The organism is Candidatus Villigracilis proximus, from assembly GCF_016717045.1.
Taxonomy (GTDB): domain Bacteria; phylum Chloroflexota; class Anaerolineae; order Anaerolineales; family Villigracilaceae; genus Villigracilis; species Villigracilis proximus.
This window is the reverse complement of record NZ_JADJUO010000011.1, coordinates 173,015-230,685: the sequence shown is the minus strand read 5'-3', so window position 1 is coordinate 230,685 and position 57,671 is coordinate 173,015. Positions and strand designations below refer to the sequence as shown.

Below are 57,671 nucleotides of genomic sequence, written 5' to 3'. Positions count from 1 at the left end.
CTTTTTCCTTATACGATCGAAGGTTTGCGCAAACATAAATATCAAAGCGGAAAGATCACCATCCGCGAGACTTTGCTTGAAACAAAAGACTTCACGCGTTATCTGATCGAATACCCAAGCGACGGACTCATCATCACGGGAATTTTGCAAGTGCCCACCATCGGTAAACCGCCGTATCCAGTGATCGTTATGAATCATGGATTTTTCTCCCGCACTGTGTACGCCTCTGGCGACGGTACAGACCGTGCCGCCGAATTTCTTAATCGGCGCGGATACCTCACGGTCTCATCTGATTATCGCAGTTGGGCAAATGCAGAGACGGGCGAGAGTTTGTATTACTCGGGTCTCGCGATTGATGTTGTGAATTTAATGAATGCCCTGCCGTCAATTCCCGAAGCAGATTCGAAACGCATCGGCATGTGGGGACACAGCATGGGCGGCGGTGTGACGTTGAAAGTTCTTGCAATTGATAAACGCATCAAAGCTGCCGTTTTGTATTCTTCTGTCAGCGCGGATTTTACCGATATCATCGAGCGCTGGGGACCCGGCTGTTTGGGTGACGTGTACGCAGGCGAATTGGAATACGGCTGTAATTCTTCAGACATCCTCCCGTTGACCTTGCCCGACGCACTGACCGCATCCTACTTTAACTCGGTAACTGATCCGGTTATGCTGGAGGCTGTTTCTCCGCTCTATCATTTAAACCTGATCACCGCGCCCGTGCAGATCGTCTACGGCACCGAAGATGGACAAACGTCCGCTGGCACGCCGCCTGAGTGGTCAAAGAAAATGTACGAAGGCTTTATCGAAGCGGATAAGGAAGCGCAGCTCTTTGCGCACACGGGTGAAGATCATTCCTTCTTCGCCACAGAATGGTTTGCTTTTATGGAGCGTTCCAGTCAGTTCTTTGATAAATATGTAAAACCATAATTATTCATGAAAAAAATAATATTTCTTTTATTGGTAATTCCACTTCTAGCTTCGTGTGCGCCAACCTCCGCGCCAACGGCTATTGCGCAAATACAATCCTCATCTCCTTATGATGGAACTTGGGAAGGCACCGGCCAAACAAGGGATGGCAATCATTTCATCGTCTCATTCAGAGTTGAGAATGGTGAAGTGCTGGGGATTAGTTACCAATACAACGGGCCAAAAGATGTGCCGTGTTTCAATACGCATTATTTCATCCTTCCAAAAGAACAAAGACCGCAACTCGATAACAACAGCTTCACAACCCAACTCGGCGCGGACATGAATGTCAGCGCCCAATCTACAGGAACAGATTCCGCATCAGGGCATCCATCTGCGGATGTTGATTATCGCTACACAACCTGCAACGGACAATTTGAGCTCAACTGGACGGCGAAAAAACAACCGCCAGTTGTAACCGTTGAATCTCAGCCGGCCCCAAAGAAAATCAATTTGAAATATTCTTTCAAATCCTGATCTTTGGCTTATCCAATGGCGCAGTGCTTGCGCTGAATGCGATTGGCGTCACGTTGATCTACAGCACGGTCCGCACTTTGAATCTGGCGCACGGTGACGTGTTTGCGCTGGCCTCTGTTTTTGTGACATCACTCGTAAATCTGATCGGCATTCAACGTGATTGGCCGTTGAGTCAACTTGTGATTTCACTGGGATTAACTTTCATTGGCGCCGCTTCTTTTGGAGCATTGCTCAGTGTCGGAGTGAATCAACTCGGCTTTAAACCATTTCGTGGCAGGTCACGCCTTGCGCCGTTAATTGCAACGCTTGGCCTGTCTTTTATCCTGTATCAATTTGCCCTCATCTGGCGCACTCTGCAAGCCTCATGGATTCCCGGCGAGCACAGAAGTGTGCCCGGTCTGCCCGAAGTTCCAATTGACGGTATTCCGAGTCTGCTGCCGGAGATCAATATGATTCAGGTATTGCATCTTCCTTTTCAAGTTGTGCTTCGTTTTGGCGATGTATTTGTTTTTGTGATGGCGCTGTGCTTTGTTGCAATTGCAACCTGGTTTTTACAAAAGACATCCACGGGGCAGGGGATTCGCGCGCTGGCGCAAAATCATGCGCTGGCCGAAATGGTCGGGGTGAATGTCAACTCAACGATCAATCGTGCTTTCGCTGTGGGCGGAGCGTTGGCCGGCGCGGCGGCTTTTATCTTCGCTTTGTATTATGGCCGTCCATTTGGTGCGCATGGCGCGCAAAGTGGTTTGCTTGCGTTTACCGCTGCGCTGCTGGGCGGCATTGGTAATCCGCTTGGGGCGTTGTTGAGCAGTCTCTTCATTGGTGTTTTTTCTTCGCTGAGTGATTATTATTTTTCAGCGCAATGGACGAACGCAATTCTGTTGATTATCTTAATTACATTGATTACGTGGCGCAAGTCCACCAGCGCGGATGCGGAAACTGTTCAGGTGCGTGATTCTGTTATTTTGTCGGCAGCAGGCAGAGGGTTAAGAGAGAAGCGCTGGGTGATTCTGCTTCTCGTGTCGCTCACACTGGTTCCCATCCTCATGCAAATTTTCGGGCTTGGCGGTCAGATCATTTTGCGTTCGATGGCAATTTTTATTTTGCTCACACTTGGCTTGAATATCGCGCTTGGATTTACGGGTCTGCTTGATCTGGGCTTTGCCGCAAGTTTCGGGTTGGGTGCGTATGCATCGGCGCTTGTGCTTCGTTCAAGTGGAAATTTTTTGCTCGCTCTTGCTGCTGGAATTTTTATTGCCGGTTTGTTAGGTGTTATTAAAGGTTTGCTTTCACACAGAGTCCGCGATGATTTTCTTGCAGTTGCCACACTTGCCCTCGGACTTCTCACCCGACAATTGATCGTGAACTTTGACTTTACCGGCGGCGTGAATGGATTCAGCGGATTGACTGCGCTTCGCTTCCCAATCTCGTATTTGCTCGTGCCTACGATGAATTATTTTCTTGTCTTTGGATTTGTTCTGCTCGCCGCATGGTTGAGCATGAGACTCACATCCTCGCGGACGGGTCATGTTTGGGTGGCTTCGAGTGAAGATGAACTCGCCGCGCTCGCCAGCGGAGTGAACGTGCCGCGTGTGCGCATGATGGCGTTTGTGTTTAGCTCTGCGATTGCCGGGTTGGCTGGCGGTTTGTATGCAGGCACCTTCACTTATGTTGACCCGGAATTATTCGCGTTTCATATTTCAACCATGACACTAACGATGGTGATCCTTGGCGGGGCGGGGAGTGTGCCGGGCGTGATGTTGGGCGCGGTGTTGATCATTGGCTATGACAAAGTGATCCTGCCGCAATTGGCGATCCTGCTTGCAGCACTTTGGCCAAATATTTCAGTAGGCCCTGTGCCGAACCTGCGCGGTGCATCTTTTCTGACATTCGGGCTGGCTTTATACCTCACGGTGTTATGGCGTGCACGCCGAAAATCCTTGACATTCAAAGGTGAGTAAAATAAAATTGTCTTACTAAATTATTCCACTACAAAAGGAGGTACGAAAAAGATGAAAGTCAGCACATTATCCACTCAATCTGTTTTTTGCGCGCCTCCTGCCGGTGATTTGTAGCGACATCCTTTTCTGGTTGTCTGTATTTTATAACCAATCATTGAACCGCAGGAGCGTCTCGCCCTGTGGTTTTTATTTTTAATCGCAGGGCGCAATCCCTGCGATCTTGTTTTAATGTGGGGAAGGTCATTTTGAGATTTTTAGTCAATAAGGTTTCTAACATCATGAGTAAGAATAAACTTCTTGAGTTCTTTGAAGAACTCGACAGATCAATGCTGAGGCAGATTCCTCTGAAGAACAATTTTTCCAGAAGCGCGAATCAAAAAAACGCCAGATGGAAGCCCGCCTGTTCACCCGCGCACAGGAGATCTCGCGCGAGTTCAGGTTCACTTATAAAGCTGCCCGCTTTGAAGAGGTCTGGCTGCTGGATTCCCTTTTTGAAATTGCAGATCATAAATGGATATCAGATGTATTACGCAAAGTTAAAGGCGGCAAGGAGGCTTCGGTGTACCTGTGCAAATCAGGTGAAGGTGTAGAGGCACCTTATGTGGCAGCCAAGATCTATCGTCCGCGTATGCTGCGAAATCTAAAGAACGACCAGCAATATCGCACAGGCCGCGCTGACCTGGATGAGAGCGGCAATGTCATTGTGGACGACGGCACACTTCACGCTATGCAGAAACGCACTGCGTTTGGTGAAGAAGTACGCCATCAATCATGGATCGCGTACGAATTCAAAACGCTGGAAAATCTCCATAATGCCGGAGCAGATGTCCCGAAGCCGTACGCGATGGAGAAGAATGCCATCTTGATGGGCTACGTTGGTGACTTGTCCAGTGCCGCGTCTGTGCTCAATTCCGTCTCGCTTGACTCGAGTGAAGCACAACGCTTGTATGAGAGAGTAATTCACAACATTGATCTTATGCTTACGCACAAGATCATTCATGGCGATTTATCAGCCTATAATATTTTGTACTGGAATGGAGATATTACCTTGATCGATTTTCCACAGGTTGTATTTCCAGAGTCGAATCCTGTTTCATGGAATATTTTCTCGCGTGATCTGACTCGTGTCTGTCAATATTTTTCCTCGCAGGGAGTTCGTTGTGATGCGCGCAAACTCGCACTAGACTTATGGACCTCGCATGGGTACAAGACCGCAAAAGAAGCTGATCCGAAATACCTTGATCCGGAAAATTCAGAAGATATGAAATTCTGGAAAAAGCAAAAATAAAACACATCCCCTGGCCATCTCTAGTCAGGGGATGCGTTTTTCCTGTACAATTGAATTGAGGAGATATTTTTAAGAATAATGTCCGCCCGCGATTAACGATGATGAGTGAAGAACAAATTCAGGAAGCACATAGGAATGTGTTGAAAGTATTAAGCGAGACCGGCGTCCGCGTGGATTCACCTGCTATTCTGCAAATGCTTGAATTCAAGCTGGGATTAAAGTCTCAGGATCGCATTATCAAATTCCCGCCTGAGATCGTGGAAGACGCGATCAAGTCCGCACCGAAGACGATTGATGTCTACGACCGTCGCGGCGAAAACAAACTTAATCTGGGCGAAGACCGTCTGCGCTTTGGGGTGGGGGTGACTGCGTTGTTCTATCAAAATCCTGTTGATGAGACTCTTGATATTTTCAAACGCAAAAATTTTCAGGACCTTGTCCGCCTTGGATCCAGTTTAAAACATTATGATGTGATTTCCACAGTCGGTATTATTCGTGATGTCCCTGAAGAGTTGACCGACCTCTACGGCTCGCTCGAACATATTTCGAATACAACCAAGCCTTTGGTTTTGCTGGTCTCTGACGAAAATAAATTCCCTGATGTGCTGCAGATGTTTGAAATGCTGCACGGCGATCTCGGAAACAAGCCGTTCATCATTCCATACTTCAACCCTGTCAGTCCGCTGGTGATGAATGCCGGCACTGTGGACAAAATGAAAGTCTCCATTGAACGCGGACTGCCGATCATCTTCTCAAATTACAGCATGGCGGGCGCGTCCACTCCGCTCACACCTGCGGGCACACTCACATTACTCATGGCTGAATTACTCGCAGGTCTGGTCATCAGCCAGACCATCAAGAAAGGCGCGCCGATCTTGCTTGGTATGCTGCCCGTTTATTTTGACATGCGAACCATGCTCAACTTTTACGATCCGCAAAGTATCCTGATCAGCGTGGCCTGTTCCGAGATGATGAAGCATTACGGCATTCCGCACTGCTCGACATCAGGCAGCGGCACCGGCTGGGGCATGGATTTAATTTCCGCAGACACATACTGGATGAACACCCTCGCGCTTCTTCTCTCACACGGACATCTGGCCCCGTTCATTGGAGATTCTCTTGGCTCGAAGTCCATCTCGCCCACGACCTTTGTCCACACGCATGAGATCATCGACCAGGCTCTGAGACTCCATAACGGCTTTCAATTGGACGATGTCAACTCAGCCGTGGATGAAATTGCAAAAGTAGGACCGGGTAAAAATTTCTTAAGTCAGCCGTCCACGATGCGAAACTATAAAAACGGATATTACATCAGCAATGTCTATCCACACTACAGCATGGAGAAATGGCAAGAGATCGGCTCTCCAACCGCTCGTCAGGTATTGCGCGAAAAGACTCAAGATTTGATGGCATCCGCTCCCATGCCTGAAGACCATGATGAGTTTATTGGAAAGGGCGAAGAATTTATCAAAAAGCATGTAAATTGATGCATGTTATAATTTTGTATCGTTTGTAATGAAAAGAGGACAATCAGTGAGTGGACAACGTGTTCGTCGGATAAGTGTTTGGTTGATTACAGCCTTGTTTGTATTGGGTTGTATTTCGCCATTCTTGGCGTCTGCTCCCACGCAACAAGCTGAGTCTCCTCAAGATACTTTGGGGACGGTTATTGCACAGACGGCAAATGCTGCACAAACGCAGACTGCCACAAATCTGCCTACGTCAACCAATACAGGACTTCCGACACAAATCCTTTTTCCAACGTTGACCCTCGCTCCCACACAAACGCCGCTTATATTGGTTTCTGTAACGCCGACAGCCACCCCCGGCTTTTTAATTGTAGGCACCGACGGCACACTCGTTTCTGTTACTCCCGCCGCAGTTTTATCGACTGCTTCCTCCGGGGAAAGCCAACAGCCACCGGGAAGTTGCAGGCGGCGCTGTGATTAAGACTCCCAGAGAATGGGAATGCAAAATAGTAGAGAAAAGCCCTGTGAAGGGTACTGTGCTGCAACCGGGGCTGGATTTTTACGCGTTTTGGACAGTATTGAATACAGGTACGAAAAACATGGCCTAGTTACGGTGTTGACGTGATTTACTTAAGCGGGCTTCGCGGTGAAAGCAGGCGAATACAGGATATATCTGCAACAATTCCTCCGGGAAATACGATCACACTCAGAGTGCCGCTTACTGCGCCTAAAAATGAAGGCTTTTATAATGTGATCTGGACCTTGAAAGTTGGAAAAACTGATTTTTGTGCGTTGAAGATCACTTTTGAGGTCAAGAAATAATTTTTTAACAGCAGACAGGATGGCACATATTATGGATCTTCTTAAAGTTTGGTCTCCCATTCTGGTTCCGTTGCTTGGCTTACTTGTAGGGACAGGTTGGCTGCAATATTATTTAAAATCCCGCAGTGAGAAGCAGGGCAAATATCAGGCATATCTTGAAGGTTTTTTAATTCCGCTTGAAGGTATTCTGAAAATAACATCTTCCAATTTTTTGAAATTGCAAGACGACCGTGAACTCACAAATTTGGAATATCACCCTGGCCGTTTACAGCATTTTTTTACATCACTAGCTGACGATGATCCGCGTAAGCTGCTGTGGAAATCACGTATTGAATGGATGCAGAAGGAAAATAAGAATGCGGTCGATCTGATCGATCGTTATTACGGGAAGATCAGGCTCCGTGAATTTATGGATGCCTGTGATGAATTTAATTACACGCGAAAGAATGGGAACTTATGTGGAGTGTGTTGTACGGATCAGGCGCTGTGCCCGATTCTTTAAATGTGTCCGGTGCGCTTCTTGCTCCAAAATTCCCAGATGGCCTGGAGAAAGCGTTGCAAACTGAGATTGCAATCACTAGAAAACTTGCAGGGCGTATGTAATCCTGATTTTTTTTGAATATAAACAAACAAAATGACGTCCAATACAAATTTTGGACGTCATTTTGTTTGCTGAAAAAAAGCCGTATTTGGTAAGTGATTCTATCTATTTGTTTTTCTTGAATTTTCCCCACAAGCCATAGCCTTCATTTCTTCTTTTTTCGCGCCGCTCGTGCTGTTCGTGGATTTCCTCCACGTGAGCGGCTTTTTCTGCGATGGCAGCTTCCAGCCATAGGCGTCCTTTTTCTGCGGTGCCGTGACTGCCCGCGCCGTATGCGCCGGTTTTTGTATCATCGTCCCACGGCGGATTGGCGATCAGTGAGCCGCCTTCGATCCAATCCATATAATAATCAGGTGTGGACACGAAATCTGTTTCATCCACTGCTCGTTCCATCTGGCATAGATCGGGGCGCAGATGCAACAGATACGAAGTCTCAAGTTCGCAGGCGTGCCCCATGCCTCCGATCTGTGAGGTGCGATATTTTTCCAAAGCCGCGGAGCCGATCTTTCCTGAAGTATGCAGCCAGGCTGTTGCACAAAATATCCGGCGGTGACGTTCGCCCGCGTATTTCACAATATTTACAAGGAACGAACTATTGCCGCCGTGTCCGCTCATGAGATAGAAGCGGTCAAAGCCACGGGCGGCGAGGATGTCAATTACCGCCACCCAGAAATCTTCGAAGGCTCGTCCGCCGGCGTTCATGGTTGCGGCAAAAGATGAGCGATGTGTGCTGACTCCATAAGGCATAACCGGCATCGCCCAACTGCGTGTAGGCACTAGGCTTGCTGTACCCTGCGCAATTGAATCAATAATGATGGTATCAACGGAAAGGGGGAGGTGATATCCATGCTGTTCTGTGTGACCGATCGGAATCAGAATCACTTTTCCACATTCCGTATCTGGTGGGAGAAAAGTTCGCGGCGCATATGTGGAGTCATGTGGCTGCGCAAGGACAAATGACGCAGGATACAAGAGGAACATCGATTGCGGGTCGAGGCCTTGCGGAGTTAAGCAATAGACCCGCGTGAAGCCGTCATCTCTTAAGCTGTTGAGCAGGTTGACGATATATTGAAAAAAGATCGGCTCCGGCAGTTCCAGTCCGCTGCCGCGCCAGCCGAACGGGAAGGCTGGCAGGAGTCCGATACGGGGCGGATTTGCCAATTGGTCAGCGAGCAGGCTGAGGTTATATCCAGACCCGAGCGGAAGCACGAGCGGTGTATCTCGCGGCAGATCAGCAACAGCGTCCCAGGTCATCTCGTCATAGTTGAAGAATATAGTATTTCGTGTAGCCATCGTATTACTGTTCATTTTTTATTTTCTCTTTTTATTTAACTAGGAAGAAGATACCAATCAAGGAATCTTTCCATGCGTTCGTACACATCAAAAAGGTTCTCCCTACGCAGGAAGCCGTGCGGCTCATCATCGTAGGTTTTGTATTCAAAGGTCTTCCCTTCGCGGCGCAATGCTTCGACCCACTCTTCACTGGCTTCGGGCGGAACCACGGTATCGAGCAGACCGTGCAAGATCAAAACAGGTTTTTGAATGTTCTTTGCGTCGATGATGGGGGAGCCTTTGAGATAGGTGCTTAAATTTTCAGAAGGATGACCGAGAAAAATTTCTGTATACAAGCGCAGACGTTTTTCACACTCAGCCCACGAGCTGACCAGATTTGAATCACCATATTTTGTAACGCCGCAGGCAAACAAATATTCAGGGTCGCGTGAAAGCGCGTTGATGGTCATATAGCCGCCATAACTTCCGCCTGCAATTGCGATGCGATCAGGTTTGATATCTTTGAAGGTTCGCAAATATTTTGCGCCGTGCAAACAATCCTGGGTATCGCCGACACCCCAGTCGTTATAGTTCGCGCGCTCAAATTCCTGACCATAGCCTGTGGAGCCGCGATAATTCGGCGCGAGATAAGTATAGCCCTTGGCCGTAAAATATTGTGCGAGTTCATCCCAACCAAAAATATATTGATCCTTTGGGCCGCCATGTGGGTACAGAATCGCGGCGCCGTTTGATTTTTCAGGACGATATAAAAAGGCGGGAATCTCAAGGCCGTCAAAACTTTTGTACGAAACGATCTCAGGCACAACCATCTTATTATTTTTAAGTGCAGGCGGTGTTGAGAACGTTAATTGAGTTACAGTATGTGCCGGAAGGTCCATGCGATACAGATCGGGCGGGAGAGTCGGACCTTCGAATTCAAACGTGATAAATGATTCATCCTTCGCCCAATTTGGATTCGAGTGAATGCCCGCCCCGGTTCGTAGATCGACCGTTGAGCCTGATTCTGTTTCGAGGAGCATTAAATTAAACGAGCCGCTTCTGTTCACCACCACGAGCATTCTTGTTCCAGTAGGCGACCATTCGTATTGAAAAATATCCTGTCCGGCTTTTGTGAGTTGGTGCAGACCTTCGCCATCAGGCTTGATGAGATACAACTCTTCGCGGCCGCTTTCCTGTGAAATAAAAGAGATCCACTTTCCATCGGATGACCATTTAGGAGACATGGCGCGTGTGGACGGTTTGCCGTATAGCGTCACCTGTTTGCCTGTTGCAATTTCAAGCAGCACAATATCCAAGCGATTTAGGTCATCAAAGCGGCGCAGGTTGAAGACGATGAATTTTCCATCAGGAGAAGGCCGCGCATCCCAATGGTCGCCGACCGTGTCTGTGGTGAGTGCGCGCGGCCATGAGCCATCGCGGTCTGTCAGTAATAACTGGTCGGTGTCGTTTCGTTCAACAGTGACGATCAGTCCGTTTGAGTCGGGCATCCAGCGTGCGCCGCTTGCAGCTATGGCGAAGTCTGTGATCTTTTTGGGCAGTCCACCCGCACGCGGCACGATATGTACATGGCCATGAATGCCAAAGGTCAGCCACTCACCATTGGGCGACCACTCAGGAATTTCATCATCCCAATAAGCCGCCAGCGGACGTTCGGTGGAAATCCGCGCAGGCCAGCCGCCGTTGGCCGACATGACAAATACATCTGACAGCGTTTCGCCATCTTTGATATAGGCGATCTCACCCTGAGATGAAAGCACGTGAGCCCGAATCCGCTCAAGGGAAGTGAGAAGCGAGAGGTTCCATCCCGCAGGTGGTTTTACATCCGGCCGTTTGACTGAAGGCCATCCATTCCGTTCATATTTTTCTGTAAGTTTGATGGGATTTTCCATGTGTGTTTACCTTTCTGAGATTTTACCAACACATTTGCTTTCACGAATTCTAATAATACAGTAAAATTCCCGACCAGTGGATATTTCCCTGATGTGCTTGAATTGTGGCCTCGTTGTATTCTAACGAAACAAGCAGCTGCGCTATGGCAGATGATTTCTGTCGTGGCGCTTTATTTTTAGGGAAGATCATTTTTAATTTGGAGAGGAGAAAAACATGAAACATAGAGTATTGTATATTTTAATCCTTGCCGCTTTAATTTTGTCGGCATGTGGAGGTGCGCCATCCGGTACAAACGGTGCAACTGATGAGCCCTCCGTTGTGCATGTTGGCTGGGCGGGTAGTCCGGATTCTTTGAATCCCGGGCTGGCTATCCTGACTGAGTCATATACGATTTTTGATCTGGTCTATGATTCAATGTATAACCTGAACCTGGATGGGTCGTTTACTCTTAATCTGGCTGATAGCGTTGACCGGTCTGATGATGGTTTGGTCTACACCTTCAAAATTAAAGATGGAATCAAATGGCATGATGGCAAACCATTAACCGCCGAAGATGTTTCTTTTTCCTATAACCTTTACAAAGACACTCCCGAGTACCCCTATTTGAACGGATACTACACGCCGTATTTCTCAAGTATTGAATCTACTGAGAAAAATGAAGTGGTGCTTACTCTTACAGAGGCAATTCCCAACCTTGAGAGCCAACTGGTGTTTCTCTATATTATTCCCAAACACATTTGGGAAAATGAAAACAAGGTGGAGTTTGAAAACACCGCCATGATTGGTTCTGGTCCGTTCAAAATGGCCGAATATGTGCAGAATGAATTTGTGCGCCTGACCGCAAACAAGGAACATTTTGCCACTCCGCCCAAAGTGGACGAGGTTATTTTCCAAACCTTTGAAAATCAGGATGCACTCGTGCAAGCGATCAAGACCGGCCAAATGGACATGATCACTGAAATGCCCAATACGGCTGTGGCATCCTTGAAAACAGTTGAGAATGTAGAAGTAGTGGTCGGCGCGCCGTTCTCGCCTGGTGTTTCGGATATTATCTTCAACCAGACCGAGGAAGAAAACTGCCCAACTCCTGAAGAAGGCGGTATCTGCACCGGTCACCCGGCATTGCGCGACCGCAATGTACGCCTTGCGATGTCACATGCCACCGATAAGCAAAAGTTGATCGATGTGGTTTTGCTTGGCCTTGGCACACCCGGTCTGACTTTGATTCCTGATGGTCTCGGTGTATGGTATAACGACTCACTCAAGGACTATGAATTCGATGTTGCACAAGCGAATCAAATTCTGGATGACGCTGGATATTTGGATACGGACGGCGATAAAATCCGCGAACTGCCAGACGGTTCACGTCCGCTGACTTTCCGCCTGAACTGGCCAAGCGACAGTATCTCTGCCCCCCGAACAGCGGAATTGCTGAGTGAAATGTGGGGAGAGATCGGCATCACATTGGAAATGCAGGCTGTGGACCCCGATGCATTGACCTCTCAATGCTGCCCTGCTTTTGATTTTGATATTATGCTTTGGGGCTGGGCCTCTGACCCTGACCCAAGCGCTTTGTTATATGTGTACACCAGCGAAGCCATTCCAACAGGCTCCAGTGAAACCGGTTACTCCAATCCTGTCTACGACGACCTTTATGCAAAACAACAGATTGAACTGGACTTTGAAGCCCGCAAAGCCATCGTGTGGGAGATGCAGAAGATCGTACATGAAGATGTTGTATACATCATTCCATTCTACGAGCAGGCAACTCAGGCTTATCGCACAGACCGCTTTACCGGGTGGATCACCAATCAAGCCAAAGTGGAACTTCCAGATTCTTCGTCTCTAGTGTTGATCGAACCCGTAAAATAACAATAACCCGCAGCTGGGGTGTGGAATTTCCACACCCCAGCCCCATAATTTCAAGGAGTGACCTTGAACCGTACCCGCGCATTACTAAAAAAAATAACCTGGTCTATTTTTACAATTCTATTTGTGATTGTTTTGAACTTCTTTTTATTCCGGGTACTGCCGGGTGACCCGGCGCGCGCCGGTATTCGTGACCCGCGCTTAAAAAAAGAAGCGATTGAAATGCTGCGTGTACGTTTTGGGTTGGACAAACAGGTTATTAATTGTTTTGAGTCTCTAAATCCGATCAAGGTTGGAAGCTGCACGGTTAATCCACTTGATACACAATTCTTTATTTATGCCCGTAATTTGCTTCAAGGCGAATTGGGGATCAGCTATCACACAAACCGCCCGGTTGCAGATGTTCTGGCTGAACGCCTATGGAACACGGTATTATTGATCGGTGCAGGGCAGATCCTTTCGATCATCATTGGCGTGGTCTTTGGTGTTTTTGCCGCCTGGAAAGCCCGCACCTCCATTGATTATGTTGCGGTGATTACCAGTCTTATGGCGTGGAGTCTGCCAACTTTTTGGCTGGCAATTATTTTATTATTTTGGGGAAGTAACAACGGGCTGCCTTTGGCTGGCAAGGCAAGTCCCGGCTCAAGCTCGCTGCCGCTTTTACAGCAATGGGTTGATATTGCCCGCCACATGATCCTGCCGACCCTGACCTATACCATCGTTTATATGGGGGAATACACCCTGATTATGCGTTCCAGTTTGATGGATGTACTTTCAGAAGATTACATCCTGACCGCAAAAGCCAAAGGGCTGAGCACTTTTCAGATATTGAAGGACCACGCACTAAAAAATGCCATGCTTCCGCTGGTAACGGTCATTGCCATTAATCTTGGTTTTACTGTGGCAGGCGCGATTCAAATTGAGGCGGTCTTTTCGTGGCCGGGCTGGGCGGCGCGATCGTTGAGGCTCTTGGGCGGCGTGATTTCCCTGTTTTGCAAGGCGCGTTTTTACTGATCGCGGTTGCTGTGATCTTTGCCAACCTGCTGGCCGACCTGACTTATAGTTATCTTGATCCGCGTGTAAAGGTGGAATAGCCAATGGACTCTACAATACAGGTCTCTGAACCAAAAAACCAATGGCTGGTTCGCTTTCAAAATTTTTGGCGGACATTTAGCAAAAACAATATCGGCCTTGTCGGCCTTGCCATGCTGACTGTTATTGTCATCATGGCGATTTTTGCACCCTGGATCGCTCCTTACGACTCATCTTCTTCAGCAGATTTTCAAGTCGGCGATATTTATAATCCGCCCAGCGCTTCCCATTGGTTTGGGACAGATGACGCTGGACAGGATGTATTCTCGAATTTCATTTTTGGAGCACGCATCTCCCTGATCGTGGGTTTCTTTGCAGCTTTATCTCCATTATCATCGGTGGTGTGCTGGGACTTGTGGCAGGCTTTTTTGGCGGGCGCTGGGAAAACTTCCTGATGCGTTTTACCGACATCATGCTCGTCATCCCGGATCTGCCATTGATGGTAGTCATCATCGCGTTAACAAAACCATCCCTGCTTAATATCATCTTTGTGATCGGCTTGCTCGGTTGGACAACCACCGCACGCGTTGTCCGCTCGCAGACTCTGGCTGTGAAATCACGCAAGTTTGTATTACGTGCACGCGCAGTCGGCGCGGGGAATGGTCACATTATTTCACGTCATATTTTGCCTTTGGTAATGCCGATCCTGGTTGTGCAGGCAGTGCTGGTTGTTTCGCTTGCCATTCTCAATGAGAGCCCTCTGTCTTTTATCGGACTTGGCGATCCAACCACCCTTTCGTGGGGACAAATGCTCAACTACGCATTTGGGCGCGGTGCCATGTCCATTGGCGCGTGGTGGGCTTTATTCTTTCCAGGGATCGGCATTGTATGGGTTGTGCTCGGGCTGACTCTGCTTGGACAGGGGCTTGAGCAGGTACTAAATCCCAGACTGGATACTCATCATTTAGTGCCGGGCAGGCCAACAGTTGAGAAAGACCGTGGAGAGGCGCAGATAAATCCCACAAAAAGGACAGTGCTCGAAGTCCAGAATCTATCCATCCATTATATAAATGAAGGCAAACCACCAGCGCGCGCCGTGGAAAATATCAGTTTTACCTTGAATGAAGGTGAGTTGATCGGTCTGGTTGGAGAGAGCGGATGCGGTAAGACAACCTTGATGTTGTCGTTGCTGCGGCTACTGCCTTCAGCCGGACAAATCGTGGACGGCAAGGTTTTCTTCAATAGCAAAGACCTGACCACGATCAGTGAAAAAGAACTAAACAAGATCCGTTGGAAGGAAATTTCGATCGTGTTTCAGGGCGCAATGAATGCCCTCAACCCGGTGCGGACTGTGGGAGATCAGATCGCTGAGGCAATCACCAAGCACATGCCTGATTTTCCAAAAAAGATAAGATACAGGGACGTGTCATAGAGTTGCTTGACCTCGTTGGCATTGCCGCAGATCATAAGGAACATTATCCGCACCAGTATTCAGGCGGTATGCGTCAGCGTGCCATGATCGCCATGGCGCTGGCCTGTAATCCACAGGTCATCATTGCAGATGAGCCAACCACCGCGTTGGATGTTATGATCCAGGCGCAGATATTGGAGCTGCTTGATAATTTGCGAAAGAAACTTGGCCTTGCGATTGTTTTTGTCACCCATGATCTGGGTGTGGTGGCGGAAATCTGCGATAAGGTTTTGGTTATGTACGGCGGAGTGACCGCAGAATACGCAGATGTGGATACTATTTATAATTCGGCGCGCCATCCATACACACAGGAATTGCTCAAAGCCTTCCCTGATCTGACGAAACCAAAGAAAAAACTCTCGTCCATACCGGGGTATCCGCCGCGTTTGGATGCGCTGCCTGATGGCTGTCGTTTTGCGCCGCGTTGTCCGGTTGCGATTGCCCGCTGCCATACAGAACAACCCATGTTACATAAATTAGGTGATATGCATATTGCAAGCTGCCATCTTGTTGAGGCATCCAAATGAGCAAAGAAAATTTCCTCGAAGTGCGCGGATTAAAAAAATACTTTGACGCCGGACGCCCCGCTTTATTCTCACGCGAATCACGCTTTGTTCATGCCGTGGATGATGTCAGTTTTAACCTTAGGCGTAGTGAAGTGATCGCGCTGGTCGGCGAAAGCGGATGCGGAAAGTCCACACTCTCGCTTTTGTTAATGGGGCTTGAAGAGCCGACCGCAGGGACGATCTCCTTTGAAGGCCGCGATATTACGCACTTGAACGATAAAGAGCGCAAAGGTCTGCGGCGTAAGATACAAATGATATTTCAAGACCCGTATGAGTCATTGAATCCCACACAGACCATCGAAGAGATCATCAACGAACCTTTGCTTGTACATGGCATTGCGCCCGATAAAAGCGAACGAGACGAACGTGTCAAGAAAGCCATGGAAGATGCGGGTTTGAAACCTGCCGAAGTATATCTATATCGCTTCCCGCACGAACTTTCCGGCGGACAACGTCAGCGTGTGGTAATTGCAGCCGCTCTGGTGCTTGAGCCTGAGATCCTGCTTGCAGATGAACCCGTCTCCATGCTGGATGTGTCCATTCGGGCCGAGATCATCAACCTGCTCGCAGAACTTCGCATCACACGTCAGATCGCGGTCATCTTTATTACGCACGATCTTGGTTCCGTGGGTTTCTTCGCCGACCGTGTGGCGGTTATGTATCTTGGCCGCATCGTTGAGATCGGCACCATGCTTGAAGTGTTGGAGAAACCCCAGCACCCATATACCAAGGCGCTATTATCCGTCCTTCCTGTACCCAATCCGCGTTTGCGCCGTGAGCGCATTATTTTACAGGGCGAAACACCCAACCCGATCGATGTGCCGACCGGCTGTCGATTTCATCCACGCTGCCCTGTGGCAATTGCTACTTGCAAGCACAGCGATCCGCCCTCCATCACACTCAGCAAAACGCATTCCGCAGCCTGTCTGCTCCTCGTAAAATAAATGGACATTACAAGTTTACAAAATACGACCGTTAAATATATTGTCAAACTGCGCGAAGATAAACGTCAACGCCAGAGGGATGGGGTTATGCTGGTGGAAGGCTACGAAGAGTTGACTCTGGCCCTCAGTAGCGGACTCAAGCCGCAAACGCTTCTTTCCGCGCCCGAGCTTGTTTCCCGTTCCATCGACATTCCCGCCGCTGATATGACCACGGTCAGCCGTGCGGTCTTCGAAAAGATTTCGTATCGTGATCATCCCGATGGCTGGCTGGGAATTTTCCCCATTCCAAGAACAGAACTCGCAGACTTAACATTAAGCCCATCGCCATTGGTGATCGTAGCCGAGTCGGTTGAGAAGCCGGGTAATCTCGGCGCCATTTTACGCACCGCTGATGCCGCCCACGTGGATGCGCTTCTCGTCTGCGATGCACGGGTGGATTTGTGGAACCCGAATGTGATCCGCGCCAGTCGCGGCGCGGTCTTCACGGTACCCACTGTCGAGGTTGAGTCGCCGAATGCGCTGGCCTGGCTCCGGTCCAAAAAGATGCGGGTGCTTGCGGCCACACCTTCTGCCGAAGTGTTGTACACTGATGTTGACCTGAAAGAACCCGTCGCGATAGCAGTCGGCACGGAAGATGAAGGACTGACCGATTTTTGGATGCAGAATGCAGACTTGAAAGTGTTGATCCCGATGGCGGGCAGGGTTAACTCTTTAAATGAAATTCTCTTTCATAATAGTTTATGTTTCCATGGAGAGTAACGGGTTGCTGGAAAAATCTGAGCAGGTTTACGCCCAGCTTGGGAAGAATTTAAGCATCACATCCAATGCTGTGACTGCTGCGGAGATCGTTTTGGACACCGCGCAGGAATTGATCGGATGGGAGGCTTGCTATTTAATTTTATATGACCCGGAACAAGGCACAAGACCCCGGCCATTATTAACCATCGACACGATCGATGGCAAACGTGTGGTTCAGCACGATGCCGCTCCTGAAAAACCAAGCAAGAATATGCTCAAGGCGATCCGTGAAAGCGGGTATCTTTCACTGTACGAAGAACCCTTTGAAGTTTCACCATCCTTATCCTTTGGCAACCGCGCGCACAGAACTCTCTCGCAATTGTTTGTGCCGGTTCGCAGTGGAGATCGCACGATTGGGGTGTTATCGATCCAAAGTTATAAAGTAAAGGCTTACTCTGAAAATTCACTGGAAGTGCTAAAAACATTATCCAATCACTGCGCCGGCGCACTGGAAAGGATCTGGGCGCAGGAGGCTTTGGCGCAAATGGTGGAAAGGTTAAAGGTGCTGTATCAGGCAACCCATGCCATCAGCGCCAGCCTTGATCTGGAGCAGTTGTATGATTCGATCCATACCACTGTTGAAAAGGTAATGCCCTGCGATGATTTTGTGATCGATGGGTACGACGAAAACACCAACGAGATCATTCCGATCTACGCAGTTGAATATCCCCGCAAGCGCATCTTTACTGAAAAATATTTTGCAGATCACGGCATGGCAGGCAAGGTCGTCCATACGCATATGCCTGTTTTGCTGAATAACGTGGCGGATATGGACGGCAGCGGCATTGACTTTGAATTATATGGGAGCGCGCCGACCGACCCGACACAGTCCATTCTGGCAGTGCCCATGCTTTTACACGGAAAAATTGTGGGGATGATCTCTGCTCAATCCTACAAGGAAAATGCCTACACTCGGGAAGACCAGTATTTACTCGAATTGCTGGCAGCCCATGCCGCAATTGCGATTGAAAATGCGCGGCTCTTTACAAAGGCGCAGCAACTAGCTGACATGGACTCTCTAACCGAGGTTCTCGGACGCCGTAAATTCTATGAACTGGCTGAAGCAGAATTTGAACGGGCGAAACGATCGAAAAAACCACTGACGATCATCATGCTGGATGTTGATGAATTTAAAAAATTCAACGACAGGTTTGGGCACAAAGTTGGAGATAATGTGCTAAAGCTGGTTGCGAAGCAGTGCAAATCATCTCTGCGGGATGAGGATATATTTGGCAGATTGGGCGGCGAAGAGTTTGCGGCTGCCCTGCCAGATACAGACTTGAATCAGGCAATGATCGCTGCCAATCGGCTGCGCAAGATCGTGGAAGAGACAGACCTCTCTGAGATCAAAGATGGGATGATTGACATGACAACCGGCAAATCATCTACAAAGAATGCATTGAGGGTGACTGTCAGTGTGGGGGTCGCGGCCTGTGACGAAACCTGTAACAAAATTGATACAGTAATCGACCGCGCCGACCAGGCCATGTATTTAGTAAAACACGCCGGGCGTAATCAGATCAGTATATGGAATAACAATGGAGCAGAACAATAAGATGCAGGCACTATGGCTTGAAAACAATCAAATTTCGCTGCGGGATATTTCCCGACCTCAAAGAGATGATGAAGCGCTGATAAAAATCCGCAAAGCAGGTATTTGCAGCACGGATCTTGAGCTTGTCAAAGGCTACTATCCATACACAGGTGTGCTGGGACATGAATTCGTCGGCGAGGTAGTGGATGCGCCCGATAAAACCTGGATCGGTGCGCGCGTGGTGGGCGATATCAACGCGGTCTGCGGAAAGTGCGAAGCCTGTTTGAATGGACGCCCAACTCATTGCGAAAATCGCACCGTATTGGGAATTGCCAATCGTGATGGAGTCTTCGCGGAGTACACCACCCTGCCGCTTGAAAATTTACATCGTGTGCCTGATTCTGTGCCTAATGAAATGGCGGTATTCACTGAGCCTTTGGCGGCCGCATTGGAGATCCAACAGCAGATTCAGATCAAGCCTGCGGACCGGGTGCTACTGGTCGGCGCCGGCAGGCTGGGACAGTTGATCGCACAGACTCTTGCGCTTACCGGCTGTGATCTGCATGTCGTGGCGCGTCATCCGTATCAACAGAATTTATTGAGCGCACGCGGAATTCGTTTAATAGCAGAAGCGGATATTCAACCCCGAAAATGGGATGTAGTAGTGGAAGCCACTGGTTCCCCCGATGGATTTAATCTGGCACGCAAAGCTGTCCGCCCGTGCGGGGTGATGGTGTTAAAGTCCACGTATAAAGGCGAGATGAATGTGAATTTTTCTCCGCTGGTGGTGGATGAAATTACGATCATCGGTTCGCGCTGCGGTCCATTTGAACCGGCGTTGCGCTTAATGGAAAAGCGTGAAGTTGACCCCACTGTGTTAATTGCAGCTCAATACAAATTAAGTGAGACGCTCAAGGGCTTTGAATATGCCGCGCAGCCCGGCGTGCTAAAAGTGCTGATCGAGGCGTAAGAATTAGGTAGAGACTTCGGAAGTCTTTTTTGAGGGTTCTTTGATTGGACGGCCTTAAGGAAGACTTCCGAAGTCTAGTTTATTAATTAATTATAGAAAATAAGCGAATAGACGAACTTTACGAAGAGAACCAGATAGGGGACGAGTGAGACTACCATTGCGGCAATTGACAGGGGTTTTGAGTCACTCTTTTTGCGGGATCCCACAACACCCAGAATAAAAGCCAATGGGGTGAGGCTGCAATAAAACAGGGCGGTGATATTGTTTATTTGACTAAAAGTGCCGGGGGAGATTCGCAGGTAGGATGATCCAATATTGGCGGCCAACGCAAATACAGAAAGCACAGCAACAATCAACGCGATGATGCCAAAATATGTTCTCGGTGTGGAAGAAGTTGACATATATCAGATTTTTCCTTATATCTTTTAACTACACGGCCATGACCTTTTTTACAACGAATACACCGCCTGCGAAGGCCAGACCCAGAATACCGGTAATGGATGGCAGAATCCACATTAACATCGCACTGCCCGTGGACTTGATACGAGCATCGAGCGGATGCTCGGGATCGTAGGCAATTGTGACCTCGTCACCCTTTTCGTAGGATGGTGTGCTGCTGCCTTCGCTCAGTTGGACTGTCCGCTTACGGCCGTCGATGGGAATGAACTCCACAATGGGATAATAATATTCGTTGACGATGCGGTCCTGTTCGTTGACGTATTCGCGGCGCATGGTCATCTCCACTACGCGGCCGGGGGCGGTTTCTTCCTTGCTTATTTTTTGGATGGCCGAAAATGAAGAGATGACAGAGATCAGGATCATGAGCGCAGCCACGCCAGAGAAAATTCCCAGCACGATTTTTTCCATGCCTGGGTTTTCAGCGGACTTGCGCAGTTCTTCAAATTCCTTTTCGTCAAATTTTATCTCTTCAAACTCATCTTCAGATGCGGCGTGCAGCATCGCGGATAGTTTGTCTCTGTCTTTTTCGTCTGGCACATCGTCCAGTGATTCATATTTTATGCCGTTCACTTCAAAGGAGTCTGCTTCGTCGTTCTCCCAGTTGATCGAGTATTTCTTTTTTGCCATTGTTGTATACTCCAGAAAGCGGATTATAGCCGTAAATTTTTTGGAGCTATATGATAGCGCTGTAAATCGTCCGGTGATTTCATACCACTTTTTGTTTCAGGTATAATCACGTCAACGAGGTGATTTATGACCATTATGCTTGAAATCCCTGATTCTGTAGCACGCGCAATCCGCCTTCCGCGTAATGAGCAAACACGTCAATTAAAGACAGAGCTTGCCCTCAGTTTATATGCGCAGGGTATTCTTTCCTTTGGGAAAGCCAGCGAATTGGCAGAAATGAAACACCTTGAGTTTGGAATTTTACTGGGCAAACGCAACATTCCACGCCAATATGATGAACAGGATTTACAGGACGATATAGCATATGCCAGTCGTTAGTGATACTTCACCAATTCTTGGCCTTTCTTCCATCGGACAACTTGAGTTGCTTCAAGACCAATTTCAAGAAGTCTTCATTCCCTTATCCGTATTAGCCGAGCTTAAAGTAGAAACTGATTTTCGCGGAACAGATGCCATTCAACAGGCGCTGGGTAATGGCTGGCTTCAACCCAAGGAAATTCAAAACGAGCCGCTTGCCAGATCACTATCTCTGGAATTACACAAAGGCGAAGCTGAGGCAATTACACTGGCAATGGATTTGGGCATGGAAATGATCGTGATGGACGAACGAATTGGGCGCGAACACGCCAAAGCCCTGGGTTTGAAAACTGTAGGAATTCTGGGCGTGCTTTTAAATGCAAAAAAACATGGGAAGATAGATTCAGTCGGCAATGCCATGAAATCGCTGCGCAGAGAAATTGGCTTTTTTATTTCTGAAAACTTGTATCAAGAGATTTTGAAACAGGCAAACGAATCAGAGTAGCAAAAGACTTCGGAAGTTTTTTTGATACATCCAAGCTGTGTACTCTTTTGGCAAACTTCCGAAGTCTCGTCTATCTACTCAAAAAAGAAGTCCTCCGGGATTTGGTCTCGGAGGACTTCTTTCATCTTTCTTCTTTCCTAATCCCCTAATCACTCATTTCAATCTGCCGCCACCGCCTCGCCTGAATTGCGCCTGACCATGATCGAGTCAGCGGTGATGTTTTCGCGTTCACTGCCGATGATCTCTTCGGTCACACCATAAGCCACTTCCAACTCGTGGCGGAACTGCTGGGTGTACAGGCGGTAGTAATGTCCGCGCTGACGGAGGAGTTCAGCGTGCGTGCCTTGCTCCGCGATGCGGCCGTCCTCGATCACAATGATGCGGTTCGCGCGGCGAATGGTCGAGAGGCGATGCGCGATCACAAAGGAGGTGCGTCCCTTCATCAGGGCTTCCATCCCTTTTTGGATCAAAGACTCGGTCAACGTATCCACTGAGGAAGTCGCTTCGTCCATGATGAATAACTCCGGTTTGGCGAGCACTGCGCGAGCGAGCGAGATCAACTGCTTCTGACCCACCGATAACAGGTTTCCGCTTTCGCCCACGTTCTGTTCGTAGCCCTTTTCAAGAGTCACAATGAAATCGTGCGCACCCGCCACCTGTGCGGCCTCTTCCACTTCCGCGTCACTGGCTTCCAGCCGTCCGTAGCGGATATTCTCGCGCACCGTCCCTGAGAACAGATGCGGGGTTTGCAGCACGATGCCGATCTTGTTATGGATCGACTCGAGTTTGTAATCCATATAGTCCACGCCGTTGATGCGGATCACGCCCTTGCCTGGCTCATAAAAGCGGCAGAGCAAATTCACGATCGTGGATTTGCCGCCGCCAGTCGGCCCCACCAGCGCGATCATCTCGCCCGGGTTGACCTTCAGCGTGAAATCAGATAGAACGGATTTCCTGTCCTCGTAGAAAAAATCCACGTGATCGAATTCGATCTCGCCGAGCAGAGTTTTCGCTTCGATGGCACCGCTTCTATTATGGATGTCTGGCGGGGTGTCGACCAACTTGAAGATTCGTTCCGCTGATGCAATGCTGTGCTGTGTCTCAGCGTATACGCGTGCCAGGTCCTGCACCGGCCACATCATAAAGGTCAGGTACGATACGAAGGCCTGAATCCCGCCGATGGTGATCAATCCGATCTGAATCTGCACACCGCCATACCAAACGATCGCCCCCAACGCGAAAGCCGCGATGATCTGCACGGTGGGGAGGAAGAGTGCCGAGAGCCACGCCGCGCGATACGATGCGCGATACATGCGTGTGGTCAATTCTTGAAACTCAACCAGATTCGCATCTTCACGTCCCAGCGCCTTGACCACGCGCACGCCCTGAATGTTCTCGTTATACGCGCCGGTGATCTTGCTGTTCGTGCGCCGTGTCTGACGGAACTCCACCAGAATATATTTTTGGAACTTCGTCGCCACAAAGATCATGACCGGGATAATGATCGAAACGATCAGCGCCAGCCGCCAGTTAATGATCGCCATAAAGGTCAGTGACGTGGTGATATTCATGATCGCCCAAACACTATCCACGATGCCCCATGTCACCAGCTCGGAAACACGTCCCGTATCTGATGTCACGCGCGCGATGAGACGTCCCACCGCATTTTGAGCATAGTACGAAAGCGACAAGTCTTGCAGGTGATTAAAGAGCATCTTGCGCAAGTCATATTGCACCCGCTCGCCCAGCACACCCGCCAGATAAATAAATATAAAAATGAACGCCGCCTGTAACAGCAGGAACGAGCCGTAGATCCACGCAATGCGGATCAGGGTCTCGGACTGTTTCAGGTTAATACCTTGGTCCACGATCTGCTTGTTGAGATACGTGAAGTACGCGTCCATGCTGGAGACCAGCATAATGGTGATCAAGAATCCTGTAACCCACTTCCAGTGCGGCTTGAGCAATTCAAAGATGCGCCAGATCACCGGAGAGGTCAGGCTTGATGTGTATTCTTCTTCTTCGAGTTCGAGTATTTCGGTTTCTTCAGACATAGGTATCTCCAATATAAATTCAGAATGATGAATTAGGAATTATGAAAAAAATCCAAATTCTGAATTTGCATGTCATAGCTTTCCAATTCTTTTCTTTACTTTTGTAACAATGGTTACGAGGATGGCGATGATCTCATCCGTTTCCTTGCGGAGAAATTCAAACTTATCCGCAGGGACAATTTCAGACCGAACAAGGAGTTCAAGCCAGTAGGCGGTTTCGTCCGCTTCCTGCAAACAGCCTTCCAGCTTGTTGATGAAGTCTGCATCTGATTTGGCACGTTGGCTTTCACGAAATTGAGCGCCGACAGAAGTTCCAGAGCGCAGCACCTGTCTGCCCAGCGTTTGTGCCTCAGTAGTCTTCGGCAATTTCGTATACATGCGGACAATGCGCAAAGCAAATTCAGTAGTGCGTTCACGTAGATCATTCTGGTTTTCAGCCATCACCTTTTCTCCTCATGTTCATTATGAATTTATTTCATAATTCATAATTTAGATTTCTGATTTCGAAATTTCTATTTCCAACTCTTCGTCAATTCTGGTTTGAATGTCATAGATCCTGCGATACATGCCGCCGGGTTGAGAGAGCAATCCTTCGTGCGTTCCTTTTTGAATGACCTGTCCCTTATCCAACACCAGGATCAGGTCGGCTTTCATCACGGATTGAATGCGATGGGCGATGATAAAGGTCGTGCGGTTTTCCATCAGGTTGTTCAGCGCCTCACGGATCGAAGCTTCGGTCTCTGTGTCTACAGAGGATGTAGAGTCGTCCAGAATTAAGATGCGCGGATTCTTCAAAATGGTGCGGGCGATCGTCACGCGCTGTTTTTGTCCGCCGGAGAGGGTGACACCCTTTTCACCTACAACGGTATTGTAGCCATCGGGGAAGGTCAGAATTACATCATGCACAGCCGCAGCCTTCGCCGCAGACTCGATCTCTTCCATAGTCACTTTGCGGCCCACACCGTACAAAATATTCTCGCGGATCGAACGGCTGAACAGGAAGGGTTCCTGTTGTACAATGCCGATCTGCTCACGCAGATACTTGCGCGGATAATCTTTCAAGTCCGCGCCATCGAGCAAGATCTCTCCGCCGGTGTAATCGTGGAAGCGCGGCAGAAGATTGACCATGGTCGTTTTGCCGGAGCCTGTGGAGCCGAGCAGCGCGATGGATTGTCCCGGCTTGATGTGGAAGGAGATATCCTTGATGACATCATGCTTGCCGTCTGAATACATGAACGAGACGTTTCTGAATTCGATCTCGCCTCTCGCCGGTTGATTTGGCTGCACCAGTCCGCTTTCGAGGTCTTCGCGAGCCTGCTTGGTGATCTCCATCAAGCGTTGATAGGAGACCATGCCGGTTGAGGTTTGCACGATCGTGCGCCCCAGATTGCGGATGGGGAAGATCAACCAGACCAGCAAACCGACATAGGCTACATAGTCACCAACGGTAATTTCTCCGTTGATCGCCATGAACGCGGCGTAGATAAATCCAAACAGCATCTGCGCGCCCAGCACAATATCAGAAAGCGGCCAGAAGAGGGAATGCATCAGCAATAACAGCTTGCCTTTTACATACTTCATCCAGTTATCTTTTTCGAACTTCTTCTTTTCGTAATCCTGCCGCGCAAAGGCTTTCACCACGCGCACACCGGTTAAGTTTTCTTGCAGGGTGGTCGAAAGGATCGCTTCCTGAGCCTGGTAATCTTCGTAAGCCTTGGTCACTTTTTTGAAGAACCAGAGCGAGACCCACAAGATGAGCGGGATCGTGATGACAGAAAGCAGACCGAGTCGCACATTGATATACAGGATCGCAGCCCAGTTGATAAAGAACAACAGGATGATTCTGCCGACGCCAATTGCCTGCTCTGAAAAGAAGCGGCGCAGGGCATCCACATCAGAGGTGACGCGCTCGATCAGGTCGCCGGTGGGCGTTGCGCTGTGATACGCAAAGCTAAGCCGTTGAATATGGTCAAAGAGGAAATCTCTCAAACGGCGGGTAATGCCCTCGGCGGTGTAGGCAGCTAAACGTCCCGAAAGAAACGCGCCGCCGCCTTCGATAAAGGCCAGGAGGATGAATCCGACTCCGATCCAGAGAAAGGTCTGGGTCATGGTCGATCCGATCATGCGGCCTTTTCCGAGCACATCGTCTGCAAAAAAGCGCAGCAAGATGTAAACAGAGGTTTTTGCCAGCGCCGAAATGGCGAGTGCAATCGTTGCTCCGAGGTATGAAACCCGGAAGTCCGTCATCATGCGCCATAAACCGGTTAGACGGTTTTCATTCAGCGCATTGCGGAAATCAAAATATGAGGAGGTGGTTGAGGTATTCATTGTGGATCTCCAAAAGCAAATCACGTGGGAAACAAAGAGTTTAAGTTTTACCGGTAAAAACTTAAACAAAAAGGCTGCGGCAAGTACGCCGCAGCCCAAAACAAACAGGGGACAGAAAGAAGACCTAGTGTCGGTCTACTATAGGCGCACTCCGAGAAGGCAAAATGCCAACTGCATCAGGGGTTGTGTAGATTGTGTTCAACATCAAGAGTGCGCTCCTTTTTTAGTGGATTTTTATTGCTATGTTCCGAGTTTACACCAACAAAACGGGATGTGTCAAGGATTTTTTTATTTAACAGCAATATTACGTTTACTTTGGAAAGAGCGAGTTGTAAATACCACCAGTGCGATCATGGCCGGATAGATCACAAGGAAGGCGATCCCCAGAGTCATGGTTACGTTTCGGCGTGTATCTTCCAAAAGCTGGGCGTTAAAATCTGCGCACAACGCGCCGACAGAATCCTGAGTGGGACTGTGGATGGGGGAGCAGGCGGAGATCCAGGTGCCCCATTCATCTTCTGTGATCGTTACATCGGCTACAGTTGCTTCAAGCCCCGCAATCTGCGGGGAGTTTTGCCTTACGGGCATGGCCGTTCGATATGGGACATCTTCAGCCTTGTCTGTGGAGGCGATGATCAGGTATTCATCCGGTGTGTCTCCGCGGATGATCGTGTACAGCACAACTTCAGTGTCGATATTTTTATTGGTTTCAATCACGTCGTTCATGAAAAAATCAAGATCTGAATAATAATAATCATCATATACGTCACTGTTTGCTGAGGGAAAAGCTGCGACAAAGCTGCTGTATTCATCGCCATTGATAAAACAAACGCTTGTTTCCACCAGCGCGAGCATTTGATCCTTAAGTGAGTTGACAGCCAGAGTACTTGTCACTGAGTTTAGCCAGGCAAATAAGATCACATAAGCGACGGAAAATACACCCAGCAACAAATAGGTCAACCGGCGCAGGCGGCTCCCCAGTTTCTTTTCGAGTTCCAACTGCTGCTCTTTTGCCCGTTCTCTTTCGATCCGCGCATCTTCATCGGTACGGCTCGCCAAAATGTATTCACGCTGCAAATTAGTGGACGTGGGAGTCTTTTCGGTGTTAACCAAAATTTGCGCCTCTGCATCCTTAAGATCACTTCCGCGCAAAAGAAAACTAACTTCCTTTTTGTTTCTTTCCCATTCGAGTGCCTTTACCTGTAATCGCGCATGCGTTTGCACCCAGTCAAAATCTGTTTGAATGGCGGTCATCACTTTTTCAAAGGCTTCTTCAAATTTATCCTGCGGACGTGAAAAGAAGATCCAATTCAAATGTGAGAGGGTCGGCGGCGCCTGATTAAAATCCACATCGCGTGCGACGATGGGCGCGATGCGCTTGCCATTCTTGATGGCGTGCGCCACTTCTTCGGCGCAAACTTTTGAGTTAATGGAATCAGGACTGACAATGAAAACAAAAACATTTGCTTCTTCGATGCCCTTCTCTATCTCGCGCATCCAATCTACACTGGGCGGAATATCCTCCCAATCCACCCAAACTTCCATTTTCTGTGCGATGAAACTATCAGCGAGGCGCCTGGCAAATTCAGTATCTTTTCGCGAGTAGGAGATAAAGAGTTGATTCATGTTTTCGGCATCCTTTTGTTTGCTTGGTTTTTGTTAATAGCCAACATGGTATCACAATTGTCGCACATAATTTCTTCGTAATATCAAGGTAAGAGTGCTTTTTATATTCCCGTCAATGTTCAAAGGAAAACAACATGCCAAAAAAACTGCTTATTTTAATTGTATTGACGTTGACCGCCTGCGGTCCAATTGTACGGCCGTATGGACCCGCCATCAGAGGCACTCTTGGTCCTTTGCCGACCCAAATGGATCCATCCCCCAATAACATTCCCGCCGCTCAAACAGAAACTGCCACACCTGTCCCTGCCGCAGACCCCACAGCAGATATTTTCTCTGCGCTTGAAATGCCCGTCTGTTCAGGAGTAACACCGCAAGATCAAGAAGGCCCATACTATATGCCCAACACACCCGAAAAAAATTCATTGCTCGAAGAAAGTATACAGGGCGATAAACTTATTCTCATCGGCTATGTTCTAAATGCAGAATGCCAGCCGATTGCCAATGCATGGCTTGATTTTTTTGGCAGGCAGATGCAAACGGCGAATACGATAACACAGGCTACACCCTGCGCGGACATCAATTCACAGATGAGCAGGGACGTTATTATCTTGAGACGATCATCCCCGGCTTGCATTCGTCCCGCCCGATCGGGCATATCCACGTTAAAGTGCAGGCCCCAAATGCAGAAATACTGACCACGCAGTTATATTTCCCCGAACAGCCAATTGACGGGTTAACTGTTGAATTAAGCGAAGCGGAAGGTCAATATTTGGCTGTATTTAATTTTGTACTTCCATAACGGCTTCAGCCTGTAAAAGTGACTTGTTAAATAAAAAAAGTGGATGATGCGCATTATCCACTTTTTTTATTTTGATAATTTATCTATGGAATATATACTTCACATGTGCCTGCATCAATTTGACAGCGGGCCACTTCCTCGCCGACCCATAGCACGCGGAATTCGGTGGAGCCTTCTTTTGGATACCAGAAGAATAGTCCGCGATGCTCATCGGGGCGTAGTTGGATGATGCTGGCGTACGCGCCGCTGCAATCGAGGGGGTCGATATAGGGCGGAACTTCGTCGCCGTAAATTTTGATGCTGACACAATATTTTGACGGGAAGTTGGTGTAGTTTCCATTTTCCCAACGATGACCGGTGAAGCGGTCTGTGGGCTGTCCGCTTTCATCGAGGCGTTCAAAAGCAAAGCCTGAGAAACTACGGGCAACCCGTCCGCGGTAAAGCATGTGAAAACTTGTCTCGTTCCAAAATAATGTGAAATTATTTCCGTCGGGATATTTGATCGTAGGAACAACAATCAAGTCAGTAGGGGAGGGCACAGGTGTTTCTGTGTTTGGTACTTCGGTTGCAGTGGGAAGCGCTGTGGAAGATGCAATCGAGGATGCTGTAGGCAGCGGCTCCGTTGAAGTGGCCGAGGGCGGAGCGAATGTTTGGGTCGGGCTGAACAGGCGTAAGGGTTAAGGCAGGAGGCGGGGAGGTAAATGTTGCAGTGACAGATCTCTTTCAGAAAGGGCAATCCGCCCTGCATAAAGTACCAGCCGCCGATCCCCAGTAAAACGAGCAGCAAAATGATGAAATAGATCCAGCCATATCTTTTTTGCGGACGATCCTTTGTGCTTGTCACGACGGGCAATTCCGGCGCTGGTCTTTGAAATGTGCGTTCTTTTGCTTTTGGCACATCACGCTTTGCGATCTGCGCGATGGAAGTTTCGCTGCGCCTAATAGTGGGGACGCCGGCCGGCAAAGGTGGAAGACTCATTTTGGGCGCTGAGCCTGTGGTTTTAAATGCGATGTCTAACGCAGACATTAATTTTGCGCCGGTTTGATAACGGTTTTGTGGATTTTTTTCCAGCGCCTTTAGAAGCACTGCTTCAACGGCGGGGCTGATCTCAGGGTTGATACTGCGGGGCAGCGGGGGAGGCTGCGTGATGTGCAAAAGGGCAACGCTGGCAGGCGATGGGTCGTTGAAGGGGACTGCGCCGGTGAGGATTTCGTAGAGGACGACCCCCAATGAATAAAGGTCGGATTGTGGAACCGCATCTGCCGACCTTTTGGCCTGTTCGGGCGATATGTAATGAGGCGTCCCGAAGATGCTTCCCATGGAGCCGTCACGCACCTCGAGTGCCATGCCAAAATCACCAAGCAGGACGCGTCCGTCTTTTGAGATCAGAACATTTGATGGTTTGATATCGCGATGCACCACGCCCTGACTGTGCGCGTAATCCAATCCGCTGGCGATGGCGTTACCGATCCGCAGGACATCTTTGATGGGCATCAACTCATCTTCGTCTGTATACACAGACATGACCGTTGAAAGGTCCTGACCATCCACATATTCCATTACATAATAGGAGTATCCCTGAATATCGTCGGCATAATAGATCTGAACGATATTTTCATGACGCCACTTTGCCATCATGCGCGCTTCATTGACGAAACGGCTGGCGTAGGCGGGTTCGTTCTTATAACGCTTGTCAATTACTTTTATGGCAACCGGGCGCTCGAGTTTAACATCCAGTCCATAATAAACAGTAGCCATACCGCCCTGGCCGAGCAGCCGTTCCACACGAAAATTTGCAAGCTGTTGTCCGATCAATGGATCTTTCATATTTTGTTTTGGTTCTGCTTTCTGGTTCTGGATAAGGGTGTGGTTTCACGGCTTGCAAGAGTGATGCGAGACAGGTCGTGGATATAGACATTCAGCCCATCGGCATAGGCATCCAGATAATCCTGGGTGACCATATTTGCAAGGTCTTTGCGGCCAATGGACAGCAGTGTTGCCACTTGCGGACGGAAATCGCGCAGATGAATTCGCATGACCGATCTGGAGTCTGTCATTACGCCCCAGGCAAGTTGCTTTTGCGTATTATCATCTTTGGCTGTCATGAAGCGGGTTAACGTACTGGTTGAGACCACCGCGCCGACATTTGAAAATACTTCGCGTCCCTTTAAGATGTTGTTCAGCACTTCAAATTGTTCGGGGATCTTATCCAAAAGACGTTGAAGCGGCAGGGTAAGTGAGCGAGCAATTTTATCGCACCTGTGCTGGCACTTTGCCCCTGTGTGGCGATCTCTTTGGCGCGAGCTAAAAATGCGCCAAAGCCAGCCAGCGATGCAAGATACAATTTTGCAGATGATCGAATCCAGAATACATGGCAGGACGATCTTCTGCAGAGGCTTCGTAGGCATCCAGCATTTTCATGGTTTGCCCGTGCAAGCCAAGCAGATTAAGCTCCATGAGCGGCACTTCCATATTAAGTGGATAGATCCGTTCACGCGGGACTTTGAGACTGGCATCCATCGGAATCAAAATGGCCGGATTGGTGCGGCTCGCTTCTTCTACAAGCTGACGCAGGGATAATGCAATTTCAGGCTGAGTGGCGGCGAGAATATCGATTTCAGCCAGTAATTTTCTGGAGGGTTTATAAGTTGCGGCATGAATGGCGCGGTAGAGTACCAGCAGATCGTTGATCGTTAATTGGATCAGGTCATTCCTTTGCTTGAACTGTTTGCGCAAAGCGAGACAAGCCTTGAGATTTACCTTATCGGTTTCTGCGCCTGCTTCAGGTGAAATACGCGGTGCCTGCTGTACGAGGTTAATATCCGCTGGCTGTAGTTGAAGTGTGAGTGATGTGTAAATGCGGGTTTGTGCCGGGGCAGGGGAGGGCAGCATATTTAAATAACGCGCCCACGATAAAGCCTCATTGGTCATGATCTCAGACAGGGCAATGCCCCAGGCGCCATCAAAAAAGATATGCGATTGATCGAAGACAAAGGTTTCGCCCGTGTCAAAGATGGTCAAGGCGTGCGAACCAATTCCACGCTCCGCCTGACGCAGCTCTGAAAGCGGAAGGGAACGTGTACGAACATCCGCTGAAATGATGATCGGCGCAAAGCGCAGATTATCCATATCATTAACCAGCATTGGATTTAGTTTATTCCGCAATCCCGGCAGTGCTGAACGTTTTACCCGTGTAAGCGAAGCAATTTGTGAAGGCGACGAAAACGGCGAGCCCAGCATGGCTGAAATTTGTGCGCGGGCATTCATAATGTCGATCGGTTTATTGGAACCCTGCTCGCAGATCGGCAGTAAATAATAACTATCGCGATAGATAATTCCAATTTGTGCATCTTGCAATCTAAAGGGTACACGGGTCTCGCCGTATTGTCCCGGGTCAAGGTAGGCCAAAATGGACATTTGCTGTTGATAGGCGCCCAGATCCTGCTGTTTGGCGGATCTTAACTTTGAAGTCCATGCTTCATGGGTGGAAGCCGGCATGGATTTCAAACTATCGAGTAGAAATTGTTCGAATTTAAATTGACGGTACGCGGGGTAGTCTTTATCTCCGGCATCTTCTTCGCGGCGAAAAGGACGTTTTGTTTCCCATTCACGGAATAGCTTCTTGGCTCGTTTGATATCCGCTTCTTCAAGGGTTGATATCGAAACACGTTCGGTCCACTCATTTCTTAATAGGTCATTGTATTGATGCAGACACATGACAGAAGCCATAAACCATGCAGTCAGGCGGTCTACTGCACTTAAGTGGATATTGTGCTCATTAAGCAGGGTGTCAAATCCGTGTGTCTCGTTGGTATGGCGGGCTGTGTCTTCACGCAGGGCGTAACCTGCATAGAATTGCCAGGCTCCTTCGGGGAAAGCAGCATCGGGGTCTTTTCCAGCAAGTTTGAGCAGATTTTGATATCCCCAAATAATGGCGGCTGGTCCGGCAAAGATGGCGCCATACATAGCCTGGTCTAGAATTTGCTCCACGCCGCTAAAGAGTGCGTTGACATCCTGTTGCATTTTTTGAACGGGAATACGTCGTCCGGGCAGGCGGGCCAGTCCGCTGAGGATCATACCGGGCACATTGCCCGCCGGAACAACTTTTGAGATCAATTCCACCACTGCATCCACTTCGGGCAGGGATAGGCGCGACAATTGCTGAACAGAGATTGTCCGGGCAACTGTCCGCAAGTCTTTGGCGGTGTATTGAGTGGCTTGCTGATAGCTTGGTTTTTTATCGGTCATCTTTGAATTGCCTATTCTTCACGAACTGGAGAATTATATAGTACTTCCATCCATTCGTACTTGTAATTTTTCTATCAAAAATGTTATTTGCAGCATAAACGTGTAGAATCAAACTATGAACATACTTGAATTTAAGATTGATCCAGCAGGCAATCTGCCGATCCAAACACAGGCCAGAACACTGGACGAAATGACGCAAAATCTTCCGCAGGGATTTTACACAACCTTTAGCACGCTATTAAATGGGACAAAGGTTTTGGGTCTGCACACACATTTACAAAGATTATACGGTCCCGCACTGGAGCAGGGACTCTCTCCATCTGTGGATGAGCCGACTTTGCGTATCAGGATCGCAGACCTGGTCAAAATAAATCTCCCCAAGGAATCACGCGTCCGTTTGATCTTGACCAGGAATGACGGCACCATCCATCTTGGTCTTCAGCCATTTGTGCCGATCGCAAAACAGGTATATGAGAACGGAGTTTCAGTCGTCACTACGGAATTGGCACGCGAGTCACCGCGCGTAAAAGATACGGGATTTATTTCCTCAAGCGCCGATCAGCGCAGGCAAATGGGCAGGGATGTGTTTGAAATTCTGCTTACAAAACACGGCGAAATTCTGGAGGGTATGACTTCCAATTTTTATGCGGTACAGGGAAATACGCTGATCACAGCACAAAATGGAATTCTACTTGGTGTGACACGGCATGTGATCCTCAGGCTGGCGCGAGAGCAGGGGATGTCGATTGAATATCATGCGCCGAAGATGAACGAAAAATATGACGAGGCATTTCTTACTTCCAGTTCGCGGGGTGTGGTGCCGATCGTTCTCATTGATAACAAGCCGGTGGGGCAGGGGAGAGTCGGTCAATGGGCAGAGATGCTTTCGAAGGCGTATCAGGCTCACGTTAAAGAAAGAAGCGAGGAAATTAATTAACCGTATCCCATACTAATATTGTGAGACTCATCTTACTAAAGTCAGATGGTGAATTTCAGGAAAAAGATAGTCATTTTGATTTACGTGATGCACCTTTTTCAAAGACATCATGATACGCCTTGTCAAGTTCTTCATCAGACAAGTGAGTATAGCTTTGTGTAACTTGAATATTTTTATGCCGCGCAAGTTCCTGGGTAATTCTTAAGTTTCCCGTGCCGCGCAATGCAGAAGTAACAAAGTAATGACGAAATGAATGCGGAGTGATCTTGCCTGTCATTTCTTTGCCTAAAAACTGATCCACGCGTTCTTTAACGATATTGCGGCCTGTGGTGGGCGTCATTGGTTTTACTTTTTTACCGGCGCCTTTATCATGACGGGCAAAGACGGGCAGGGAACTCAATTGTTTTCCAGAGCTTCCATCGAGTGTGGCACGCTGTGATAAATATTCCTTGATGACTTGAAGCGCGCGCGAAGTAAAACGAACGACTGCCTGTTTATTCCCTTTACCAATGATAACAGCGCGACCTTCGTTCCAGTCTACATCGCCGCGCCTGAGATTACAGGCTTCATGAACACGAAAGCCTGTGTCTGCTAAAGTGAGCAAAAAGGCACGATCACGGTATGCGCGTAGTTTAGCGTTGGCCGTCTCGTCCTCGTTGTCGGTTAAAACGGTCAGATTTTCAACATCCTGAACCTTGTCTAAAAGTTTTTCAATCTCATCAATTGGAAACTGTGGAATGCGGACGCCAGGGCGTCGTGAACGTTGTCGCATAAGTACCACTAGACGAGATTGGTTTACATCAATCAGTCTTTCCGAATCTACATAAAGGAAGAAGCCCTTGATCGCCTGCAAATACAGCTGCTCGGTAGCTGTGGCATAGACATTGAGGTAATCCACAAATTTGGAGAATGTTTCTTCCGTAAGGTTTTCAATGGGGGTGATCTCGGGTTTGAGAGATTTTTTTTCCAACACTTCACTGAAAACATGCAAGGCGTTCTTATACGCAAGCATTGTGTGCTTACTACGAGAACGCTCTACCATCCGCAAATATGCATTCATTACATCAGAAATGGTCAGGGATTTTTTCTCTGTAGGCTCATCCATACACTTATTATATAGATTTTAAGCGAACTGTCAATGATTGCGATAATAATACTTATCGAAACCATGAAGTGAAAATATGGAATACACGCTCTGACAACTCCCCCGCTACTGTTTATTTGACTGCGGGCAATAAAGAGTAGACCGTACGAGAAAAGCGCATCATTCCAACGGGACGGTTGCTCTTATTCCTCATTCATCATTCTCCCTTCTGTATTTCCCTTCTCCCCCACCCCGCAATACGACTGTGTAAACTGAGGTATTTATAAGGTTCTTTACACACTCACCACACACCCGCCGCTCCGGTCACCAACTCACGCGGCGATAGGGTGATCGCATTCTTATTACAGCTTGCACGGCACACGCCGCATCCATAACAGGCCGTCGGGTCAATGCTCACTTTTTTGTTATTGGATGAATATCGTATCGCCCCGTATTGACATTGTCTCATACACAGCCGGCAGCCATTGCACGCATCCATCGAGACGGCTGCCACCCATTCCGCGCGGAACATCACCGGATAATCTTTGCGCGATGTGTGATGCGGTAGGCCATGCACTCCTGATCACAATTGCACAACCCACCAATGAACGGCGTCTTAAACGTCCACACCGAATGGACAAGTCCCTCCTTATCCAGCTTGCGGATCGAATCCAACGCTTCGTCTTTTGAAAGAGTCTCCAGGCTGAAGGAATCATCCAGCGAGTCCATCAATTGTTTATCCATAGTCAGGCCGTAGCAATAGCGGGCATTCATATTACCCGTGGTCACCCGCCGACAGACACAGGGCAGGCGCACTGCTCCCTCCACCATGTCAAAGATCTTTTCCACATCTTCCATCGGCACAACCTGACCATAATGATCCTGCTTCTGCGCGTGAGTCAACACCGGCTTTGCGAGTTTCATCAACGGTGTTCTGCGGATCTTGTCCAATTGCTTGATGCTTTTCGGCACACGCTTATCGAATCCATTCAGGAATTCTGCCGCGTATTCACGCCTCTTATTTTGATCGAGCAGATCCTTTGAGTAATTCTCCATGGTCAGATACCACTTCTCTCCCTCTCCATGCTGCGTACAAAATTCACACATGCTTAGCCTCCTGTTTTTTTTATTCAGTATAGCTTTTACACGTGCAACTCCAAGTGACATTACTCCCTATTTTATTCCATGGAGTCCACCAACTTGCTGATGGACCTTTACCATAAGAAAAAAAGTCGAATTACGAATTACTTCAGATATCTCGCAATAGACTTGCCCGCCTTCATTCCTTCAATCGCACAGCGGTCGGCAGTTTCCACACCGCGTAATAAATTTCCAGCCACGAATACACCATTCACAGAAGAGCGAAACTCAGCATCTATCTTCGGTCCGCGCGTCAGCGGATTTATGGTCAGGCTGCCGAGGCGGGCCATCTCATTTCGGGGATCCAGTTTCCGGTAAGAATGATCGTGTCACATTCTACGGTAAAAACTTCAGGGGATGAAAGTCCGCTTCGGGTGAGTTCAATTGGCTCAACGCGTTTTTTTCCAAAAATATTTGTCACGCGCACATTCGTCATGATCGGCGTGCGCGTCAGAATATCTGCCACGGCCCACTTCATTGCTATATACGGGAATTCAATTTGGTGTTTTGATTCTTCCGTGGTCATCAAGACGCATTTTACATTTGCGTGTTGCAGCGTCATCAAGGCCGAAAGACTCACCAACTCCGCGCCGACAATGACCGCGCGTTTGCCGACCGGCAGATGCTCCTGATAGACATAGCGTTGCAGCGAGCCCGTCGTAAACACACCCAGCGGACGTGTGCCGGAATCATCCGCGCCGCCCGCGGACGTTCACGCACGCCCGTTGCAAGCAACACAGCCTGCGCTTCAATTTTTCCCAGTCCACTTGGGGAAGTAAACATAACTTCGGAAGTCTTTCTAAGATCACTCACACCATCAGACTGCAACGCAACTTCGGAAGTCTTTCTTAGGTCATTCCTGCCATCAGACCCAAAAAAGACTTCCGAAGTTTAGAGATAAGAATAAGAATCAGAATCACCCCACCCCAAGATCGTCGTAGACGTTCGCACCTCAACATCATACTTCTCAGCAAGCTCACGATAATATCGCGCATATCGCGGGCCGGAATACATGCGCCACAGATCCTCACGCCCAAACCCAGTATGATGACACATGCGTGGCATACCACCCGCCTCCGGCTCACGATCAACAACCAGAATATTTTTAACGCCCTGCTTCTTCAACTCGATCGCCGCCGAAAGCCCCGCCGGCCCCGCCCCAACAATCAAAACATCTTTTTGATTATGGAGTTTATGTGTTTGGAGTGCAGGAGCTTGCTCCTGCAAATTACCCTGTCCCCTATCCAAACTCTTCACCAACGCCGCCTGACAATTAAATCCCTGACAGCGCCCCTGCGACGCGCGCGTTCGTCTTCGCAATCCATCCAAAGTCGTCGCCGGAATCGTCGCGCTCATCGCGTCCTGCAACTCACCGCGTGAGACTCGCTCGCAGTGACAAACCATCTCAGCATACTGCGGATTTCTCGCGATCATCTCCGCGTCCTGATGCGGGCGCACATTTGCCTGCCCGATGGTCGGCATTTTTACAGATTTAAAATCATCCTTCAATTGCAAACGCAAACCCGCGCCCTGCAACAACTCCACCGCATACTCGGCAATTCCCATCGCCGCCGAAATCCCCGTGGAGCGGATGCCTCCCACGCACAAATATTTTTGTTCCGCATGCATCTCGATCTGATAATCGCTGTGCTCCGTTGCCGCGCGCAAACCCTGAATACGTAGCAGTCACTTCTTCATCCAGCAACTGCGGCAAAATCTCACGTCCCTTACCGATTAACATCTCCAATCCATCGGCGGTGGTTTCCGTGGCTGTTTTATCGGGCAGATCTTCCGCGGTTGGCCCGAGCAAAATATTTCCATACACCGTTGGGCTGATCAACACACCCTTTGTCTTGGATGTCGGCACCGGAAGCAGCACATGATTCACTAAAGTCCGCGCCAGTTTATCGTAGACAATTAACTGCCCGCGTCGCGGCGTGACCGTGAAACTGGTGTGGCCAAAATGGGCATTGATCTCGTCTGAAAACAATCCCGCCGCGTTGACCACATATCGTGCATGAATGACACTTTCAGACGACAGTCCATTGACAATGGACTGTCGTCCGCCGTCTGCTGTCTGTCGTTGAATTTTATTTACCTGAAAATTTAAAAACAACTCAACCCCATTCAATACAGCCTGAGTTGCAAATGCCAGCGGAACAGTGAACGTGCATAATATCCCCTCTCCGGGCACGAGTAATCCGCCCAGCGCACCCTGATTAATATGCGGCTCACGCTTGTAAATTTCATCTGATGAAATAATACTTACATCCATCACGCCGTTTTCGTGCGCCTTCTTTTGCAGTGCGGGCAAAGAATCAAATTGCTCCTGATTCCATGCGATTAAGATTGCTCCCAATCTTTCATGCGGAATATTCGCCTCAGGCATGAATGTATCCATCAACGCATAACTGCGCCGCATGAGCGTCGCTTCCAGCGTGCCGGGTTTCGCATCAAAGCCGGTGTGCCAGATCGCAGTGCTCGCCTTCGAAGTTCCCATTCCCACATCCGGCGCAGACTCGACCAACGCAACCTTGAGTTGATAACGCGAAAGTTCACGCGCAATCGCCGACCCCACTACCCCCGCCCCGATCACAGCCACATCATAAATAGTATTTGTCATTTCAAACCTGCCTGCTTGTTTGCTTGTATACCTGCTTACCTATCTACCCCGCTCCCCTACCCATGAAATCCCTTCACCGCATCAACCGCCCGATTCCACTGCTCCAACTTCTTTCCTCTTTCCTCTTTCTTAATCCTTGGCATATAAACTTTTTCAGATTTCCAGTTACTTGATAATGACTCAAACGAAGTACCCAAAGCCGAAACACCTGCCAGATTCGCAATTCCGATCGCAGTCGCTTCCAACGCCGCCGAAACGCGGACTTCGAGATTCAGCAGGTCGGCGATCATTTGCATTAAGTACGGATTCCCCGAAGGGCCGCCATCTACTTTGAGATGCGGCGGCGTTTGTCCCAGGTCCTGTGACATGGCCGTCACCACTTCGTAAACACGGCAGGCGATTCCGTCCAGTGTAGCGCGGACAATATCATCAGAGCTTGTGCTGCGATTCAGCCCAAACATTGCACCGCGCACATCGGTCCGCCAGTGTGGTGCGGCCAGTCCCTGCAAAGCAGGCACCACCACCACGCCTGAGTCTGTAGATTTATTCGCTGCCTCGTTGCTCGCAGCCGAATCAGGAATCAATTTGAGGTTGTCTCTCAGCCATTGCACCGCTGACCCGGTGACAAAGATCCCGCCATCGAAAGCGTATGCAGTGTGCCCCTCAAAGTTCCACCCGACGGTCGTCAGCAGGCCGTTGTTTGATAGTTTTGGCTTATCACCGATATTCATTAACAGAAAACTGCCTGTCCCAAACGAACATTTCATTTCCCCGGCTTTGAAACAAGCCTGTCCAAATAATGCAGCTTGTTGATCTACCAGTAATGCATGTAGCGGTAATGGCTTGCCGTTACCAAAGTCCACATCACCGATATATCCAGCAGACGGTTTCACTTCAGGCAGTATACTGCGTGGTACGTCGAATAATTTCAGTAGTTCATCGTCCCACTCAAACTTATTCATATCAAACAAAAGCGTGCGTGACGCAGTGGATGGATCGGTAACGTGCAACCTGCCTTGTGTCAAAATCCAGATCACCCAGGTCTCTGTGGTTCCAAATAATAATTTACCGTCATGGGCTTGCTCGCGAAGTTCAGGGTAATTTTCAAATACCCACTTGAGTTTTGGTGCGGAGAAATAACTATCGAGCAGGAGTCCCGTTTTGAGGCGAAGCAGGTTCGGGTCCACGTGCGAAGCGATGCTCTTACAGACAGATTCCCCTCTCGTGTCCTGCCAAACAATGGCGGGAGTCACAGGCTGGCCCGTAGACTTATCCCAAACAATAAAAGTTTCACCCTGATTATCAAACCCCACTGCTGAAATATCATACTTATCAAGCAAAGGCGCGCAAGCCTCTTTCACCGTGCGGACAATATCCGCGGGTTCCTGCTCCACCCAACCTGCCTGTGGAAATCGTGCCGGCAGTTGAGCCGAGTTCTTTTCCATCATTTCACCAAGTTCATTTACGATGACCGCCGTCGTTTGCGTTGTACCTTGATCAATGCCGAGCAGATATTTCATGAGTAGCTCCTCGATATTTGAATAAGAGCGGTATCCCTTGCGAGATACCGCTCTTAATTTTACTTTACAACAGAATATTATTGTTCGCCGTATTTCTTTTCGATGTCGGCGATCATCTTCTGGCGTTGTTTGATCTTATCGCCTTCGGGAACACCTTCAAAGCGCTGGTCTTCACCGCCAGTCATAAAGGTGATGACAGCAGCAACAACGGCAACGCCAATGGCAATAGTGGAAGTTGTTAGATCAGGGATAAGGAAGTGTAGAACATTCTCATCCGAAATGGGGAGAAAACCCAACAGCAAACCAACGACTGCAAAACCTATACCCATGGGAGCTGTTTTCTTCGACCAGAAGCCAAACAGAGCAACGACAAAGACAACCGTAAAGTAGAACACCTTCTCGTTAGGCGGGAAGAAACCGCTGATCGCCAATACGATACCGAAAATAATGGCAAGGAAGGCGTTCGGCTTGGAAAGGCCGCCAAGGTTGAATGGACCTTTTTCCTTCCACTTGGCGCTGCCTTCAGCAATAAGACCTGCTGCGATCGGCATAACCATGGAAATATAAAGGAACACAGCACAGGCAACAGCCAGAATGAGGTAAGCAGGAGCATAGAGCGTGCTTGCAAATGCAAAGATTGCTGAAACCCAAACCGCAGTTCCAGGAGTGCGATACACAGTGCTGACCTTGGCAAGCGCCTCAGAGGCGGGCAGGCCACCATCACGGGCAAAGGCATACATCATGCGTGAGGTGGAGGTAAGACCAGCCAGCGCACAAATGTAATTAACAAGCACCATGCCTATAGCAAGGAACAAACTCAAGGCATACGGCATCCTCGAGGCGCTCCACATATAGAAGAACGAACCCCAGCCGAGAGCAGCGGCTTCCTTTAGATCTGGCATCGTTAGAACATAAGCCGCAACCGCCACGAGACCGAAGACCCATGACCAGAACACAGCGGTCCACATACCCTTGGGTACATTCACCTGTGCATCCTGTGTTTCTTCAGATGTATGCGCAGAAGCATCAAAACCTGTGATGGTGTAACACACGTATGAAAGACCAAGCAGGAAGGCAAATGCCACATTCTCAGTGCGGAACGGAACCACACCACCGCCGGCATCACCTGTCACATTTTGGAAAGTCCAAAGGCGGGTAATATCCAGAGGGACAGAGCTGAAAGCAAACAAAGTGACGATCAAAACAACGGTCAAGCCAAGAATGACATATCCACTTAGATCAGTAAGTTTGGTGGTGATATTAATGAAATAGTGGTTCAAGATCGCTTGTGAACCGAGAGCAATCACAAGGAAGATCGTTTGTTGAGTAGTACCCCAGGCAGAAACATCCACACCCAGCACCGTTGCAAGCAGCAGATCTTTGAAAAATACGGTGTAGAGCAGCACATCCACCGAGGAGACCACACAGATCAAACCAATGAGGTTAAACCAGGCCGTGGCCCAGCCCCAGAATTTACCGCCGAGGTGGGAACTCCAGTGATACAAACCGCCAGCCGTTGGAAATGACGAAGCGATCTGTCCCATGCCGACCGCTACACTCATCGCGAGCACGCCGCCGACCAACCAGATCAAAAATGCGCCGCCGGAACCGAGAGCATTGAACGCAGCGGGAAAGGCAGAGATACCACCAGCCAAAATACAAATGATTGAAAATGAAATTGCGAAGTTCGAGAAGCCGCTCATGCGGCGCGAAAGTTCCTGTGCATACCCCAACTTATGTAGAACCTGCTTATCGTGCGCCTGACTTTTATCTGCCATTTTCGTAACTCTCCTTAGGCTGAATTTTTGAAAAAAAACCAACCCCCCCCCCGGAACCGCGGTCACTTCCCGCCCCCACCCTTTCGTCAGCCTGCGAGCGTGATTGCTTCTATTGTCCATTCCGTGCCGGGCGCGATTTTCGCCGCGCCACTTTTAAACCTGATGAATTCGCTGGGCTGTTCAGTAAACTGAATCAGAGTGGAGCCGCCGAAGGTGTATTCCTCAGCTCCGGCATAGCAGGAGGCGGAGTCAAGACTCAGGATAAGCTGCTCGATACAGCAGACATCCTGCGCAAGAAATATCAATATCGCGGATATCTCCATCTAAAGATCATGCCGGGCGCTGAAAAAGATCAGGTCTATCGTGCCATGCAGCTCGCCGACCGCGTCTCGGTTAACCTTGAAGCGCCAAATACCGAAAGGCTTGCAAAGCTTGCGCCACATAAAATATTCATCGAAGAACTATTACAGCCTTTGAAATGGGTTGAAGAAATTCGCAGAACAGTCCCTGCTCATAAATTTTGGAATGGCCGCTGGCCTTCAACCGTCACTCAATTTGTAGCAGGCGGCTCCGATGAAAGTGATCTTGAACTGCTAACCATCACAGACTGGTTGAATAAAAACGTAAGACTCAAACGAGCTTATTTTTCTGCATTTCATCCTATTCGAGATACGCCGCTTGAAAACAAAGCCGCTGTAGATCCGATGCGTGAACACCGTTTATACCAGGCTTCATTTTTATTGCGAGATTATGGCTTTGATCTTGAAGATTTACCATTTACAACATCAAGCAATCTGCCGCTGCACGCCGACCCAAAACAAGCCTGGGCACAAATGTATCTGGCAGACAAACCAGTCGAGATCAACAAAGCCGACAAACAAGAACTGATCCGCATCCCTGGCATTGGATTAAAAGGCGCCGACGCCATCATGAGCGCGAGAAGAATAAACCAACTGCGCGATCTATATTCATTAAAAAAATTGGGTGTGATCGCCGAACGAGCCGCACCTTATTTATTATTCAACGGGCATCGCGCTGCGATCCAAATGAAACTACTTTGAACGCATAAAAAATAATTTAAGTATCACATTCAACAACATCTAAAAAAAAAAACATCAGACACACGCTGATGTTTTTATTTTTTTAATTACTCAACCTTAATATATTCAAAATTCATCCATCAAACCCTTGTAATAAAATTTATTAACGCTATACTACATCAATGATGTTTTATGTTTATGAATTAAAAAAATAAAAGGAGAAACAAGAAAAATGGTTTCAACAACAATGGAAACACTTTCAGTAAGAACAGAAAATAAATTTAGAACTTTGATCACAAAGCAAACATACAAAAAAGGTGAAGTGATCTGTGTCATGCCGAGCGAAAACATCATGGACAAACCCAATCGCTTCACAGTGCAGATCGCAAAAGACAAGCATACACACGTTGGTAAACTTGCCGCACTCAATCATTCCTGTGATCCCAATGTAATTCTCGACACAGAAAACATGCTAATGATCGCCCGCCGTGATATTGAAAAAGGCGAAGAACTTTCATTCTTCTACCCATCCACTGAATGGGAAATGCAGGCGCCTTTCATTTGTCTGTGCGGAGCAACGAACTGCATCCACGTGGTAGCAGGTGCGCGCTTCCTCCCTCTCTCCACATTGGAGACTCAATATCTCAGCAAACACATCCGCGAGCAAATGATCGACCTGCTCAACAACACCAAGCAACATCTAAAGAAGATTCAAAGCAAATAACAAAAAAGGCTCGCGAATTCTCGCGAGCCTTTTTTGTTATTAATTAAAAAACAGTTTATTGTAACTTTCGGTGTAACGCCAGCAATGTGTATGCACCTGTCCAGGGCTTTCCCAGCCGATGATTGTCTGAAACGACGATCTTGCCAAACTTCGAGGCGATCTGAGGCATGAGCATGGCGATCGTCGCCCAGTCATCGCCGAGGACAGCCGCCTTCATCTTATCTGCCAATTGTCCAGCCCACATCCACTCCATACGGAATTTATCAGCTTTTACCCAGTAGTCACGCTTTTCCCACGCGATGACTGAAACCTCAATCCCCTCAGAGATGGCCTGTAACGCCAGAGCAATAAATGAAGCCAGATCCTTCGCCTCAGGTGTGACCTGTGTCTGTTTTGCAAGCTCACGAATACATAAAACGATGGATTTTGTTAAACGGGTTCTTTCTTTTCCAACAGAATCGGGGTTAATGACACGGCTCAAGAATATTCTCCAAAGTCAAAATAATTACAAGAGCGCGATTATACCGCCAATATTTCACTGAAAAACAACAAATCGAAAATCGAAAACTTGTTGACGCTCCTCTGTCCGTGCTTTATAATTCCGCCCGCTCATTGGATGACCGGGGATGTGTTGGAATTGGCAGACAAGCATGTCTTAGGAACATGTACCGCAAGGTGTAAGGGTTCGACTCCCTTCATCCCCACTTAAAATTTATTGGACTCACTCAGGTTATTAGGCCTTTTGGGTCTGGAGGAAACTTTGAATATCGAAAAACAGTACCAGGAAGACCATTCCGTAAAACTGATCGTTGAAATCGATCAGGAAAAAATGAACACCTTCAAACATCGAGCTGCCACAAAAATTTCTTCGCGCAGCAAGGTGCCGGGCTTCCGCCCTGGCAAGGCTCCATACGAGATCGTAGTGCGCACATTTGGCGATGCTGCGATCACCGAACAGGCCGTTGACCTTTTAATCGATGCGGAATACTCCAACATTCTTAAAGAAGCGGATGTAAACCCCGGTGCCACTGGTTCTCTCGAATCAGTGGATAGCCTCGTTCCTCCAAAATTCACATTCCGTGTGCCCCTCGCTCCTGAAGTGGATCTGGGTGATTATTACTCTGTCCGTATGCCTTATGAATGGCAGGCTCCTGAGCAAAAAGATTTCGACGCCGCCATCGAAGAGCTGCGTCAGATGTATGCCAGCACCGAAAATGTAGACCGCGCCATCGAAGTCGGCGATTATGTTTTGGTGGACGTTATCTCTGAGACCGCCGAACTTAACCGCACAGGTTTTGCAACCTTTGTCCGTAAGGAAGACCGTGATACCGAATGGCCCTTTAATGGTTTTGCAAAAGAACTTTCTGGTTTGAAGGCTGGTGAGAACAAGACCATTAAACATTCGTTCCCTGAAACCTGGGAAGTTGAAGAACTCAAGGGCAAGGATGTTGAGATCGAAGTGACTGTCAAGACCGTGCGCGGTGTGACTCTCCCCGACCTTGACGACGCCTTCGCAAAAATGACCGGCGCTGGCGAAACCATGGAAGCGTTGACCGAAGCTGTGAAGAAAGATGTGGAAAGCCGCTCACAGAATACATATGATGATGTATATTTTGTAGACTTGATTGAAAAGGTCAAGGAAATTGCAACCATCAAGTATCACGAACACGCACTTGAACATGAGGCCGAGCATGTCTTGTCTGATCTTTCCAATCGCCTCGCGCAACAAAGCATGGACCTGGAAACCTATTTCAAAGTCCGCGAGACGACCCGCGAAAAATTCATTGAAGAAGAAGTAAAGCCAGTTGCAAAAAAACGTCTTGAACGTAGTTTGATCCTTGATGAGATCATCCGCAAGGAAAGCGTTCAATTGGATAATGAAGCACTGGACGCTGAATACAATGCGACCCTCAACGCTCTTGCCATGCAAGGTATGGATTTTTCCAAACTGCAAGGCGGACGAAAAGGCCAAAAGCAATTAAGCGAAGCGATTGCAATGGAATCCGCAAGCCGTGTGATGACCCGCAAGGCGCTCGAAGTGCTCAAGTCGATCGCGATGGGTGAATACAAACCTGCCGAAGTAAGCGAATCCTCATCTGAGGCTGAAACTGTTGAAGCAGAAGTAGTGGAAGCACCCAAGGCGAAGAAAAAGTCGAAGAAAGCCGCAGCAGTTGAAAGCGCGGAAGAGACCGGTTCCTCATCCACAGAAGAAGCAAAACCCGAGTAAAAATCAAGGGGCAGGTTAATAGCCTGCCCCTAAAACTTAACAAAATTCCAATATAGTTTGTGTATGATTGTCCCAACAAAAAAAGGAGACAAACTCATGATTCCAAATTTTAACAATGTAGTTCCTATGGTCGTTGAAAATACAGGCCGCGGCGAGCGCGCCTATGATATTTATTCGTTGCTGCTCAAGGAAAGAATTATTTTCATGGGCACTCCGATCGACGATCAGGTTGCAAATGTGATTGTTGCACAATTGCTTTTCCTCAATCATGAAGATCCTGAAAAGGAAATTCGCATGTACATCAACTCTCCCGGCGGACAGATTTATGCGGGACTGGCGATCTATGACACGATGCAGATCATTTCCAATCCGATCAGTACTGTGGCTGTCGGTGTAACCGCTTCCTTCGGGACCGTGTTGTTGACCGCCGGCACGAAGGGCAGGCGCTACGCCCTGCCGCATGCGACCGTCCACATGCACCAGCCTCTCGGCGGCGCGCAGGGTCAGGCCACAGACATCGCCATTCAAGCCAAACAGATCATGCACCTGAAGACCTTGCTCAATGGTGTAATGGCGAAGCACACAGGGCAGCCGCTTGAAGTGAGTGAACGCGATCTTGACCGTGATTATTATCTAGATGGGCAGCAGGCTGTGGAATATGGTTTGATCGACCAGATCATTGAAATGCCAGAGAAGGCCGCAGTTAAATAGGTCGGCAGTTCATATTAATAATTAGTGAAGGCCTCGAGGAGAAATCTTCGGGGCCTTCCGCTTATAATAGAACGCATCTTGATCAAAAAAACAGAAACTGGAAATCAAATATGACCTTTTCAATTGTGGCATGTGACTTAAAAGAAAAAACGTGGGGTATTGCCGTAGCTTCAAAATTCCCGGCGGTTGGTGCAGTTGTCCCCTGGGCACGAGCAGACGCGGGGGCAGTAGCGACTCAATCCTTTGCAAATACATCCTTTGGCCCGCGTGGACTGGAAATGATGGCAGAGGGACTATCTGCTGACGAGACCCTTGCGAAATTACTGCTCGATGACCCCGACCGTGAACTGCGTCAGGTTGGGTTGGTGGATGTACACGGCAAAGCGGCCACCTTTACAGGTCCTGGATGTTTTCCATGGGCTGGTGGTGTCACAGGTAAAGGATATGCAATTCAAGGAAATATTCTGGCTGGTTCGAAAGTTGTCTCTGCGATGGAGAAAAAATTCCTCTCGACCAAAGGCGATCTGCCAACCCGGTTGTATGCGGCGCTCCTCGCAGGCGATCGCGCAGGCGGCGATAAACGCGGACGTCAATCTGCGGCGATCTATGTTGTAAAGCCAAATGGCGGCTACGGCGGATTTGTTGACCGGTGGATCGATTATCGCGTGGATGATCATGAAAACCCCGTTCCACGACTCGGCGAGCTGCTGGAGTTGCACCAGTTATATTTTGGTCAAAGCCCTGAAAGTGAGCGGGTTATGCTAAAAGGGAAAGTCCTTGAGCAGGTCACTGCTATTTTGAAACAGGAAGGATATTTAAAAAAGACCACTACCTTTCAATCGGCCTTCAACGAATTTATTGGAAATGAAAACTTTGAAGAGCGCGCCGATACTACAGCGCAATGGCTGGACAAACCTGTTTTGAAATATATCGTAAAGAAATACAGTTAACTTGTATTTATCAAATCACAAAACTCAACAAATCAAAAACCGGAAATCAAATGATCCCATCAACTATAAAAGCTCTTATCCTTGACATGGACGGTGTCGTCTGGAAAGCGGATGCGCCAATCGGCGATCTTGCCGCCATATTTGCACGCATTCGTGAACGTGGACTGAAATTTGTCTTTGCCACGAACAACGGCACGAAGACTCCTGAAGAATATCAACAGAAATTAGCCGACCTGGGCGTGGAAATTGAATCCGCTCAAGGTTATTACTTCCGCCATGGGAATTGCCTTCATGCTCGCCCAGAAATTTCCACGCGGGACAAAAATCTTTATGATCGGTGAGGATGGCATCCGCGTGGCGCTTGAAGAAAAGGGATTCGAAATATTGTCTGTGGAAAACGCGCCTCAAGCGCAAGCCGTTGTAATGGGAATTGACCGCAGTATTAATTTCTATAAAGTAGCCGAAGCGACTCTGCTTGTGCGTGCGGGCATTCCTTTCTACACAACCAACACCGACCGCACCTTCCCCACTCCACGCGGAGAAATCCCCGGGTCAGGCTCGTGGTTATCTGTCATTACCAGTGCCACCGGCATTGAGCCGATTGTGGCGGGCAAGCCTTTTCCATACTTAATGGAACTCTCACTGGAAAGACTCGGCACGACAAAAGAAGAGACTCTCATCGTCGGCGACCGGCTTGAAACTGATATTGCGGCAGGTCAAAGCGTGGGATGCCCCACTGCGTTGGTGTTATCAGGCGTCAGTTCATTGGAAGAGGCGAAATTATGGCAGCCTACTCCGGATCTAATTGCAGAGAATTTGAGTGAATTGGTAAGTTAAAAGATAATAGTGCAGCGGGTGGAAAATCAAAAAGTGGCGTGCATGATTTGCACGCCACTTTTTGATTCATCTGAATAACAATTATGGTATAGGGGTCAGAGATGCTGTTTCGGTAGGAATCGCAGTCTCACTGGTTGAAGTAATGGTTGGCGTGAAAGTTGGGGTAACTGTTGAAGAGACCACAGTGAAGGTTGCTGTAATTCCGGTCTGTGTGGCTGAAGCTGTTCCCGATGTGCCGGATGTAATGACGACCGTCAACATGGTGCCAAATGGCTGGGATTTATCATTGGATAATCTCCATGTTCCTGTAGTATTTCCTGCTGTTGCAGGAGCAGTCAATGCAACTGAAATATCCACGGATTCGCCGGGGTTTACTGTCTTACCAATGGCGGTCGCCTTTCCGCTCATCCCGTCACCGGCAATGAACATGATCTGATAATTCGCAGTCCATGTACAAGTGCCGGTATTGGATACTCTCCAGGTTTTGGTGAAAGTTTGTCCGGGTGTGACGACGGTCCCATCTGGAATGGTCACATCACTGAGGTAAACAGAATTATCGCAGCCAGTGACACCTCCGCCCGCAAGTGTGGACGTTGGGATCAGAATGGGCGTTTGCTGTGCCAAAGTTGGGCTGGGAAGTGAAGCCAAAGTGGCGGTCGGCGAACTTAAAGCAGGGTTGGGAGTTGCCGAAAATACGCCAGCCTGCAGAGTTTGCTGCTGAACTGCGAGTGTTGAAGCAGCATTGGTGTACGCTGTATTTATATCTCCTGCGGCTGTATCTTTTGATCCGCCAAAAGAAAGAATGAGTATCACGATGCCTGTAATCACAAGCACCGCCATACCTGACCACAAAAGAATTGTTTTTGTTCTTATATCCATTATTTTTCTCCTTATACAAGGCTGGGATTATAGTGTGAAGGGAATGCCAGAAATGAAACGATTCGCCTACGAAAACCCCACCCTTGTCATACAATTCTATACTACTTTTACCATTGGTGTTTTTCTCGAAATACCGAGTTTCCTTTTTAATTGACAAATGAATTTTAACATGAATGGGTTCCCGGCGGTTACGTAGAGTAAAATCAAGAGATGTTCATCTATGACCTAGACTTCCCCGCTCTTACAAACCTCCTCCAACAATGGGACGAACCCGCCTACCGCGTTAAACAGGTCTGGCAGGGACTGTATCAACATTTGTATAACTCAGCCGATGAGTTCACGACCCTGCCCAAGTCTTTGCGTGAAAAACTCGCCGAGCGCTTAAGCTTTTCTCCCATCAAAGTAAAGTTATTTCAAGATTCTTCCGACGGGCAAACACGAAAAACCCTCTTTGAATTGCAGGGCGGACACTTGATCGAAGCTGTCTTGATGCGGTATGACCCGAGCACCAACTCAGGCAAAGGCCGGCGCACGCTTTGCATCTCTACTCAGGCAGGCTGTGCCATGGGATGTGTCTTTTGTGCCACAGGTCAAATGGGATTCAGCCGTCACCTGACCACTGGCGAGATCGTGGCGCAAGTCATGTACTATGCGCGCGCACTTAAAGAGGAAGGGCTTGCCGTTACAAATATTGTTTTCATGGGCATGGGCGAACCTTTTCATAATTATGAAAATACAATGGCTGCCATTGATACGCTCAATGACCCTGATGGATACAACTTTGGTGCGCGGCGTTTCACGATTTCCACAGTTGGATTGGTACCGCAGATCAAACGCTTTGCCGATGAAAAACGTCAGGTTAATCTCGCGATTTCCCTGCATGCCGCAGACGATAATGAACGCCTTGTGATCATGCCGGTTAACAAGCGCTATAAGATCGACGATGTGATTCAGGCCTGCAAATATTATGTTGAACAAACGCATCGTCGTGTGACCTTTGAATGGGCATTGATCAGCGGCGTGAATGACACACCCGAAGTGGCGCGCAAACTTGCCTCACGCCTCAAAGGAGTCATGTGCCATGTCAATGCAATTCCCCTCAACCCCACTGAAGGCTATCATGGCGAAGCGACAGATCGTCAGCGGGCGATGATCTTCAAAGAAACGCTGGAGCAGGCCGGGATCGAGTGTACGATCCGTATGCGTCGCGGGATAGATATTCAAGCAGGGTGCGTTCAGCTTGAGAGGGCTTCTACTTCCTCATAATTTAATAGTTAAAATAATAAAATATAAAATCGTAATTTATTGACTACACGCAATTTACTGATGTCATGATTATACTTTGCGTTTTCTCACTTGAAACTAAACTTAAACGAATATCATTTCTTGTCAGAACTGATTGATTAAAGTATAGTCAGTCAACTTTTTTAAGTAGGTGAAATCAATGGAACAAAAACAAAATTGGCTCGAACGCCCCATTCATCCAGCGCTGCCCAGTATTACCAATGAGATCATGATCTTCGCGGCAGTTATCCTGCTTGCGATCATCACCCGCTTTTACGATCTCGAAGCACGCGTGATGAGTCACGATGAAAGTTTGCACACTTATTTTTCATGGCTGTTATATCGCGGGCAAGGCTATGAACATTCGCCGATGATGCACGGCCCCTTTCAATTCCACATTGTTGCGCTCACCTATTTTCTATTTGGCGCGAGCGACCTCACATCACGCATCCCCGCTGTTCTTTTCAGCATTGGCACAGTTTGGATGGTCTTGTACTGGCGCAGATACCTGGGCAAATGGGGCGCTTTGATCGCGGGCTTGTTGCTGGTCATTTCGCCGTACATGTTGTATTACGGCCGGTATGTGCGCAATGAATCGTTTGTAGGCTTCTCGGGCATTCTTATGTTATATGCCCTCCTGCGCCATCTTGAAATGGGCGGTAAAAAATATCTCTATTTGTTGGCTGCTGCGCTGATGCTGCACTTTACAACAAAAGAAACATCTTTCATTTACACGGCGCAAGCTCTGCTGTTCCTTGCAATTTATTTTATTGCCCAGGTCACTCGTCGTCCATGGAAAGATGCACAAAACGACTACCGCTCCTTTATCATTTCACTTGGTATTACCTTTGTGCTCGCCGCTGCAGCAGTTGGATATGGAATGTACATGTCAGATGCAGCGACTTTCGCCGGAAATGAGACCGCCATCCCAAGCGACCCGGCCGCGATAGCACCGCCTCTTCTCGCCCCTGAAACTGCCTCTGTTTCCCCGGTCATTGTCATCGCTCTGGCTGCTTTGATTGCGTTCATATTCGCCGCCGTATTTCTCATTCGTGGCTATACATGGGAACGGCTGCGCAGTGAACGTTCATTCGATCTGTTAATGGTTTGCGGCACGATCGTTCTGCCCATGCTCTCTCCATTTCCACTCAAATGGTCGGAACGATGGCTGCATGTCAACATCCCCACCACTGCTCCTGAAGTGCAGGCATTAACCACCGATATAAAATCCATTTTGACCATCGCGGGCTTTCTGCTTGCAATGTTCATCATCACGATAATTGTCGGGCTGATCTGGAATAAGGAAAAATTCTGGCAAACAGCGCTGATTTTCTGGATTCCCTATACCATTTTCTACACCACCGTCTTCACCAGCAGTGACGGATTTTTTACCGGCACAATTGGCTCGCTCGGCTACTGGATCGTGCAACAGGAAGTCGAACGCGGCAGTCAACCGTGGTACTACTATCTTCTGGTACAAATCCCCATTTATGAATTCCTGCCTGCGCTCGGTTTCATTCTGGCGCTTGTGGTCGGTTTGAGAAGAAAAATGGCACCCGACCTTCAACTTGAAGAAGATGAGGAACATAACGAAAGTGAAGTCATCAGTCTGCTTCAAGATGAAACAGATACAAACACCGAGGAAAAGAATTTCCCGAATATGTTTAGTCTGCTTGTCTGGTGGAGCATAACCAGCGTGGCGGCATTTTCAATTGCCGGTGAAAGAATGCCCTGGCTCACCTATCACATGGCCTGGCCCATGATCCTGATCACCGGCTGGGCGCTGGGACATATCATCGAGACCACCGACTGGGTGAAACTAAAAGAACGACGCATCCTGCTTACACTTGCCGCTGTTACAATTTTTATTGTCAGTGTCACAGGTGCGATCATTGCACTGACGGGCGCAACTCCCCCATTCCAGGGCAAAGACCTGGCGCAGTTACAGGCAACCAGCGCGTTTCTGCTTCCCGCCATTGTTACCATCCTAAGTGCAGTCGGCGTGACTTATCTCTTCCGTGAGTGGAACTTCCGCGAGATGAGGCATATCTTTACTTTGGTCATCTTTGCATTCCTGGCACTCCTCACCAGCCGTGCAGCATTTAGAGCTTCTTACATCACGTACGATCAAGCAACAGAGTTTCTTGTCTACGCGCATGGCGCGTCTGGAATCAAGGAAGTGATCGCACAGGCAAAGGAAATCTCTGAACGTACAACCGGCGGTATGGGCGTGGCAATTGCCTACGATGCGAGCGCGCCAGATACAGGCGTGTCCTGGCCTTTTGTCTGGTATTTGCGTGACTTTACCAATCAACGCTCCTTTGATCAACCAACCCGCTCCTTGCGTGAATCGACGGTCATTATTGTTGACGAAAAGAATTTTGACAAGATCGAACCGGCCATTGGTCCCGGCTACTATCGCATGGATTACATCCGCATGTGGTGGCCGATGCAGGATTACTTTAGTTTGTCTTATGAACGCGATGAAACCCTGCCCTTCCCGGAAGATTACGCCTGCAAAGGGATACTGGGAATCTTGAAGCTGGCAAAATCAAAAGATTACACACTTTTCTGTGAAGGATTCACCAATCCGCAAATCCGGGCAGGCATCTTTCAGATTTGGTTAAACCGCGATTACACCAAGTACGCAGAAGCAAAAGGCCGCCCCGACTTGACTCTCACGACATGGAATCCGGCTGACAAAATGCGTCTTTATATCCGACAGGATGTGGCATCTCAAATATGGAATTATGGCGTAGCGCCAGCCGCCGTTGCAGCAGTGGAAGACCCCACTGAAGGCAAGTATGTTCTTCTCGCTGCCGAGCCTGTCATTGGGGCTTTGCAAAACAGCACCCTTCCATTGAACGCACCCCGTTCTCTGGCTTTTGCAAAAGATGGGACGATCTACATTGCCGACTCACGCAATCATCGCGTTGTACATCTTGATGTGCAGGGGAATGTTCTTAATGAATGGGGCACCTTTGCCGATGATGTAGCCATTCCGCTTGCCAACGGCACATTGAACGAACCCTGGGGCATCGCAGTCGGCCCGGATGGTTCGGTCTATGTGACAGACACCTGGAATCATCGCATTGAGAAATTCACTGCAAGCGGCAGGTTCATCAAAGCCTGGGGTATCTTTGGTCAGGGAGAAACTCCTGACTCATTCTATGGTCCGCGCAGTTTGGCGGTGGATGCCAAAGGGAGAGTCTACGTTTCGGATACCGGGAACAAGCGCATCGTTATATTTGATGCGGATGGTAATTACATCACGCAGTTTGGTTCGGCAGGCCTGGAAGCTGGTCAATTCGATGAGCCGGTCGGTGTCGCTGTTGATAAAAACGGAACTGTGTATGTTGTGGATACCTGGAACCAGCGCATTCAAACATTCACCCCAATTGAAACAGAAACCAGCCTGACCTTTATCCCTGACAAACAATGGGACGTATACGGCTGGTTCGGTCAGTCACTGGACAACAAACCATTTATTGCGGTCAATGATGACTTGCATGTCTTCATCACCGACCCCGATGGATACCGTGTCATTGAATTTGACTCAAACGGCGAGATTATCAAGACCTGGGGCGACTTCGGTGACACAAGCACAAGTTTCGGTCTGCCCTCCGGCATTGCCGTGGACAACGAAGGTGGTGTGTGGGTCACGGACGCGTCTTCAAACCGTTTGTTGAGATTTGCACCGTAAAAACATGAGTAAGAAGTAAAAAGGATGAAGGGTAAAAACCTTCATCCTTTTTACTTCTGGTATAATGCCTTTGCTTTCACTGATTGCTGCACAAACAACTTAATTTCCATAAAGAATTACGAGTTAATAAATAATTTTATGGCATGGGTATTTATGTGCGGAGCTCTGTAGCAAATAAACATATCCCCCGAGGGAGAATAATGAAACTCCACGAATACCAATCCAAAACAATTTTTTCGAAGTATGGCATCCCGATTCCGAAAGGAAGGGTTGCGGCTACCGCTCAAGAAGCAAGACAAATTGCTGAAGAGCTTGGTGGCCGCGTTGTCATTAAGTCACAAGTACTGGTGGGCGGACGAGGCAAGGCAGGCGGAGTAAAGCTGGCCAAAGATTCCGCAGAAGCTGAACAGCTTGCCACACAGATCCTGGGCATGGAAATCAAAGGCCTGCCTGTGCGTAAAGTACTTGTTGATGAGGCGTCTGCTATTGATAAGGAAATCTACTTTGCGATCACCGATGACCGCGCAGCCAAGAAGCCGGTAATGATCGCTTCTGCCGCAGGCGGCGTGGACATTGAAGAAGTGGCCGCGACGACTCCTGAGAAGATCATCAAGATTCACATTGACCCATTGCTCGGCCTGCGTGAATATCAGGCGCGTGATGTGGCCGTAGCCATGGACCTTCCGCGTGAATACTGGAAGGATTTCGTCAAGATCGCCATGGGACTGTGGGAAGTTTATAGAAACACAGATGCCACACTGGCCGAGATCAATCCGCTGGTGATCACCAAAGATAAGAAGATGATCGCGCTCGATGGCAAGATGATGATCGACGATAACGCCCTCTTCCGTCAACCGTCCTTGAATGAAATGCGCGACACCGACGAAGATGCGCCTTCTGAAATTGAAGCCCGCAAATATGGTCTCTCCTTCATCAAGCTCGACGGCAACATCGGCTGTATGGTCAACGGCGCCGGTCTGGCCATGACCAGTATGGACGTGATCAAACTCTTCGGCGGCGAACCTGCCAACTTCCTCGATGTGGGCGGTGGTGCCGGATCTGAAAAAGGTGCCGCAGCCATGCGTATCATTCTTTCAGACCCCAATGTTAAAGCTGTATTGTTCAATATCTTCGGCGGTATCACCCGCTGTGATGAAGTTGCGCGCGGTATCCTCGTTGCAATGGATGAAGTGAAACCCAAGGTTCCGATGGTGGTTCGTCTCGTCGGCACGAACGCGGAAGAGGGACGCAAGTTACTCGAAAACGCGAATATGATCACCGCTGAAACACTGGCGGACGCGGCCAAAAAAGCAGTAGCAGCCGCGAAAGAAGGTAAATAATCCATGAGCATCCTAGTTGACAAAAACACACGCCTGATCGTTCAAGGCGTTACTGGCAATGAAGGTTTATTCCACACCACACAAATGGTTGCCTATGGCACCAACGTGGTCGGCGGCGTAACACCCGGTAAAGGCGGCGAATGGGTTCTGGATGGCAAACTCCCTGTCTTCGATTCAGTGAAGATGGCAAAAGCCGCAACCGACGCGAACGCAACAGTTATCTTCGTCCCTGCCCGTTTTGCACCTGACGCCATGTTCGAAGCCGCTGATGCGGGCATTCCCCTTGTCATCTGCATTACCGAAGGCGTTCCGGTTCAGGATATGATGCGCGTGCGCAACTATCTCGATCAGAAAAAGATCCGCCTCATCGGTCCGAACTGCCCCGGTTTGTTAACTCCCGGCGAAGCCAAGGTCGGCATCATCCCCGGTGACATTGCCATCTCAGGCAACGTCGGCGTGGTATCCCGCTCCGGCACGCTCACCTACGAAGTGCTGTATGCCATGAAGAATCTCGGCATGGGCGCATCCACTTGTGTGGGTATCGGCGGTGACCCGATCAACGGCACGAACTTCCTCGATGTGCTGGAAATGTTCGAGCATGATCCCAAGACAGAAAAAGTCATTATGATCGGCGAGATCGGCGGCAGTGAAGAAGAAAAAGCCGCGCAATATATCGCAGAAAAAATGACCAAGCCCGTCGCGGCCTTCATCGCCGGACAAACCGCCCCTGCCGGCAAACGTATGGGCCACGCAGGCGCGATCATTGAAGGCGGAGCAGGCACAGCCGCTGACAAGATCAAAGCCCTCGAAGCCGCTGGCGTAAAAGTAGCCAAGCACCCCGAAGAGATCCCCACCCTGTTCTAAAAAATATTGTGGCTGTAAAAGCGAAAAGATCCGCCTTTACAGCCACAATCAATTTCTATCAAAAAAACACGTAGAGCCGCCCGACATTCAAATGTCAGACGGCTCTACGGTTATAATCGCACTACTAAATTATTTCTTGTTTGAGTCGATGTAAGCAACCGCTTCACCGACAGTTGTGATCTTCTGAGCGGCTTCGTCAGAGATCTCAGCGCCGAACTTATCTTCAAAAGCCATGATGAGTTCAACGAGATCGAGAGAATCAGCTTCAAGATCCTCACGGAAACGGGCTTCGAGTGTGATCTTCTCCTCATCCGCGCCAAGCAAATCCTTTACGATCCCTTTGAGTTCAGTATATGTGTCAGACATGACAACCTCCATTTAAAATTTGATTGGCTTATTGTAATCGGTGTACAAACCGTGTCAAGCCAGTTTTGACTATCACACTCAGGAACACTCCCTTATGACAAAAGTTGCGCCGATCGACCAAAGAAAAGCTGACCACATTAAAATTAACTTAGAACAGGATGTCCGCTCTGCGCTGACCACCGGGCTGGAAAATTACCGATTCACGCATGAGGCATTGCCCGAGCTGGACTTAAACCGCATCGACACGACCCTCAGCCTGTTCGGGCGGAAATTAAATTCGCCAATCCTCATCAGCTCGATGACCGGCGGCACCACTGCGGCCGAGATCATTAATCTGCGCCTGGCCGAAGCAGCACAGGAATGCGGCATCGCCATGGGAGTCGGCTCGCAACGCGCGGCCATCGAGCACTCCGAACAGGCATCCACCTTCCAAGTGCGGAGCGTCGCACCCGACATTTTACTATTTGCCAATCTCGGCGCTGTGCAATTCAACTACGGCTACGGCATTGACCAATGCCGCCGCGCCGTGGACATGATCGAAGCCGATGCGCTCATTTTGCATCTCAACCCCGTGCAGGAAGCCGTGCAGGATGCAGGCGATACAAACTTTGAAGGGCTGGCAAAAAGATCGAGGAGATCTGTAAAAAGATCAACGTGCCGGTCATTGCAAAAGAAGTCGGCTGGGGAATCTCTCAACGAAGCGCAA

56 protein-coding genes, 1 tRNA gene and 2 pseudogenes (2 of these 59 running past the window's edge) are annotated in these 57,671 nt (G+C 48.7%); 34 read left to right on the top strand and 25 right to left on the bottom strand.

Translation table 11 applies throughout. The features are described from left to right. The 7 genes from IPL71_RS14430 to IPL71_RS14400 all read left to right on the top strand — a co-directional run. A protein-coding gene (locus IPL71_RS14430) for an alpha/beta hydrolase family protein (protein ID WP_345322710.1) crosses the window boundary here: on the top strand, positions 1-930 show its 3' portion. 171 nt of this gene lie to the left of the window's left edge; only the last 930 of its 1,101 coding nucleotides appear in the window; its start codon lies off the left edge, out of view; its stop codon occupies positions 928-930. A 6-nt stretch (positions 931-936) separates the two neighbouring features. Continuing rightward, positions 937-1,446, top strand: a complete 510-nt coding sequence (locus IPL71_RS14425; RefSeq protein ID WP_345322708.1) for a hypothetical protein — start codon at positions 937-939, stop codon at positions 1,444-1,446. A gap of 23 nt (positions 1,447-1,469) precedes the next feature. Then, positions 1,470-3,407, top strand: a complete 1,938-nt coding sequence (locus tag IPL71_RS14420; protein WP_345322706.1) for an ABC transporter permease — start codon at positions 1,470-1,472, stop codon at positions 3,405-3,407. Between the two features lie 388 nt (positions 3,408-3,795). Further along, positions 3,796-4,695 carry an RIO1 family regulatory kinase/ATPase domain-containing protein gene (locus tag IPL71_RS14415; RefSeq protein ID WP_345322704.1) on the top strand — a complete coding sequence of 300 codons (900 nt, stop codon included), beginning with the start codon at positions 3,796-3,798 and terminating at the stop codon, positions 4,693-4,695. Between the two features lie 65 nt (positions 4,696-4,760). Beyond that, positions 4,761-6,182, top strand: a complete 1,422-nt coding sequence (locus IPL71_RS14410) for a trimethylamine methyltransferase family protein (protein WP_345322759.1) — start codon at positions 4,761-4,763, stop codon at positions 6,180-6,182. 46 nt (positions 6,183-6,228) lie between these two features. After that, the gene (locus tag IPL71_RS14405; protein ID WP_345322702.1) at positions 6,229-6,645 is read left to right on the top strand and encodes a hypothetical protein; all 417 of its coding nucleotides are present in this window, start codon (positions 6,229-6,231) and stop codon (positions 6,643-6,645) included. Between the two features lie 372 nt (positions 6,646-7,017). Then, the gene (locus IPL71_RS14400) at positions 7,018-7,488 is read left to right on the top strand and encodes a hypothetical protein (protein WP_345322700.1); all 471 of its coding nucleotides are present in this window, start codon (positions 7,018-7,020) and stop codon (positions 7,486-7,488) included. Between the two features lie 204 nt (positions 7,489-7,692). Here IPL71_RS14400 and IPL71_RS14395 read toward each other — a convergent pair whose 3' ends face one another. Both IPL71_RS14395 and IPL71_RS14390 read right to left on the bottom strand, forming a co-directional pair. Further along, positions 7,693-8,895 carry a creatininase family protein gene (locus IPL71_RS14395; protein ID WP_345322698.1) on the bottom strand — a complete coding sequence of 401 codons (1,203 nt, stop codon included), beginning with the start codon at positions 8,893-8,895 and terminating at the stop codon, positions 7,693-7,695. A 20-nt stretch (positions 8,896-8,915) separates the two neighbouring features. Next, complete coding sequence (locus IPL71_RS14390; RefSeq protein ID WP_345322696.1) at positions 8,916-10,769, bottom strand: S9 family peptidase; 1,854 nt, start codon at positions 10,767-10,769, stop codon at positions 8,916-8,918. A gap of 214 nt (positions 10,770-10,983) precedes the next feature. On the opposite strand from IPL71_RS14390, the gene IPL71_RS14385 reads away from it, so the two are divergent. From IPL71_RS14385 to IPL71_RS14340, 10 genes are all read left to right on the top strand, one after another. Continuing rightward, on the top strand, positions 10,984-12,642 hold the full coding sequence (locus tag IPL71_RS14385) for an ABC transporter substrate-binding protein (protein ID WP_345322694.1): 1,659 nt from the start codon (positions 10,984-10,986) through the stop codon (positions 12,640-12,642). A gap of 63 nt (positions 12,643-12,705) precedes the next feature. Continuing rightward, entirely contained in the window at positions 12,706-13,653 is a 948-nt protein-coding gene (locus tag IPL71_RS14380; RefSeq protein WP_345322692.1) for an ABC transporter permease, read from the top strand. Continuing rightward, positions 13,632-13,733 (top strand): hypothetical protein, encoded by a 102-nt coding sequence (locus IPL71_RS14375; RefSeq protein WP_345322691.1) that lies wholly within the window; start codon positions 13,632-13,634, stop codon positions 13,731-13,733. The genes IPL71_RS14380 and IPL71_RS14375 overlap by 22 nt, the downstream gene beginning before the upstream one ends. Before the next feature lie 3 nt (positions 13,734-13,736). Next, complete coding sequence (locus IPL71_RS14370; protein ID WP_345322689.1) at positions 13,737-14,126, top strand: hypothetical protein; 390 nt, start codon at positions 13,737-13,739, stop codon at positions 14,124-14,126. Beyond that, complete coding sequence (locus tag IPL71_RS14365) at positions 14,087-15,103, top strand: ABC transporter permease subunit (protein ID WP_345322687.1); 1,017 nt, start codon at positions 14,087-14,089, stop codon at positions 15,101-15,103. The genes IPL71_RS14370 and IPL71_RS14365 overlap by 40 nt, the downstream gene beginning before the upstream one ends. Positions 15,104-15,105: 2 nt before the next feature. Continuing rightward, positions 15,106-15,669, top strand: a complete 564-nt coding sequence (locus IPL71_RS14360; protein ID WP_345322684.1) for an ABC transporter ATP-binding protein — start codon at positions 15,106-15,108, stop codon at positions 15,667-15,669. Beyond that, positions 15,666-16,652, top strand: coding sequence for an ABC transporter ATP-binding protein (locus IPL71_RS14355; protein WP_345322682.1), 987 nt, complete (start codon positions 15,666-15,668; stop codon positions 16,650-16,652). Before IPL71_RS14360 ends, IPL71_RS14355 begins: the two co-directional genes overlap by 4 nt. After that, positions 16,653-17,411 (top strand): TrmH family RNA methyltransferase, encoded by a 759-nt coding sequence (locus tag IPL71_RS14350; protein WP_345322680.1) that lies wholly within the window; start codon positions 16,653-16,655, stop codon positions 17,409-17,411. Positions 17,412-17,415: 4 nt separating this feature from the next. Continuing rightward, the gene (locus IPL71_RS14345) at positions 17,416-19,005 is read left to right on the top strand and encodes a diguanylate cyclase (protein WP_345322678.1); all 1,590 of its coding nucleotides are present in this window, start codon (positions 17,416-17,418) and stop codon (positions 19,003-19,005) included. Between the two features lies 1 nt (position 19,006). After that, positions 19,007-19,954 (top strand): MDR/zinc-dependent alcohol dehydrogenase-like family protein, encoded by a 948-nt coding sequence (locus IPL71_RS14340; protein ID WP_345322757.1) that lies wholly within the window; start codon positions 19,007-19,009, stop codon positions 19,952-19,954. An 86-nt stretch (positions 19,955-20,040) separates the two neighbouring features. Here IPL71_RS14340 and IPL71_RS14335 read toward each other — a convergent pair whose 3' ends face one another. Both IPL71_RS14335 and IPL71_RS14330 read right to left on the bottom strand, forming a co-directional pair. Continuing rightward, on the bottom strand, positions 20,041-20,355 hold the full coding sequence (locus tag IPL71_RS14335) for a hypothetical protein (protein ID WP_345322677.1): 315 nt from the start codon (positions 20,353-20,355) through the stop codon (positions 20,041-20,043). Positions 20,356-20,383: 28 nt separating this feature from the next. After that, entirely contained in the window at positions 20,384-21,040 is a 657-nt protein-coding gene (locus IPL71_RS14330) for a DUF3592 domain-containing protein (RefSeq protein WP_345322675.1), read from the bottom strand. 126 nt (positions 21,041-21,166) lie between these two features. Here IPL71_RS14330 and IPL71_RS14325 point away from each other — a divergent pair, with 126 nt between their 5' ends. Further along, positions 21,167-21,418, top strand: coding sequence for a UPF0175 family protein (locus tag IPL71_RS14325; protein WP_345322673.1), 252 nt, complete (start codon positions 21,167-21,169; stop codon positions 21,416-21,418). Next, entirely contained in the window at positions 21,405-21,902 is a 498-nt protein-coding gene (locus tag IPL71_RS14320; protein ID WP_345322671.1) for a PIN domain-containing protein, read from the top strand. The genes IPL71_RS14325 and IPL71_RS14320 overlap by 14 nt, the downstream gene beginning before the upstream one ends. 158 nt (positions 21,903-22,060) lie before the next feature. Here IPL71_RS14320 and IPL71_RS14315 read toward each other — a convergent pair whose 3' ends face one another. The 4 genes from IPL71_RS14315 to IPL71_RS14300 all read right to left on the bottom strand — a co-directional run bounded on the left by IPL71_RS14315 (position 22,061) and on the right by IPL71_RS14300 (position 27,910). Beyond that, complete coding sequence (locus tag IPL71_RS14315; protein WP_345322669.1) at positions 22,061-23,956, bottom strand: ABC transporter ATP-binding protein; 1,896 nt, start codon at positions 23,954-23,956, stop codon at positions 22,061-22,063. Between the two features lie 72 nt (positions 23,957-24,028). Continuing rightward, a complete protein-coding gene (locus IPL71_RS14310; protein ID WP_345322668.1) occupies positions 24,029-24,397 on the bottom strand; it encodes a four helix bundle protein in 369 nt (122 codons plus the stop codon). A 48-nt stretch (positions 24,398-24,445) separates the two neighbouring features. Continuing rightward, a complete protein-coding gene (locus tag IPL71_RS14305) occupies positions 24,446-26,284 on the bottom strand; it encodes an ABC transporter ATP-binding protein (protein ID WP_345322666.1) in 1,839 nt (612 codons plus the stop codon). A 288-nt stretch (positions 26,285-26,572) separates the two neighbouring features. After that, entirely contained in the window at positions 26,573-27,910 is a 1,338-nt protein-coding gene (locus IPL71_RS14300) for a toll/interleukin-1 receptor domain-containing protein (protein ID WP_345322664.1), read from the bottom strand. 565 nt (positions 27,911-28,475) lie between these two features. Between IPL71_RS14300 and IPL71_RS14295 the strand changes: the two genes are divergently transcribed. After that, on the top strand, positions 28,476-28,709 hold the full coding sequence (locus IPL71_RS14295; RefSeq protein WP_345322755.1) for a hypothetical protein: 234 nt from the start codon (positions 28,476-28,478) through the stop codon (positions 28,707-28,709). Between the two features lie 83 nt (positions 28,710-28,792). Here IPL71_RS14295 and IPL71_RS14290 read toward each other — a convergent pair whose 3' ends face one another. The 4 genes from IPL71_RS14290 to IPL71_RS14275 form a co-directional block, all read right to left on the bottom strand. Beyond that, the gene (locus IPL71_RS14290) at positions 28,793-29,248 is read right to left on the bottom strand and encodes a hypothetical protein (RefSeq protein ID WP_345322662.1); all 456 of its coding nucleotides are present in this window, start codon (positions 29,246-29,248) and stop codon (positions 28,793-28,795) included. Then, the gene (locus IPL71_RS14285; protein ID WP_345322660.1) at positions 29,227-30,537 is read right to left on the bottom strand and encodes a serine/threonine protein kinase; all 1,311 of its coding nucleotides are present in this window, start codon (positions 30,535-30,537) and stop codon (positions 29,227-29,229) included. The genes IPL71_RS14290 and IPL71_RS14285 overlap by 22 nt, the downstream gene beginning before the upstream one ends. Continuing rightward, a complete protein-coding gene (locus IPL71_RS14280; protein ID WP_345322658.1) occupies positions 30,534-30,923 on the bottom strand; it encodes a hypothetical protein in 390 nt (129 codons plus the stop codon). Before IPL71_RS14280 ends, IPL71_RS14285 begins: the two co-directional genes overlap by 4 nt. Before the next feature lie 91 nt (positions 30,924-31,014). Then, entirely contained in the window at positions 31,015-32,958 is a 1,944-nt protein-coding gene (locus IPL71_RS14275; protein ID WP_345322656.1) for a hypothetical protein, read from the bottom strand. Between the two features lie 115 nt (positions 32,959-33,073). On the opposite strand from IPL71_RS14275, the gene IPL71_RS14270 reads away from it, so the two are divergent. Further along, positions 33,074-33,895, top strand: coding sequence for an aminotransferase class IV (locus tag IPL71_RS14270; protein ID WP_345322654.1), 822 nt, complete (start codon positions 33,074-33,076; stop codon positions 33,893-33,895). A 70-nt stretch (positions 33,896-33,965) separates the two neighbouring features. Here the strand turns inward: IPL71_RS14270 and IPL71_RS14265 are convergent, their stop codons facing one another. The 10 genes and pseudogenes from IPL71_RS14265 to IPL71_RS14220 form a co-directional block, all read right to left on the bottom strand. Next, positions 33,966-35,000: a tyrosine-type recombinase/integrase gene (locus IPL71_RS14265; protein ID WP_345322652.1), complete on the bottom strand. Its 1,035-nt coding sequence runs from the start codon at positions 34,998-35,000 to the stop codon at positions 33,966-33,968. 280 nt (positions 35,001-35,280) lie between these two features. Further along, on the bottom strand, positions 35,281-35,511 hold the full coding sequence (locus IPL71_RS14260) for a 4Fe-4S binding protein (RefSeq protein ID WP_345322650.1): 231 nt from the start codon (positions 35,509-35,511) through the stop codon (positions 35,281-35,283). Continuing rightward, positions 35,511-36,086, bottom strand: coding sequence for a hypothetical protein (locus IPL71_RS14255; protein ID WP_345322648.1), 576 nt, complete (start codon positions 36,084-36,086; stop codon positions 35,511-35,513). The genes IPL71_RS14260 and IPL71_RS14255 overlap by 1 nt, the downstream gene beginning before the upstream one ends. Before the next feature lie 137 nt (positions 36,087-36,223). Beyond that, on the bottom strand, positions 36,224-36,409 hold the full coding sequence (locus IPL71_RS14250) for a hypothetical protein (protein ID WP_345322646.1): 186 nt from the start codon (positions 36,407-36,409) through the stop codon (positions 36,224-36,226). Next, positions 36,388-36,786, bottom strand: a complete 399-nt coding sequence (locus IPL71_RS14245; protein WP_345322644.1) for a hypothetical protein — start codon at positions 36,784-36,786, stop codon at positions 36,388-36,390. The genes IPL71_RS14250 and IPL71_RS14245 overlap by 22 nt, the downstream gene beginning before the upstream one ends. A gap of 224 nt (positions 36,787-37,010) precedes the next feature. Beyond that, a complete protein-coding gene (locus tag IPL71_RS14240) occupies positions 37,011-37,376 on the bottom strand; it encodes an FAD-dependent oxidoreductase (protein ID WP_345322753.1) in 366 nt (121 codons plus the stop codon). Continuing rightward, a pseudogene (locus tag IPL71_RS14235) lies at positions 37,356-38,742 on the bottom strand (NAD(P)/FAD-dependent oxidoreductase); the annotation flags it as partial. The gene IPL71_RS14240 and the pseudogene IPL71_RS14235, both read right to left, overlap by 21 nt. A gap of 56 nt (positions 38,743-38,798) precedes the next feature. Then, positions 38,799-40,262 (bottom strand): FGGY family carbohydrate kinase, encoded by a 1,464-nt coding sequence (locus IPL71_RS14230; RefSeq protein WP_345322642.1) that lies wholly within the window; start codon positions 40,260-40,262, stop codon positions 38,799-38,801. A 77-nt stretch (positions 40,263-40,339) separates the two neighbouring features. Continuing rightward, on the bottom strand, positions 40,340-42,040 hold the full coding sequence (locus IPL71_RS14225) for an amino acid permease (RefSeq protein WP_345322640.1): 1,701 nt from the start codon (positions 42,038-42,040) through the stop codon (positions 40,340-40,342). Positions 42,041-42,126: 86 nt separating this feature from the next. Further along, positions 42,127-42,363 (bottom strand): hypothetical protein, encoded by a 237-nt coding sequence (locus IPL71_RS14220; protein ID WP_345322638.1) that lies wholly within the window; start codon positions 42,361-42,363, stop codon positions 42,127-42,129. Between the two features lie 9 nt (positions 42,364-42,372). Here IPL71_RS14220 and IPL71_RS14215 point away from each other — a divergent pair, with 9 nt between their 5' ends. Next, complete coding sequence (locus tag IPL71_RS14215; protein ID WP_345322636.1) at positions 42,373-43,101, top strand: radical SAM protein; 729 nt, start codon at positions 42,373-42,375, stop codon at positions 43,099-43,101. Between the two features lie 211 nt (positions 43,102-43,312). Then, positions 43,313-43,804, top strand: a complete 492-nt coding sequence (locus tag IPL71_RS14210; protein WP_345322634.1) for an SET domain-containing protein-lysine N-methyltransferase — start codon at positions 43,313-43,315, stop codon at positions 43,802-43,804. Positions 43,805-43,859: 55 nt separating this feature from the next. Here IPL71_RS14210 and IPL71_RS14205 read toward each other — a convergent pair whose 3' ends face one another. Further along, positions 43,860-44,285 (bottom strand): hypothetical protein, encoded by a 426-nt coding sequence (locus tag IPL71_RS14205; protein ID WP_345322633.1) that lies wholly within the window; start codon positions 44,283-44,285, stop codon positions 43,860-43,862. A gap of 141 nt (positions 44,286-44,426) precedes the next feature. On the opposite strand from IPL71_RS14205, the gene IPL71_RS14200 reads away from it, so the two are divergent. From IPL71_RS14200 to IPL71_RS14175, 6 genes are all read left to right on the top strand, one after another. Then, positions 44,427-44,508, top strand: a tRNA-Leu gene (locus IPL71_RS14200). 56 nt (positions 44,509-44,564) lie between these two features. Next, positions 44,565-46,031 (top strand): trigger factor, encoded by a 1,467-nt coding sequence (tig, locus tag IPL71_RS14195; RefSeq protein WP_345322632.1) that lies wholly within the window; start codon positions 44,565-44,567, stop codon positions 46,029-46,031. Positions 46,032-46,127: 96 nt separating this feature from the next. Continuing rightward, positions 46,128-46,742 carry an ATP-dependent Clp protease proteolytic subunit gene (locus tag IPL71_RS14190; RefSeq protein ID WP_345322630.1) on the top strand — a complete coding sequence of 205 codons (615 nt, stop codon included), beginning with the start codon at positions 46,128-46,130 and terminating at the stop codon, positions 46,740-46,742. 110 nt (positions 46,743-46,852) lie between these two features. Continuing rightward, entirely contained in the window at positions 46,853-47,692 is an 840-nt protein-coding gene (locus IPL71_RS14185) for a DUF1028 domain-containing protein (RefSeq protein WP_345322628.1), read from the top strand. Positions 47,693-47,742: 50 nt separating this feature from the next. After that, the gene (locus tag IPL71_RS14180) at positions 47,743-48,033 is read left to right on the top strand and encodes a hypothetical protein (RefSeq protein ID WP_345322626.1); all 291 of its coding nucleotides are present in this window, start codon (positions 47,743-47,745) and stop codon (positions 48,031-48,033) included. Further along, on the top strand, positions 47,969-48,529 hold the full coding sequence (locus IPL71_RS14175) for an HAD-IIA family hydrolase (RefSeq protein WP_345322624.1): 561 nt from the start codon (positions 47,969-47,971) through the stop codon (positions 48,527-48,529). Before IPL71_RS14180 ends, IPL71_RS14175 begins: the two co-directional genes overlap by 65 nt. A gap of 81 nt (positions 48,530-48,610) precedes the next feature. Here IPL71_RS14175 and IPL71_RS14170 read toward each other — a convergent pair whose 3' ends face one another. Continuing rightward, positions 48,611-49,408 (bottom strand): NBR1-Ig-like domain-containing protein, encoded by a 798-nt coding sequence (locus tag IPL71_RS14170; RefSeq protein WP_345322622.1) that lies wholly within the window; start codon positions 49,406-49,408, stop codon positions 48,611-48,613. Between the two features lie 210 nt (positions 49,409-49,618). On the opposite strand from IPL71_RS14170, the gene rlmN reads away from it, so the two are divergent. The 4 genes from rlmN (at position 49,619) to sucD (ending at position 56,599) form a co-directional block, all read left to right on the top strand. Then, positions 49,619-50,674: a dual-specificity RNA methyltransferase RlmN gene (gene rlmN, locus IPL71_RS14165; protein ID WP_345322620.1), complete on the top strand. Its 1,056-nt coding sequence runs from the start codon at positions 49,619-49,621 to the stop codon at positions 50,672-50,674. Positions 50,675-50,852: 178 nt separating this feature from the next. After that, complete coding sequence (locus IPL71_RS14160; protein WP_345322618.1) at positions 50,853-54,395, top strand: flippase activity-associated protein Agl23; 3,543 nt, start codon at positions 50,853-50,855, stop codon at positions 54,393-54,395. A 200-nt stretch (positions 54,396-54,595) separates the two neighbouring features. After that, a complete protein-coding gene (sucC, locus tag IPL71_RS14155) occupies positions 54,596-55,735 on the top strand; it encodes an ADP-forming succinate--CoA ligase subunit beta (protein WP_345322616.1) in 1,140 nt (379 codons plus the stop codon). 3 nt (positions 55,736-55,738) lie between these two features. After that, positions 55,739-56,599 carry a succinate--CoA ligase subunit alpha gene (sucD, locus tag IPL71_RS14150; RefSeq protein WP_345322614.1) on the top strand — a complete coding sequence of 287 codons (861 nt, stop codon included), beginning with the start codon at positions 55,739-55,741 and terminating at the stop codon, positions 56,597-56,599. 129 nt (positions 56,600-56,728) lie between these two features. Here the strand turns inward: sucD and IPL71_RS14145 are convergent, their stop codons facing one another. After that, a complete protein-coding gene (locus IPL71_RS14145; protein WP_345322612.1) occupies positions 56,729-56,965 on the bottom strand; it encodes an acyl carrier protein in 237 nt (78 codons plus the stop codon). A 94-nt stretch (positions 56,966-57,059) separates the two neighbouring features. Between IPL71_RS14145 and fni the strand changes: the two are divergent. Further along, positions 57,060-57,671 (top strand): annotated as a pseudogene (fni, locus tag IPL71_RS14140) (type 2 isopentenyl-diphosphate Delta-isomerase) (it continues 419 nt past the right edge of the window).

Excerpts from the sequence above, each read along its gene's own strand:
- rlmN (WP_345322620.1), top strand. The coding sequence starts at position 49,619 with ATGTTCATCTATGACCTAGACTTCCCCGCTCTTACAAACCTCCTCCAA.
- IPL71_RS14250 (WP_345322646.1), bottom strand. The coding sequence starts at position 36,409 with ATGGCCCGCCTCGGCAGCCTGACCATAAATCCGCTGACGCGCGGACCG.
- IPL71_RS14325 (WP_345322673.1), top strand. The coding sequence starts at position 21,167 with ATGACCATTATGCTTGAAATCCCTGATTCTGTAGCACGCGCAATCCGC.
- IPL71_RS14180 (WP_345322626.1), top strand. The coding sequence starts at position 47,743 with ATGATCCCATCAACTATAAAAGCTCTTATCCTTGACATGGACGGTGTC.
- IPL71_RS14425 (WP_345322708.1), top strand. The coding sequence starts at position 937 with ATGAAAAAAATAATATTTCTTTTATTGGTAATTCCACTTCTAGCTTCG.
- IPL71_RS14185 (WP_345322628.1), top strand. The coding sequence starts at position 46,853 with ATGACCTTTTCAATTGTGGCATGTGACTTAAAAGAAAAAACGTGGGGT.
- IPL71_RS14255 (WP_345322648.1), bottom strand. The coding sequence starts at position 36,086 with ATGTGTGAATTTTGTACGCAGCATGGAGAGGGAGAGAAGTGGTATCTG.
- IPL71_RS14310 (WP_345322668.1), bottom strand. The coding sequence starts at position 24,397 with ATGGCTGAAAACCAGAATGATCTACGTGAACGCACTACTGAATTTGCT.
- sucD (WP_345322614.1), top strand. The coding sequence starts at position 55,739 with ATGAGCATCCTAGTTGACAAAAACACACGCCTGATCGTTCAAGGCGTT.
- IPL71_RS14175 (WP_345322624.1), top strand. The coding sequence starts at position 47,969 with ATGGGAATTGCCTTCATGCTCGCCCAGAAATTTCCACGCGGGACAAAA.
- IPL71_RS14225 (WP_345322640.1), bottom strand. The coding sequence starts at position 42,040 with ATGGCAGATAAAAGTCAGGCGCACGATAAGCAGGTTCTACATAAGTTG.
- IPL71_RS14370 (WP_345322689.1), top strand. The coding sequence starts at position 13,737 with ATGGACTCTACAATACAGGTCTCTGAACCAAAAAACCAATGGCTGGTT.
- IPL71_RS14215 (WP_345322636.1), top strand. The coding sequence starts at position 42,373 with ATGCCGGGCGCTGAAAAAGATCAGGTCTATCGTGCCATGCAGCTCGCC.
- IPL71_RS14340 (WP_345322757.1), top strand. The coding sequence starts at position 19,007 with ATGCAGGCACTATGGCTTGAAAACAATCAAATTTCGCTGCGGGATATT.
- IPL71_RS14335 (WP_345322677.1), bottom strand. The coding sequence starts at position 20,355 with ATGTCAACTTCTTCCACACCGAGAACATATTTTGGCATCATCGCGTTG.
- IPL71_RS14315 (WP_345322669.1), bottom strand. The coding sequence starts at position 23,956 with ATGTCTGAAGAAACCGAAATACTCGAACTCGAAGAAGAAGAATACACA.
- IPL71_RS14210 (WP_345322634.1), top strand. The coding sequence starts at position 43,313 with ATGGTTTCAACAACAATGGAAACACTTTCAGTAAGAACAGAAAATAAA.
- IPL71_RS14300 (WP_345322664.1), bottom strand. The coding sequence starts at position 27,910 with ATGAATCAACTCTTTATCTCCTACTCGCGAAAAGATACTGAATTTGCC.
- sucC (WP_345322616.1), top strand. The coding sequence starts at position 54,596 with ATGAAACTCCACGAATACCAATCCAAAACAATTTTTTCGAAGTATGGC.
- IPL71_RS14270 (WP_345322654.1), top strand. The coding sequence starts at position 33,074 with ATGAACATACTTGAATTTAAGATTGATCCAGCAGGCAATCTGCCGATC.
- IPL71_RS14275 (WP_345322656.1), bottom strand. The coding sequence starts at position 32,958 with ATGACCGATAAAAAACCAAGCTATCAGCAAGCCACTCAATACACCGCC.
- IPL71_RS14230 (WP_345322642.1), bottom strand. The coding sequence starts at position 40,262 with ATGAAATATCTGCTCGGCATTGATCAAGGTACAACGCAAACGACGGCG.
- IPL71_RS14385 (WP_345322694.1), top strand. The coding sequence starts at position 10,984 with ATGAAACATAGAGTATTGTATATTTTAATCCTTGCCGCTTTAATTTTG.
- IPL71_RS14400 (WP_345322700.1), top strand. The coding sequence starts at position 7,018 with ATGGATCTTCTTAAAGTTTGGTCTCCCATTCTGGTTCCGTTGCTTGGC.
- IPL71_RS14285 (WP_345322660.1), bottom strand. The coding sequence starts at position 30,537 with ATGAAAGATCCATTGATCGGACAACAGCTTGCAAATTTTCGTGTGGAA.
- IPL71_RS14305 (WP_345322666.1), bottom strand. The coding sequence starts at position 26,284 with ATGAATACCTCAACCACCTCCTCATATTTTGATTTCCGCAATGCGCTG.
- IPL71_RS14350 (WP_345322680.1), top strand. The coding sequence starts at position 16,653 with ATGGACATTACAAGTTTACAAAATACGACCGTTAAATATATTGTCAAA.
- IPL71_RS14170 (WP_345322622.1), bottom strand. The coding sequence starts at position 49,408 with ATGGATATAAGAACAAAAACAATTCTTTTGTGGTCAGGTATGGCGGTG.
- IPL71_RS14220 (WP_345322638.1), bottom strand. The coding sequence starts at position 42,363 with ATGGAGATATCCGCGATATTGATATTTCTTGCGCAGGATGTCTGCTGT.
- IPL71_RS14390 (WP_345322696.1), bottom strand. The coding sequence starts at position 10,769 with ATGGAAAATCCCATCAAACTTACAGAAAAATATGAACGGAATGGATGG.
- IPL71_RS14265 (WP_345322652.1), bottom strand. The coding sequence starts at position 35,000 with ATGGATGAGCCTACAGAGAAAAAATCCCTGACCATTTCTGATGTAATG.
- IPL71_RS14395 (WP_345322698.1), bottom strand. The coding sequence starts at position 8,895 with ATGAACAGTAATACGATGGCTACACGAAATACTATATTCTTCAACTAT.
- IPL71_RS14190 (WP_345322630.1), top strand. The coding sequence starts at position 46,128 with ATGATTCCAAATTTTAACAATGTAGTTCCTATGGTCGTTGAAAATACA.
- IPL71_RS14320 (WP_345322671.1), top strand. The coding sequence starts at position 21,405 with ATGCCAGTCGTTAGTGATACTTCACCAATTCTTGGCCTTTCTTCCATC.
- IPL71_RS14330 (WP_345322675.1), bottom strand. The coding sequence starts at position 21,040 with ATGGCAAAAAAGAAATACTCGATCAACTGGGAGAACGACGAAGCAGAC.
- IPL71_RS14260 (WP_345322650.1), bottom strand. The coding sequence starts at position 35,511 with ATGTTCCGCGCGGAATGGGTGGCAGCCGTCTCGATGGATGCGTGCAAT.
- IPL71_RS14355 (WP_345322682.1), top strand. The coding sequence starts at position 15,666 with ATGAGCAAAGAAAATTTCCTCGAAGTGCGCGGATTAAAAAAATACTTT.
- IPL71_RS14160 (WP_345322618.1), top strand. The coding sequence starts at position 50,853 with ATGGAACAAAAACAAAATTGGCTCGAACGCCCCATTCATCCAGCGCTG.
- IPL71_RS14145 (WP_345322612.1), bottom strand. The coding sequence starts at position 56,965 with ATGTCTGACACATATACTGAACTCAAAGGGATCGTAAAGGATTTGCTT.
- IPL71_RS14415 (WP_345322704.1), top strand. The coding sequence starts at position 3,796 with ATGGAAGCCCGCCTGTTCACCCGCGCACAGGAGATCTCGCGCGAGTTC.